Genomic DNA, 54,546 nt, shown 5'->3' with positions numbered 1-54,546 from the left:
GCCGTCTGCGGACAGCCGGACGAGGACGGCGTACTGGCTGTCCGTGATCTTCGGCGCCGGTGTCGCCTGGTTCTGTTCGGCGTGCTGCTTCAGGTCCCGGGTGATGCCGCTGGCGAGGTAGTAGCAGCCGGTGTGGGCGAGATCGAGCTGGTGGGCGGCGTTCGCGAGGTGTTCCGCCATGGCGGGGACCGCCTCCGCGTGCCGCGCCGTACGCACGGCTGCTTCATCGGCCGGCGTGTCGGGGAACGGGGCGCTCGGTGGGCCGGGGAAAGGGGCGCCCTCCAGCGGGTTGGCCTCCAGCGCGCAGGCAAGGTCGGAGGCGGCGAGACTGGCGGCCAGGACGACGGAGGCGAGTGCTTCCAGGGCTGGGCGGCTGACGGGTATGGCGGTGTACTGGCTGCCGTCGAGGGCGGCGAGGCGGAACATGGCCTGTTGGACCAGCTCGTTCGTGTCCACGATCTTCGCCGTGAGTTGCTGCCGGGCGTCGGTGCCGGGGGTCAGGGCGAGCGAGCGGATTTCGCTGTGCAGGTCCTCGAAGTCGCTGCCGAGTTGCCGCAGTCGGGCGATCTCGGCGTGCAGGTCGATCTGGTGCATGGTGCAGTGCTCCGGGGGAGGCGGATGGTGGTCAGCGGCTGCGCCGCTGGACCGATGTGGTGGGTGGCGGTGAGGGGGCGGCACCGGGGCGGGATGGTGCCGGTGGGATGTCCTGCGTGGTCGCGATGCCGAGGTCGACGTGCACGCGGACGCCGTGGGTGTAGAGATGGGCCTCGGCACGGACTACCGCGTTCACGGCGTCGGCTGCGCCGGGCCCGGCAGTCAGCGTGTACTCCCACGTCGTTTCTGTGGGAGTGAAGCCGTGTTGGGTGAGGACGTCGCCAGCCCGGTCCGTGAGAGTGGTGGCGGTGACCGTGCCGTCGTGGAATCGGATGGTCGCCTCGCGCTCGGCACTGTCGGTACTGGGGTGGTGTGTGGTCCAGGCGAGGTCGACGAGGTCCAGGGTGTGGGCCATGAGCCCGGAGGCCGCGACACCGGCGCGCTCGTGCGCGTCCTCGGCCGTCTCGGGCGGCAGGAGGTAGAGGGTGCGGCCCTGGTGTTCGCGGGCGGTGAATCCCGCCCCGGTCAGGATGCGGGCGGCATTGCGGAGAGGGCGGTTGAGGACGACGAAGGTCCATCCGTCGCCGGTCGAGCCGATGAAGACGTCGTGGTGGTCGGTGAGAGCCATCGTGCTCCGGAAGGTCGTGGTGCGGTGAGCGAGATCCGGGGGCGTGGCGCAGCCCGGTCAGGCGGCCGTGCCGTAGTCGCCCTGCTGGGGTGCGTGCTTGGCGATCGCGCGGGCGGTGATGGCCTTCGACGCTCGGGCGGAGGCGGCGGACAGTTCGTCGGCGCCGGGCTCCAGGTACCAGGGACGCAGGTCGAGCATGGCGGCGCGCATGCCGGTGGCGAAGCAGAGCGCGGTGCCCTTGGGCAGGGCGCGGATCGCGTCGGCGGGCAGGATCCGCTCCTGCCGCATCGACACGGAGGTCGACCTGCCGGACTCGGAGTGGGAAGTGGAGGTGGTCTCGACATCGTGGTCGCCGATCAGCCGGGAGAGCTTGTCGGCGAAGTCGGGGTCGTCGATGCCGCTACCGATGATCTTGACGGTCGAGGCGGACCACATGGCGTCCATGCCGGCGTCCGACCACACCTTCTGGCCCTGGCGGTAGGACTGGAGGATGGTGATCGGGATGATCCCGCGGCTGCCGAGGTGGGAGTACAGGTCCGGCAGGTCGCTGATCTTGCAGACGTTGGCGGCCTCGTCGAGGATCGCGAGCATGGGCGGGTCGAGGCGTCCGCCGGCGCGTTCGGCCTGGGCGGTCGCGGCCCGCATGACCGAGTCCGCGCACGCCGCGATCAGCGCACTAGCTCCGCCACCGCCGTCCTTCGACAGCAGGTACAGCGTGTCGGCGGACACGACGAACGCGGACGGCCGGAACTCGGCGGTGTCCTTCTGCGGGGTGACCCAGGCGGCGATCTCGCTGTTCAGCAGCGCGGCGGCGTACTGGCGGGCTGTCTCGTAGATGCCGTCCCGGGTTTCCGGCGGGCCTTCCACCGTTCCCTTGAGCTGGGCGGCGACGGCGGCGAGTTGGTGGTCGCGGAGGATGTCGAGCGGGGTGCGGTCGGCGGGGAAGGCCAGCCACTGCATGACGTCGGTGATCGGCCGCTCGTCGAGGGCCGCGGCGAGGAAGAGCTGGGCGAGGATGTTGGATCCGGCCTTGGACCAGAAGTCACCCTGCTGGCTCGCGTCCACTGAGGCAGCGAGGAAGTGGCCGGCCAACCGCCCGGCGCCGTCCAGGGTTTTGGCGTCCGCCAAGGGGTTCCACCACATCTCGCGTGCGGCGTGGGCGATCTGCTGCGGGTCCATCGACCACACCTGTCCGACGCGGGCGCGGGCGTCGTAGGTGGCGGTGAAGGCATCGCCGGCGGCTTTGTTCGAGGTCAGCAGGACAGGGCCGGGCGCGGAGAGGATGGAGGGGATCGCGAGCGAGGTGGTCTTGCCCGAGCGGGGCGCCATGATGGCGACGGCCACGTCCTCGTAGCCCATGCGCACCTCGTGCCTGGTGCCCTGCAGGTTGCCGAGCAGGATGCCGGTGTCGCGGGCCTCGATGTGCTTGGCGTCCTTCAGACTCGGGCGCAGAGAGCGGGCCTTGTCGGTGATCGCCTTGGCCATCAGCGGCTCGATGTCCCGGGCCTTGGCCATGCCGGTGATCTTCTTCTTCCGGCCGCCGCTGCGGTTCTTGTGCCGGGCCCACAGGATGCCCGCGGCCGTCCCGAGGGCAAGGAGGAGGAGAACGGGAACGATGCGGGCACCGATCAGCAGGGACGTTTCTCCCGCGTCGGGCCAGACCTGCTCGGGGTGGAGCAGGGCGGTGGTCGGCTGGTAGGGGGCCCAGCTGGCTCCGGTGAGGTAGGCGGTGATGTTGCCGGACAGCCAGGCGAGGTGGGCGAGGGGGACGACGACAGCGAGCACGCCGATCAGGAGGCGCAGGACGAGGTCGTACCCGTCCGTGTTGCTGTTGGAGGAGGAAGGGGGCAAGGGCTACGTGCTTCCGGGCGAGGGCGAGGGCGGAGGGATCAGCGGCTGCGGCTGTTCTTGGCCGGCGGCTGTCGCGAGGGGCTCGGACTCGCCTGCGAGATGGCGTGCCGGGCAGCGAGGGAGTGGACGCGCTCTTCCAACGCCCCGGCCACGTACACCGCGAGCACGTCTGTGGTCCTACGGGTGACGACGTTCGGGTCGCAGGTCGGGAGACTGCGCCCGCTGTCCATGCGCAGCACGGGCTTCGGATCGGCGAGCGCAGCGGTGAACGCGGCGACCAGGCGGGCGGGAGTGTGCGCGCCGAAACGGGCCTGCCACACCGGCCGGTCCCGGCCGAGTGCGGCGGTGAAGAACCAGGCGCCCGGTTCTTCCACGCTCCCCAGCCGCTGGACGTACGCGGTGCCGTCGGGCGACACGAGGCCGTTGTCCGCGGAGGCGGGCGACCAACCGGCCTCTTGGAGCGGCTCGTACGGATCGGACGGTGTGATCGCCGTGGCGGCCGGATCGGTGAGGGCGTCGGTAGCGGCGGTGATCAGTTCGACCGGGGTGAGGGCGCCGAAGCTCGCGTACCACGCGGGCCGGCCCGGCTCCGCGGTGTGGTGAAGGGTCCACCACTGTCCGTCGGGTTCGGGTTTCAGGCGCAGGAGGGCTTTCTGGTCGGGGCTGGAGAGCAGGACGCGCGGCATCAGGGGGTCGTCGCCGTGGCTCCAGCCGCAGGCGCGGTGGAGGGGGATGGTGATCCAGGCGGGGTCACCGCCGCCGGCCAGGTGGCGCGGTGCGATGAAGTCGACCTCGACAGTCTCGGGAGCCGGGGGCATGGTCACTTCCGTGCCGGGGCTCGCCGGTCGGCCGCGGGAGCCGGTGCAGGTGCCAGAGGTGAGGGGGCTTTGCGGGCGGCGGTGTTGATCTCGCGGAGTGTCTTGCCGTGGGCGGCCCAGTCGTCGAGGTAGCTCCACGATTCGGCGTGGTACTCGGCGAGGGCGTCGTCGAAGGCCGTGGTGCCGGGCTTGGCGGTGGCGGGAAGGGCGTCTCGGGTTTCCAGCCACTGCTCGTTCAGTTGTTCGAGTCGGTCGAGGGCGGCGTGCAGGACACCCAACTGGTAGATCCAGCGGCTCTGCACGGTGTCTTCCGGTAGGCGGCCCAGTTGCGTCTCCGCTGTGGCCAGCAGGTGACGGGCGCCGTACCGGAGCGATTCGAACGCCTCGGCGGTGTCGGCGTCGCGCTGGCTCGCGCGCATGCCGTAGGCGTGGTCGTCGTAGGGCCATCCGTCGAGGTCGGTGTGCTCGTCGGAGTAGGCGTCCCAGGCGTCGAGGATCTTCTTGCTGTCGCTCACGTAGCGGTCGAGGTGACGGAGGATCTCGCGGTGTGCGCGGTGTGCGCGGTGATCGGCGGAAATGGGGGGAGGAGTCCTGTCGGTTCAGCGGCGGGCGGCTGGCTGGGCGGTGTGAGCCTTCGCCGGGGCCGGTGCGGGTTTCGTCTGCTGTCGGCGGGCGGAGCGTGCCCGGGCGCGGAGCGACTCGATACGCGCGGTGTGCGCGGCGACCACCTGCTGTGGGCGCAGCGGGCTGGGCTCCTGGACGGCGCTGTAGTGGCCGGTGCGGTCGAACATGCCGCGTTGGAGCGGGCTACGGTCGACCAGTGCGGTGAGGAACGACCTGACGAGGTGGGCGGGGGTGCGCTCGTCAAAGTAGGCGTGCCAGATGCGCGGGCCGTGGAACTGTCCGTGGCCGGGCTCGCGGGTCTCGACGTGCCAGGACGGCTGGCGGCTGAATTCGCTCAACGGGCGCAGTTCGACGTGGCACATGGAGTCCGGCGAGTGCGCTGTGCCGTCAGAGTCGCGTTGCCAGCCTGCCGAGGTCACCGGCTGCCACGGGTCCTGCTGCTGTGACGGCGGGGCGATGAGGGCGTCGGTGAAGCCGGTGAGGACCTCGGCGGGCACGAGTTCGCCGAACTCGGCGTACCAGCCCGGCTCGGTGTCGGTGGGCTCGGCCCGCAGCCGCCACCACGCGCAGGTGGTGGACTGCGGGTCGAACTGGAGGCTGTGGCGCAGGTCGGGGCTGCGCAGGACGATCTCGGCACTCAACGGGTCGGAGACGGCGCTCCATCCGGCGGCGGCCAGGCCATGGGTGACGTGGCGGGCATCCCCGGGGCCAGCGAGGTGGCGGGGGCTGGTGTCGAAGGGGATCTGCCAGGCGTGCTTGTCGGCGAACGCGGCGAGCTGCCGTTCGCTCAGGGGCACCGGCCGTCCCCCTGTCCGTTCGCGGCGGTGCTGCCATACAGGTCGCGGAGGTCGTCCAGCACGTAGTGGAGGGTGTGCTGGTCGGTCTGCTCCCACGCGGCCGTGCGCAACTCGGTGATCAGGAGAGCGAGCTGCGCGGTGCGCGGCGTGTCCGGGTGTTCCTGTACGGCGCGGGCAAGGGCGCGCAGGGTGTCGGCGAGTTGGACGGGCAGGCCCGTGTATTCGTCGAGGAGGGGCTCGACGAGGGCGAGGGCTTCCACGGGGTCAGGGTTCTCGCGCAGGTAGTCGGTGAGGTCCGACAGGGTTTCGGTCGCGGTGCGGATGGTGTCCGGGGTGAGTGCGGGCATCGGGCTCCTTGGAACGGGGCGTCGGCTCAGCGGCGGGTCCGGGCGCCGCCGGCGGGGGCGTAGGGACGGGCGGTGGCGCGTGGCCGTGTGCTTGGGGCGCTGTTGCGGGCCCAGGTAGCGGCGCGGGCGGCCGTGATCCGGGCCTGCTGCCACGCACTGAGCTGGGAGGGCTTGACGGAGACCGACCAGGTGCGGATCTGTGCGCTGTGCGGCACGCGCCCGCGCGGGCGCATCACGGGATCGGGGCTGGCGAGTTCGGCCGAGAGGGCTTGCACCAGGTGCATCGGGGTGTTGGGCGTGAAGTTGGCCGTCCAGCCGTTTCCCTGCTTGTCCTGTGCCCCGGTCCACCACATCGCCGTGCCGTCGGGGCTGTGGTGGTACTGCATCCACGCGGTGCCGTCGGGGCTGGTCGCCGTGTAGTGCTCGCCCTCGGAACGCGCGTGCCAGTTCTGCTCCTGCAGGGGTGCCCAGACGTTGGGGGCGTGGGCGGAGCGGGGGCGGGTGATGGCGTCGGTCATACCGGCGACGATCTCCACTGGCGTCTGCCGGCCCAGGTGCGCCGTCCATTCGCCGTTGGGGCCGTCCGCGTGGCCGTGGATGGTCCACCCGCCGGGCAGGATGTAGGGGTCGTAGGAGACACGGGCGGTGCGGTCCGGGCTCTCCATGAGCAGAGGGCCGCCCTTCTTGGACTTGTCCCGCCAGCCCGAGGCGCGCAGGAACTCCGAGACGTGGCGGACGTCGCCGCCGCCGGCGAGGGCACGGGGCTGGACGAGGTAGTGCTGCTCGGCCTGCTCGCCTGGTCCCCAGCCTTGCCATTGCTTGTTCTTCACCGGTGCCGCCGGACGACGAGCGGTGCGGGTGCCGGGGGCTTGGCCGCGGTGGTGGTGGGCTGGGTGCCGACGTGCTGCAGGGTGTCCCTGTGTTCGCCCAGGTCGAGGCTGATGTCGTGCAGTTCGTTCGCGGCGCGGCCCAGGGCGAGCCACACTTCCGCCGGGAGGGCGCCTCGTTCGGCCTGGTCCTTGGCGAACACGCTGCCGGTGGCGACGAGGTGGGTGATGCCGTCGAGGACTCCGGCATCCGGGTCGAGGACGCGGGCGATGACCTGCGCGGCCTGGGGTGGGGGGAGCTGAGAGAGATGGTCGGCGAGCTGGCCGAGCTGACGGGTGATCTCGTTGGCCAGCCGCACCGGGTAGGGGGCGGGGTGGGACATGCTCCTCCGTGGCAGGGGGACGGTCAGTGATGGTGGCGGTGCCCGACGCGCTGGAGCTCGGCGAGCCCGGCCCCCGGGCGCGCGCCGGCCAGGGGCACGGTGTGATCGGGGCCGATGGGGATACAGGCGCGCAGGTAGCGGCGGAAGAGGAGGACGGCCAGACGAGGCCGACGCTCGGCGGCGATCGGTGGTGGCTCGGTACGAAGGGGAATGCGGGGTACGGAAGGCTCCTGAACGAAGGAATTAGGGGAAAGGGAAGAGGGCGGTGGCGCGCGGGGGCCGTGCGGGTCAGCGGTTACGGGTGGCCGCAGTGGCCCGGGCGGGCTTCGGTACAGGCGCAGCGCTCCCCGATCCGGTGTTCCGCCTGGTGCGGGCGTCGGTGATCCGGGCTTCGAGCAGTGCCTGCTCGTCGTCCCACCCGTGCGCTGTCCGGGCCAGGCCGGTGTGGGGCCCGCAGCCGTACAGCGGTGTTCCGATGGCCATCCGCGGTAGCGGATCGTCGCGGGCGAGACTGCGGGTGAACGCCGTGACGACAGCGAGCGGGGTGTGGGGGCTGAAGGCTGCCGTCCACCAGCAAAAACCGTTGACCGTGCACTGGGCATGCCACGGTCCTGGCGTGCGGGCGTGTTCGGGTTGTCCGGTGATGCGGACCAGGCCGTCCGGTGACAGTGCTGTGGAGGCGGGGCCAGTACCGTCCGGGCGCCAGCCCGCCTCCAGCAGAGGGTCAATGGCCCATCCGCTGGCGGCGGTTGGCGGTTGGCGCATGGCGTCGACCAGGGCGCTGACGTACTCGACGGGGAGGTACGCGCCGAGGAGTGCTTCCCACTGATGCCCGGCAGGGCCGGTGGCGCGCAGGTTCCAGGTCCAGCCCGCACGCCGGTCGTGTACGACATGCAGGCGTCCGTCGGGGCTGGCCAGCGCGGTGTGCTGGTCGATCGTGGACACGTAGTGCCAACCGTGCCCGCGCAGCAGCAGCTCGGTCAACTGCTCCCAGTCACCCCCGCCGGCAAGGTAGCCGGGGGCGGCCAGGACATAGGGGACGACAGACGGCTGACGCGGAGGCAAGCGGGTGTGGACTCCTGTCGGACGGAGAGCGGGCAGGGACGATTCAGCCACGCGAGCGGCGGGGCCGGTGGGGCGAAGCAGCTGCCGCACGTTCACCGGTGGCGGGACATGGGGGCGGATGGCTGCGCCGGGCTGGGCAGCGTTGTTGCGGGTGCCGGCCGGTGGGCCGTCCGCGCGGCGTGATTGCGGGACAGGAGGATGCTGTCTTCGGCGCGGGCGAGAGCGTGTGCCGTGTCCCCGAGCCGCACGGCCGCCTGCGGGGCAGCGCCGGCGGTCTCCAGCAGCCGGGACCAGCCGATGAAGGCGCCGACGACGGCCTCGCGGAGGAGAGGCAGCAGGCCGGCATCGGGTTCGGCGATCTCGGTCAGGACCGCGGCGACCTCGCCACCGCTGCGAGCGTCGAGGGCCCGTCGGGAGAGCTGGCCGAGATAGCGCCGGGCGGCCTCGCGTTCGTCGTCGGGCGGTCCGAAGGTGTTCAGCGCCGGGGCGAGGTGGACGCTGTATCCGGCGGAGAGCAGGGTATGCGAGGCGGCCGTGGCCCTGTGGCGCTCGTCTTCTGCCGGGAGGCCGAGCGGGAGTCGGTGGTACTCGCCCCGGGGACCTGGGGCATTGAGGAAACCGTTTCGCTGGAGTATGCCGGCCGCTTCCTGGGTGCCGCCGATGGCGATGACGAGCCCGGTGCGGGAGTCCTTGGTGATGGTGATGTACTCCCACACCGCGAAGTCGGGCTCGCCCTGCCTCATCGGGTCCTGGTCGCCGAGGCTCGGGGTGCGGCCGGGGTCGGCGGCATGGAAGCTGAGGCGGAGGTGGGCGCGGTGCGGCCTGCGGGGTGCTGGAGGGCGGTGCCGATGCCGAGCGCGTCCAGCTGCGGCCCGATCTCGCGCAGGGCTCGCGCCTGAGCTCGGGTGTCGTCGCCGCTGAGCCGGTAGATGCCGCTTGGCGGGTCCTTGATGAAGCCGCCTGCGACGAGAATCGCACCGGCACGGTCGTCGAAGGGGGCGGTGGCGACGCTGCCGTCTGGCTGCCAGGTCAGGACGACCCGGTCCGGCAGGGAGGGCTGGATGCCGCCCAGGGCGTTGTCCCGGGCCTGGGCGAGCGCACGGTCGTAGCGGGCGAGCAGGTCGCCGGCGACCTGCTCGGCGCCCAGGAACGGATCGTCCGCCAGAGCGATGCCGTTGGGCTCGGGGACGACGCGGTACGCCTCGTCGGGCAGGGCGCGCGGGGCGACGGCGGCGATGAGGAATCCGTCGCGTTCGCCTGGCCGGTCCAGAAGGACGAGCTGGGCGCCGTCGGGGCGGCTCAGGACGGCTGCCTGCTGGAGCGGGTGCTCGGCGAGCATGGCGGCGACCAGGTCCAGGTCCCAGACGCGGTCGGTGAGTTCGGCGAGGTCGTCCTTGGCGTCCGGCGGGAGGTGGAGGCTGGTCCAAGTGTCAGGGAGTTCGCCGGCGAGGACGTCGGCGTACGAGGCGAGGCGCTCGGAGGTGTCGTGGTCGTGCATGGTGTCCTTGGGTGAGGTGGGTCAGCGGCGCAGTCCGGCCGCGACTGGTGGTGGCGGGACCGGGAGCGAGCGCGGTGGGGGCGGGCAGGCGCATACGGCGGAGCGCTCGCGCTCGGTGGCGGGGACCTCCCCGGTGCAGGTGCTGCGACCGGGGTGAGGGGCGCGCCGGTCGGCGAGAGCGTTGCGGGTGGCCGAGAGATCGTTCAAAAGGGAGCGAACGCGCCATTCGTCCAGGTAGCGAAGGCGCCGGGCGACGTGTTGATCGGCTGCTCCTCCGAGCTCTTCGTGGAATTCGGCGGTGGCAGTGAGGACTTCGCGCAGGGCGACGAGGATGCCGTCGTGGGCGGCGGTCAGCTCGGTCAGCGCGTCGGCCGCCTCTTCGGCGGTGGTGGCCTCGCGAATGCGCTCGGCGAGGTGGGCGACCGCGGAGCCCAGCGACAGGTAACTGGCCGGACGGGCGTCGGTGTCGAAGTCCTTGTCGCAGTCGACGTGGTATCCGATGGCCCGGAGGCGGGCGAGAGCGTCGGCGGCGAGACGGGTCTCGTCGTCTTCGGCGAGGCCGGTGGGGGCGCGGTGGTAGGTCTCGTGGACGCGGACGACGGCGAGGAAACCCGCGCGCTGGAGAATGCTGTGTGCCTCGGAGTCGCCGCCGCGGGCGAGGAGTTCGTCGGAGTGCGGGTCGCGGCGGATGTCCAGGAAGCGGTCGGTGCGGGGCAAGGAGACGTTTCTCCTACGGCGATCGGTGGGCGGTGTGCCGGGCGGCGGGCGGTACGGCGGCGACCCGGGGCTGGATCATGTGGGCTGCGATGCTGTCCAGGTCCTGCTGGATGGCGTGGAGGCGGCCGGCGACCAGCTCCAGGCGGTGCGCGGTGTCGGTCCCGGCGGCGCCGGGCTGGCGGGCGATCCGGTGCGCGGCGTGCTCGACGAGTCCGCGGACCGTGGCCAGCGGGCCGGCCTGCTCCTCGGCGAGCTGCGTGAGGACGCTCGCGAGCTGGGCCGATGCCGTGGGCGTCGGCCGGATGGCGGGCCGCGGGGTGGGCCCGGTGCGGACGGGGATCAGGTGCAGGTCCTGCTCGATGCGGCGCGCCTCGTCCGAGAGGCGCCGCAGGATGTCTGCGGGCGGGGTGTGCCATGCGCCGTCGAGGTGGATCAGGTTGGCGATCAGGTCGAGGCGTCCGGGCTGGGCCTGAACGGCGATCCACCGGGAGCCGTGCTCCTTGCCGGGAATCTCGATGCCAGCGGCCCGCGCGAGCCGGTGGGCGGCTTCGGCCCACTCGGGGCCGGTCAGCTCCCGGTCGTCCGGGTGCAGTCGGACCGCCAGGTGGAGGATCGGCTGCCGGTCGGCGTCCGGGCTGGCGGCGAACGGGTGCTCCAGGTACGGGTCTTCGAGGTGCTCGGCCCACTGGACGGACGTCCAGGTCCTCTGCTCGTCGTCCAGGGTGAAGTAATCCAGGCCCGGCCAGTGGGCGACGACCGTGTATTCCGTCAGGCCCTCGTTCGGCGAGAGGGGCCGCCCCAGCGCCTCGGCGAGCGAGTCGTGCGGAGTGTGGGTCCGCTCATGGAGGCGGGGGATCACCGGCCGCCCCGGATGTCGGCGATGTGCACGAGCTGACCCAGGGCGGTGGTGGTGTACCAGCCGCAGTCGATCAGCTTGTCGCGGCCGGCGAACCGCGCAAGGAGCGTGTCCTCCATGGCTCGCAGGTAGATCAGGCAGTCCGGGCAGCGGCGTGAGAGGTGCACGAGGTAGCGGGGGTGGGCGGTGACGTAGGACTGGGCTCCGCCGGTCGCATCCCGCAGCCGCCAGCCGTCCTCGTCGGTCAGGGTGTGCCAGGACGGAGCGACGACGCGCATCGCGTCTCCCCACAGTTCACCGCCGGCCACCCCCTTGAGGACGACGACGGTGTCACCGGCCTGGAAGTGCTGGTGCGTGATGTCCCGGTCGGGGGTGAGCGGGTCGGGTGTCGGCGCGAAGGCTGACGTGGGCGGGGGCTGGGACATGCTGTTCCTTCCACGCGAGGTGGGCGGGGTGGGAGGAACAATGGTCCGGAGGAACGCCGGTTTGGCTAACCGGCGTTTCCCGGCTATGTTCCCCCGCTGTCAGCGGAACGGGTTGTCCGTCCCGCGGTCCGCCTCGGTGGCTGCGTCGAGGAGTTCGAGCACGTCGGTGCCCTCTGCGTCCCTCTGATCTATCCACCACCCGGCGCGCGTGATGGAGCGGGCCTTCTCCTCCAGCTCCGCCCAGTCGGCCTCGTCCCAACTCCCCTCTACGACCAGCGCGGTGTGCGCGGCCGTCATCAGCTGGTGGCGGGAGCGCTCACCCCAGTCCAGGGCCCTTTCGGGGCTTCCAACTGCGGCATGTCGAACTGCTTCGCCCACGCGAGGGTCGCCTCCTGCTCTGCGGCGCGCTTGGCTGCGAGCCACTCCTCCTTGGACTCGGTGTCGGCGTCGCGCGCCGCCTTCCAGCAGTCGCTGCTTATCTGCACTTCACTCGAACGGGTGCGTAATCGGTGTGGTCATGGGTCGGGGCTTCGGCGTTGTCGCATGACGCCCGGTTCGTGGTGGTCCGTCAGGTCAGTGGGAGGTCGGGGACGCGACAGGTACGGCTTCCAAGATCATGGAGTCCTCTACGTCCCGTGATCCGAGCGGAAGACCGTGCCTCGACGCGTCATCGCTGATCCCGCCTGCCCTTGACCACCTGCGAGAGCAGCCCGAGGTCGTATCCGAGGATGTCCCGGGTCGGACCCGCGTGATCTACGCGGAGTGCGCCACTGCTTGGCCGTCGTCCTCGCACTCACCGGGTGTGCGCTGGCTGGCCGGGGTCGCTTCGCGGCCGGCGGTCGGCGAGTGGATCGCCGACGCTCCGGAGCATGTGCTGGAGGGAGTCGGCGCCCGCCCCGGTCCGCTGCTGCCTGGGCGGGTCCTGCCGCCGAGACAATGGTCCGCCGACTGATGGTCCGCCTCGATGGCGACGTGGGGGACCGAGCGGTCGGCAGCTGGCTCGCGGACCGCGGGCTGAAAGCAACCGGGACCGCCGGGCTGCGTGGCCTGGCCGTGGACGGCAAGAAGCTGCCTAGTGCGACCAGGGCGAAGGGCCGGAAGATCCACCTGCTTGCCGTTGTGCACGCGCCACCACCGGCCCGGTCCTTGCCCAGCTAGACGTCGGCGGGAAGATGCACGAGATCGCCTGCTTCCAGCCGCTGCTGATCACAGTGGCCGACCTCGCCGGAGCTGTGGTCACCAGCGACGCGCTGCACACCCGGCGCGAGGACGCCGACTACCTCCTGGACCGCGATGCCCACTGCATCGTGATCGTCAAGGGCAACTTAGCTCAACGAAAATTGAGTCAATGAACGCTGAGTGGTCCGAATCGGTGGTGGCGCGTGCAACTTCTCGGTGCTCAGCGGTGTCGGGCGGGCGAGCTGACGCGGGGCGGCGGGGTGGGTGGCGTGGTGTCCACGGCGGGGCGCGGGCGGACGCGCAGCACGGGGGTGCGATGCGGCGGCAGGACGGCGACGGTCGCGCCGAGGTCCTCGGCCGCCTCTTCGACTTCACGGGTGAGGAACTCGATCTGCCGGCCCAGCGCCGAGAGGCGGGCGGCGATCTGGCGGCCCTGCGCGGTCTCCAGCGCGCTGGCGAACTGGCCACTCGTTTCGAGGAGTTCTTGGAGACGGACCATCGGGCCCGCGTCGTAGCCGCGCTGGACGGCGCCGAGGAGAGCGTCGGACGCGTCACCCGCAGTCCGGCCTTCGACGACATTGCGGATGAGTTCCTGCAGCGACACCTCCGGGGCCGGCACTGGGCGGTTGAACCGGGAGACGTCCGCGCGCAGCACGCCAGGCGGGACCGGGACGGGCAGTACCTTTCCTGCCTCGTATTCGTGGGCGTAGTGACCGATCACCTGCCAGCCGGGTGCATCCGGGTCCCCTCGCAGCGCGACCAGCGTCGAGTCGTCGTCTTCGACCAGGTAGGCGAGGGTGATCGGCTGCCCGTCGGCGGCGTACCAGGACTCGGTCAGCTCCAGTTCGCCTCGCTGCTGCGCGGCCTGGGCCATCTCGGTCCACATCCGCTGTTCTTCGTCGGTCAGCGGGGCCTTGTGGTGGTGGCCATCGCTCTGGTCGGCGAGGTTGCTGGCGATAAGGCTGTGATCCGCCCATGCGGTGAGGTGCGGCCACAGTGCCGAGTGCTGCCCGCGTTCCTCCGGGGAGCCGGGGGCAGCCGGCCGGTCGAGCGTCCGGCGAATCTCGGCGGCGGAGGCGGCCAAGCCGTCCAGCACAGCCCGCCACCCGGCCAGATGCCGGGCAGGTGGCAGCTCGTCGAGCGCGCGGCGGGCGACATCGAGCAGAGCATCGGTGTGCGGGGCGAGGTGGGTGGTGTACGCCTCCACCGCCGCCTTGTCGCGGTGGGCTCGTGCGGCTGCTGCGGCGCTTGGGTGGACGGTGCTGCCGTAGCGGTCGCGTGTCATGTCGAGCGCCGTTTCGGTCTCGCGGTCGATGACCGTCATCCGCAGCCGGAAGTCGCGTGCAGCGTTGGCGAGTTCGGGTGCCACCGGCCGGGGACCGTCGGGCAGCGGGTTGTTTGCGGGCGTCATCGGGACCGCCCGCCGCCCGCGGCCGTCAGGTGGACGGTCGGTGCGTAGGTGGGTTTCGGCGGGATCGGCCGGGCGGCCGGTGCGGAGGTGGTGGGCGGTGTGCTGCGCTGAGTCGTTCGGCCGGCGGCGGCCTGGGCGAGACGGCGGCGGCGTTCCTGGAGCCCGTTGGGCCGGACCGGGCGTGGTGGGCTGGCGGAGACGGCCGGGTCGAGGCGAATGTCGGCCTGCACCGTGTAGCCCAGGAGGCGAAGATCGTCGACGGCCTGGCGGGTGCGGCGTCGACCGTCGCGCTCGGGCTCGCTGAGCCGGTACAGCCCGGGTTCACCGGGGATGGGCTCGAAGTGCTCGCGTTCCAAGTACCAGTGGGCGAGGTGGGCGGGCAGGGAGGAGGTGTGGGAAGCGACGAAGCCGTGCGTGTCGTGGGTGCCGAAGGCAAAGTGGGTGCCGGGTTGCAAGGGGGCGGGGTTCTCCTCACGTTGTCGGGGTGGAGCTGTCAGTGGCTGCGGTGCGCCGGATGCGCCACAGCGAAGGGGCGGACCGGCGCGGCGACGGGGAGGGCCGGGCGGCAGTGGGGTGTGCTCACGCGGGCTTGGCGCAGGAAGATCTCGCCATCGGTCAGCCAGGTCGAGTGAGGCGATGAGACGATGCCCGACTCCCGGCTGTGCGACAGGACGATCTGCGCTTCACTCATCGACCTCGTCCTCACCGCGGCGCAGGACGGCGCGCAGGCTGCGGCCGTAGGCCCAGGCGTGCTCCCGGGCAGCCGCCTCCAGCTGGCCGTATCCGACCTGGGCCGTCATCTGCCCGTCCCATTTGCGGTATCGGTACACGGGGACCGGCAGCAGGATTCCGGGCGCGAGTGCGGTGACGCCGAGAGCCGCGCAGTAGTCCTCGCCCTGGACGAGTCCGCCCATCGGAGCGGCGCGCACGAGGTCGGTGCGGGCGAGGATCGTGGTCGGCCCGATGGGGATGGTGTCCGCCGGTGACCTCCAGTACGTCCAGACGTCGCCGGCCTCGTGGCGGCCGGGCGGTGTGGGACATCGCCACAGGGTGGTCGTCCCGTCGGAGTGCTGGTCCTCGCTCCATCCCGCACACCAGCCCACCCCAGTGGACTCCAGGGTGTTCAGCCGCACGGACATGGCGTCGTCAGTGAACTCGTCATCGTCGTCCGCCCAGTTCGTGTACCGGGTACGGACGTGGGCCAGGGCCAGATTCCGGGCGCAGGCGGCCCCGACCGGACGGGGCAGCACCAGCGTGCGGACGCGAGGGTCCTGCGCGAGCGGGGTCGGCAGGCGGTCGGGCGAGGCACCGTCGAGCGAGATCACGGCCTCCCACGGCACGGACTGCCGGGTGAGGCTTGCGTGCATGGCGGTCAGGTAGTCGAGCCGGTCTTCGCGCAGGCGGCTGGCGATGACCACGGTGATCAAGGGCGTGGTGTGCGGGGGCAGGGAAGGCTCCGGGCGACGAGGGCGACGAGGGCGACGAGGGCGACGAGGGCGACTAGCGGCGCGTGGCGGGGCGAGGGGCGTGGGCCTGCGCCAGAACTGCGGCGGGAGCGTTCGGCGGCGGTGCGCTGCGCGATGCCCGGAGAACCGGTACGGGGCCGAGGGAAGACCAGGCCACCGGGTGGTCGTTGAAGGCGGTGCGCGGGTCGACGGCCCAGTCCACGACCGGTCCGATGTCCTCATGGAGGAGGCTGATCACCTCGATGCCCTCCTTGTGCAGGATGTACCCCCACTGCATGTCCTGCGCGTCGGCGGTCTCGGCAGTGACCGACATGCGCACCGGCGGGGAGCCGTCCGGGGTGATCAGGTGGTCGAGGGTGCGGCTGGGCCACTGCTCGCCGCCGGTCAGCGCGGCCACGAGCGCGGGCGGAGCATCGTCGAGGAGATCGGTGCCCAGCTCCTCCCAGCCGACGGCGACGTCGTCGATGAGGTGCCGGGACATGGCCTCCCCGTTCCGCCCGAACTTGTACTGATAGGCGGCTAGGAGCAGAGGCAGGTGGTGGCTGGGCAGGCCGTCGAGCTGGACGTAGATGCCGCTGTACCCCGTTCCGTCGGTGGGGCGGGCGATGAAGGAACGTGTGGACAGGGAATTCTCCGGTTCGAGCAGTGGGGTTGGGGACGTTCGTCGGCCATCAAGGTGCTGGGCGGCCCGCGTGGGAGGGGACGTGTCTACGCGCGGTCCGACCACGAGGTGACCGGGGGGCCGGAGGCGTCGGTGCGAGCGCAGGTGTAGCTGATCAGGCGGGATGGTTCGGGCTTTGCGGGGACGGTGGCGGCGTCGTTACACACGAACGTGTACGTGATGGAGGTGCGGGGCACGTCGTGGAGCCAGGCCCGGTCGTCCTTGCCGGGGTTGATCTGCAGGCCGGAGTGCGCGACGGCATCGGTCTGGGTGTGCGTGTGAGAGAAGAAGATCAGCGCACCGCCGTCAGTGGTCTTGAGGGCGTAGGCGTCCTTGTAGCGGTTGGCGGCGCCGGCGAAGACGGTGGTGCCCTGGTTCCCGAAGCGGGTGCCGGTCTTGTCGTGGACCTCGATCTGCTGCTTGCTCGCCTTGGTCGGCGCGAAGACCTTCGTCCCGGTGTTCGAGCCTCCGGTGGCGAAGTTGTCGAGCACGGCGGCGCGCAGCAGGCCGGCGCCGGCCGCCAGTTGCTTGTTGCCGTCTGCGGCGACGGCACTCGCGTACCCGTCCTGATCGAGGGCGATGTCGGGCAGTTTCTTGCCGTCGAGGTCGACGACGAACACCAGCTCCCAGCGCTTGTGCTGGGGCCGTTCGGTGAACACCCCCAGACGGGAGGGGGCCTTGCCCTTCTGGTCCGAGAGCGCGGCGGCGAACCAGCGGTCCTGTCCGGCGGCCAGGCGCGGGATGTACAGCTTGGCGTTCGCGGAGTCGTAGGACCACGGTTTGTACGGCTTGCGGTCCGCCGTGGGGAGTCCTTCGGTCTCGATGTAGTCCGAGACGGACATCGCGTACAGCGGTCCGTCCTCGACCGTGTCGAGCAGGGCGCGGTTCCGGTCGGCGTTGGCCTCGTTGTTGATCTTCGAGTAGTGGGCGATGACGTCGCGGGCCAGGCCGGCGGTGAGAGCCGGTGCGGGCTTCGGGGTGGTGCTGGCACTGGAGGTCTGCCGGGCATGGGCGGTGCCGTCTTCGTCAGCGCAGCCGGTGAGGGCCAGGGCGAGGCAGGCGGCGCCGACGAACAGCGGCAGGGTACGGCGAGCGGTGCGGATGGGGGCTCCAAGGATCTGCGGGAGGGAGTGGATCAGCGCGTACGCCTGGTCGTTGGTGCGGTCTTCGGTGACGTCGACGGGAGGGCTCGCGGTGGAAGGGACGGGGTGGAGGGGAGCCGCGGCGCCGGCACGAGCGGGGTCAGTGCCCGCATCCGGTCCTCGGCCATGTGCAGCACCTCTGCGAGGTTGCGGATCTCGGCGGCGGCGTCGGCGAGGTCGTAGGACAGGTCGAAGCCGTCGTCCTCCTCGGCTTCCTTGGCCTTCTCCCCGGCTGCTTCGAAGAACTCGCCGAGCCGTTCGAGCAGGCCGTTGACCGGATCCAGAATCTGGTGCAGCAGGGCAGCGGCGTCCGCGTGTGACTCGGCTCCGTTGAGCCGGTCGGTCAGAGCGAGCATCGCGTCGCCGTAGATGTAGACAGGTGCGCGGTCTGTTGTGCCGGGGACGTCCGGGGCCTCCGGCCCGTGGAGCGCCGGCGTAGCCGGGAGCACGTGGGGGTCTGTGGTGGGCGAGGGGGGATGTGGCAGCAGCCCGAGCTGGGCGAGGCGATGGTCGATCGCCTCGATGAGGGGCTGGGCGTTGCCGCCGTGGCGGACTTCGGGCCGCTGGGGGCCACCGGGGTCGTCGGAGGGAGCCGAGTCGTAGACGACCTCGAACAGCTCCTGGTCGTCGGGGTGCTCGCGGGTTGCGATCCAGCCCTCAGGGTCGCCCGGCGGGCGCTCGGAGGGGGGTTCCTGCGGCGGGCTGATGATCAGGTAACTGTCGTCGGGGAGCGACACGCGCACGATGTAGGCGCTGAGGCCGAACTCGATGTCGCACTCCAGCCCGCGCTCTCGCAGCGGTGTGGTGATGTGCACGTGGCGGCGCCACAGCTCCTGCCACCACGGGGTGTCCACGTTGCGATGGTCGGGGAGCGGCGCGAGCGGAGCCGCGCGGCGGGCGTCTGGGGTACTCGTGCCGTCAGCGGCCACGGCTCCTCCTGCGGGAGGTCGGCGTGCGGTGCGGCGGAGGCGTCCGGCGAGCGGGGGTGGCTTCCGGCTTCGGCACCGGACTGAAATCGAGTTCGTACTCGTCGTACGTGGCGATCAGGCCGTGTTCCATCTGGGCTTCGCGGTCGGCGATCTGCGCCATGAGGTCGTCGTGCTCGGCCTGGCACTGCTGGTACTCGGCCCAGTCGGCGTCGCTGAAGTGGGCGGGGCGGTTCAGGGGACTCCTTGTGAAGAGACGGGAGCGGCCCGGGTTAGCGGTGGCGACCGCTCTGTTCGGGCGGCGGTGGCACGGGGCCCTCGCGGTGGGAGGGCGCGCGGAAGAAGCGGTGGAAGTCGAGGTGGTCGTCGAGTTCCTTGGCCGCGTCGCGGAGGGCCTGCGAGGTGCGCCGCAGGTAGGCGCGGGCCGTTGCGTGGTCGATGACCATGCGGTTCTTGACGTAGTACGGGTCGGTTGGACTGGAGGGGCGCGGCAGACCGAGGGCAGTCTCTGCAGTCTCCGCGAAGTGCGATGTCGCGTGGGCCGACAGGGTGCCCGCCGTCGCGAGGTGGGCCAGGGTGGCGCGGCCTGCGCGGTTCGTGCTGTGAGGGCTCGCGGCGAACTCGGCAGTGAGCTGGAGGACCTCGCGGGAGAGGTCCTGCGCACCGGTGGCGTGCTGGAGCAGCTCGGTGTAGGAGGGCTCGGCCGGCACGTGACCGCTCTCGTCCAGCAGGTCCCAATTCTGGGCGCTGTCGGAGAATTTGGCCTTCATCGCGTTGAGTGCGCCGATAAGGTGGAGGGTGTCGTCGCGCGGTATCAGTTCGCGCTGGATATCGGGTTTCATGAGCCTTTTGCGTTTCAGTGCATGCGAGCGTCGGTGTCGAAGAGCGCCAGCTCGTGGCTGTGCAGGAGGTGCTGCACGATGAAAGATCGTCCGGCGACTTTCCACAGGCCACGGCCTCGGTTGAGGTGGGCGATGGCGTCCATTTCGACGGAGGTCAGGCCGAGCAGCGAGGCCGCGGCGTGGAGTTGGTCGGTCTCCTGGCGGTAGATGATGCGGGTGGAGCAGTCCGCGAGGAGTCCCTCGGCCAGGGCGCGCCCCTGTGATCCGGCGTCGCCGGCGGTGAGCAGGTCGGACAGCCGGTGGATCACCATGAGGTTCGCGATGCCGAGGCCGCGGGAGAGCTTCCACTGGGCCTGCATGCGCTGGAGCAGACCGACGTGTCTCATCAACCGCCACGCCTCGTCGTACACGATCCAGCGCCGGCCGCCGGACGGATCGGAGAGGGCGGATTCCATCCAGGCGCTCGCGCAGGTCATCGCCAGGACGAGGGCGGTGTCGTCGCCGGATCCGCCCAGGCGGGACAGGTCGATGGTGAGCATCGGTGCGGTCGGGTCGAAGCTCACGGTGGAGGGGGCGTCGAACATGCCGGCCAGGTCACCGTGGACGAGGCGGCGCATGGCGTGGGCCAGGTCGCGGGCGGCGTCGCCGAGTTGGCCCGACATCATCCCGGCGGCTTCGTCGAGCGCAGTGGGGTTGTTGAGGGTGGCGGCGACGTCGCCGAGGAGCGGGGTGCGGCCGGTGGTGGCGGCGCGGGTGACGACGGCGTCCAGGGCGACGTCCAGGGCGGTGTGCTCCATGGGCATCAGGTCCCGGCCCAGGACCGTCCGGGCCAGCGAGCCGAGCAGGAGTAGGCGCCGTTTGCGGATCTCGCCGACCCAGTCGCCCTCCGCAACGCTCTTTGGGCGCGGTGCCGCGTCCAGAGGGTTCAGCCGCCCGGGCAGGCCGGGGCCGAGAGCGACGGACCGGCCGCCGAGGGCTTGCGCCACCGGCGTCCATTCGCCTTTCGGGTCGCACGGCACGTAGACGCGGTATCCGAAGGCGACCGAACGCAGCGCGAAGCTCTTGGCGAGCGCGCTCTTGCCCTGGCCGATCACCCCGGCGAGCAGGAGGTTCGGGTTGGTGAATCCCTCGACGCGGCCGTACAGCGCGAACGGATCGAAGACGAAGCTTGCTTCCGCGTGGACGTCGCGCCCGATGTAGATGCCCTCGGCGCCGAGTCCGCCCTCGGCCAGGAACGGATACGCGCCGGCGGCCACAGCCGTCGTCATGCGGTGCGCAGGCAGCTTCAGCCGGTTTCCGCGTGCGCAGGCGGGCCCGGGGCGTCCGCTCGGTGGGTAGAGCGCGATGGGTTTCTCGTGCTCGGCGGATGTGCTCTCCCTCTGGTGGGCGCTGGCTTCCGCGCGGGCCTTGGCGGTGGCCTCGGCGAGCTGGCGCCGGGCGGTCTTGCGGCTGGCGCGGTCGGTGCCGTGAGGGGTGAAGAGTGGGCTGGCGGAGGCGCGGCGGGCGCGGCGGGAGGGCCGGTGGCTCATCGGTGGCCCTCGTTTCGGCGGGTGGTGCTCATCGCACGCAGGCCGTGGTGTGCGGGCGGAGGTCGGTGGGGGTGGTCTTGCGGCGGATGCTGTGTCCGGCGGCGAGGTGGCGCTGGCAGATCGTCAGTACGGGCGGTCCCTCGGGCAGGCGTTCGGGATGGCACGTGCTCGCCTCGGCTGGTGCTGCTGTGTTGCTGGGCAGCAGGTGGAAGGCGGAGTGGACCTCGCTGGTGGCCTGCCAGAGGCGGGTGCGCGCGGTGGCGAGGTGGCGGCCGGCGGTGGGGTGCGGTGTCCGGGTGTTTTCGGCGAGGTGGTCCAGGAGTTGGTGCAGGGCGGTGAGGTGGGCGTGGAGCGCATCGAGGTGCAGGCGGTCCGCTGGCCGGAGCGGGTTCGCGTCCGACGGCGTCCATGCGCGGGTGTGGTGGCGGACTCCGGCGCTCGCGGCGCGGAGGTAGGGGTGCGCGTCGTCCGGTGGTGTGCGAGAGGTCAAAGGTGGTGGTCCTTCCTGCCGGGAGGCAGGGGCGGTGACGGGTGGTCCGTCGCGGGTGATCGAAGAGCAGCGGGCCAGGGTGCTGGCCGGCGGGGGTGGGGCCGGCTCACAGGGCGGTGCGGGCGAGCGGGAGTGCGGTGAGGGCGAAGGCGTCCGGCTGCTGGTAGTTGAGCCTGCGGAGGTCGACGCCCGAGGTGACGGCGTGGGTCTCGATCTGTGCGCAGGCGGCGTCCAGGAGGGCGTCGGTTTCGGCGGTGACGGTGACCAGGCCGGTGAGGGCGACGTCCGCGTGTCCGGCGATGAGCTGCCGTTCTCGCATTTTGACGTCGGCGTACTCGACGGAGTCTTCCTCACTGTCGACCTGCCCGCGGCGGGCGCGTTCGTTGGCGTCGGCGATGATCGCCGCCTTCTTCCGCTGGACGTCCCGCAGCGCGGACTCAAGCCCCTGCGGCACGTATATGAGGGAGAGGCTGCGGCGCACGCCGGCCGTGAACATGATCCCGTGCAGGAACCCGGCCCCCATCTCGGTGCGCGGCCAGTTCTCCACCCAGTACGTTGCGTGCCGTGCGGAGTCGGTGGCGAGGCGGTCGTATTCCTCGAACTGGACGACGGGCCCGGCGGCTGCGGGGTCGGCTTCGGCGCGGCCGGTCTCGGACCACTGCTGCAGTGCGGCGAGCGCCTTCGGGTCGTAGGCGGTGCGGATGACGGCGGCGATCTCTCGCGAGGTCAGCCATCCGGTGACCTGGAGTCCGGCGTTGCGGGCGGCCTGGGCGATGGACGCGGTGGTCTGCTGCATGACGGTGAAGGCACCCGGCAGCCCTCCGCCGGCCTGGTTGATCAGGCGCCGGGCGGCTTTGAGGTCGAGGGAGATGGCGAGGTAGGTCTCGTGCGGGGCGGCGGCGGGGCCGGCTGAGGCGACCAGTTCGGAGTAGATCTGTCCGGCGACGGGGGTGTGGGGCTGCCCGTTCTGGGTCCAGTGGCGGGTGAGGGTGTCGCCGCTGTCGGGGACGGTGCGTTCCAGCACCTGGACGGTGGCGATGTGTCCGGTGCGGGCGATGCCGGCGAGCGCGCGTCCCCAGCTGCCGACGTTGTGGTTCTGGGTCGTGGGGTCGAGGAGCGCGAAGGCACGGCTGCTGACGCGGGCGATGGCGGTCAGGGTCTGCTGGTGCGGGTCGTGCACGGCCGCAGCCTGGTTGGCGGAGTCGCCGGGGGTGACCACCTTGAGGGAGGCGGCGGTGCCGGGCAGGTGGAGGATGCCGTCCTGTCGGGGCCGGGTGACGGGCCGGGCGAGCCAGAGGGTCTGGCCACTGCGGCGGCGGTGTGCGTAGCGGGCGACGATCGGCGCCCAGTCGATCAGGGAGCGGCCGTGCCGCCGGATTGCGACGAGTGCACCGGACGTGGCCCACAGCGGGGCCAGGGCGACGGTGCCGAGCAGTCCGGTGGAGATCACCGTCATCAGCAGCAGCGCCAACGTGCACGAAACGAGGACGAGTTGGGGCAGAGAGAGGCCGAGGAGGATGCCGCGGCGGGACCGGTGCGGGAACTTCACCGTGACCGGGGCGACGGAGAGATCAGTCAAAGGGGCGGGTCCTGGTGGCGCGGGTGGAACCCGGGGGCGGGAGGTGGTGTGCACGTCCCGCCCCCGGGAGTCGGGCAGGGGATCAGAGGCCGGCCGGAGGCGGCGGCGGTCCGCTCGCCCCGCTGGACGTGGCGTTCTGTGAGCCGGGGGACGGGGGTGCGCCCTGCGGCGGCGGGGTCGTCGTCGGCGCCGTGGACTGCCATCCGCCGCCCTGGCCGGATGCGGCGTTCGCGCCGGATCCGCTCGGCCCCGGGCTGCCGCCCACCTGGCCGCTGGTGTCGTCGGACACGCTCGTCGGTGCGGGCTGGACGGCCTTCTCCAGACCGGACTTGATGGCATCGCCACCGGGCGAGCCGCCCGTGCCGCCGTACTGCGAACCTTCCTTGCCCTCTCCGCCGCCACCGGTCGGGTTGGCGGCGACGTCGCCGGGGAAACCGGCTCCGCCAGCGGCGTCGGGCCCCTGCGGTGCGGCGCCTGCTCCGGCGGCAGCGCCACCGGTTCCGGCGGTGGCCGCAGCGGCGGCGGCTTTGCGGGCGGCCTTCTCGGCGTGGGCCCTGGCGATCTGGGCTCCAGCGCCACCGGCCCGGTGGATGGACTCGCCGTCGGTGCCGTCGGCCGCCCAGTGCACGAACTTGAAGACGGCGTACGGGCACAGCAGCACCAGGATCATGATCACGATGCCGGACATGACGTCGGCCAGAGCGGCGATGCCGTCCTTGGCCTCGGTCTTGCCCATGGCGGCGATGCCGAGTACGAAGATCACGGTCATCAAGAGCTTGGAGACGACGAGGGTGGCTGTGGCTTCGATCCAGCCCTTGCGCCAGCGCCTGGCGACCTCCCAGCCGCCGCCGGCGGAGGCGAAGATCGCCAGGGTGACCATGACGAGGATGCCGACCTTGCGGACCATCATCACGCACCAGTAGAGGAAGGCGCCGATGGCGGCGCCGAGGCCGGCGACGACCGCGACGAGCCAGCCCAGTCCGGACAGGCCGGCGATCTGGTTCACCTTGACGATGCGGCGCACCGCCGACGCGATGTCCAGCTTCGCGGCTTTGAACAGGCCGTCGGAGACGGCGTCGACCACCTCGACGGCAACCGTGGTCAGGGCGATGGCGCAGAACGCGAACAGGACGCCCGACATGGTGCCGGTGAATGCCTGTGTGAGGGCTTGTCCGTCGCGTTTGACGGCGGCCCTGACCAGCTGCGCGCAGAACGTCGCGACCAGCAGGACCAGGCCCAGCGGAAGCAGCATCTCGTAGTTGTCGCGGAACCATGCGGCGTTCAGGTCGACCTTAGTGGTGGTGTTGACCGCCTCGGCGGCCAGGTCGGCTGCGGCGGCTGCCAGTTCACCGGCGGACTTTGCCATCCAGTCGCCGATGGCCTTGCCGGGGTCCGAGGCGAAGTCGACCGCGTCACCGACGGAGCACAGCTTGTCTGCCAGGGGGAAGTCACAGAAACCCACGGGGAGTTACTCCTCCTTTCGTGTGTCAGTCGCGGGTCACTGCGTGACGCTCGGGGCGATGGCGGCCAGGGTGCAGTCGTGGTTGGGGCGGCACTGCACGGCGAGGGTCACGGCGCGCTCCTCGGCTCCGCCGCCGCCCTTCTTCCAGGCGATCTGCTGCTTGCCGTTGACGGTGACGACGTAGATGTACGCCTCGGTGATCGCGGACGGGTCGTCGGCCAGCGCCTGCTTGAAGGCGGAGGGGTAGTGGCCCTCGGTGACGTGGGCGGTGGCGTGCTGGTCCTGGTCGGCCATCCGTGACCAGAGCACCGGATCGGGAACCTGGCCGGAGACCGAGGCCCAGTCGGCGTACTTGGGCTCCGTTGTCATCCAGGCCCGCATGCCCGCGAGTTGCTGGTCGCGGCTGGTGTCGCGGGTGTCGTAGGACCACAGCATCTGGGCCGCGGCCTTGGCGTAGGCGACCGGCTCGGCGATCTGCGCAGGCTTGGGCACCGATCCGGATCCGGAGGAAGGTTTCGGGGTGGCTTCGGTGGAGGACGGGCTGCCAGTCGGGGCGGGCGCGGCGGTGTCCGGGGCCTGGTGGCCGTTCCCGCTGCCGGTGAGCAGGGCGACGATCCCGGCGATGGCAAGCAGAACTGCGACGGCGGTGGCGGCAATCGCGATGCGCCGGTTGGCCGACCAGCCCATGCCATACGAAAACAGAGAGGGGGAGAGGAATCGCTTCTGCATCAGTGCACCTGCGACCCGAGAGTCGAGAAGAACGCGACAATTCCGTTCGCGGCGCCCAGGCCCAGGGCGGCGCCCGCGGCCACGACCGCGCCCTTCTTCCCGTTGGCCTCGGCCTGGTGCCCACCGGTGTGATGGCCCCAGGCCCACACACCGAGCGACACAGCAAGGGCGCCCACTACGGCGATGATGCCGAACAAGTTGATCGAGTTGACGACGTTCTTCAGCACGCTCAGGCCGGGCAATCCACCGCCCGACGGCGTGATGCCAGGATCGTAGGCCAGGTACTGCACGGTTTCGAACAGGTGCAAGAAAGCTCCTTGGGCACGCCGAAATCCGGCGCGCGGGAATCACGGAAGGAAGGAGAGGAACGAGGCAGCGCCTCGCAGAGAGGGAGGGCAAACGCCGTGCAGGAAACGGCTGGCCCGGTCGGCGCCCGCTAGGGCGGCGTGGCGTGCACGTGGACGCAGCCGCTCTGGCACCGGGGCGGGGGACGAGGAGCGGAGTGGGCCGGTGCTGCTGTCGACGGCGAGCCGGCTCAGGCTTCGAGCCGGCTGCCGTGGTGCACTACTTTGGGATTGACGGCTTCGGCGCGGGGTTGGTCTGGTAGGGATTCGCGCAGTCGTAGATCATGTAGCCGCGAATCCGCTTGCCGTCGGACCTCCGGGTGACGGTGCCGTGGGTGTACCAGGTCTTCTCGACCTTCCGGTACGCCCACTGGTCGTAGACGACCTTGTCGCGGCGGTAGCCGATGCCCACCACCGTGGACGTCTTCGACGGGGCCTTGCGGATCTTGACCGCATTGCAGCTGATGGTGGTCTTACCGGTGTCGTACGCCTGTGCCGTGGTGGCGGTGACCAGGCCGCCGACGGCGACGGCCAGGCTCAGAGAGGCTGCCGCGAGGGCGCGGTGGCGGGTTATCAAGGATGCTCCGTCTGTCGGGGGATCTCGGTCAGAGATGGGGTGTTGGGGCGGTCGCGCCACGGCCGGTGTCAGAGGACGCGGCGGGCGGCGAGAATCGTCCAGTCCTTGATCGGGGTGATCCGGACCGGCTTGGTGGTGCGCGGCGCCTCGATGACGAGGCCCTCGCCCATGTACATGCCGACGTGCTCGGGCCGTGCGGCGCTGCCGCGGCTGAAGATCAGGTCACCGGGCTTGAGGTGGACGGGCGAGACCGCCTTGCCCTCGCCCACCTGCGTGTACGTGGTGCGAGTGAGCGTGACGCCGGCGTGCGCGTACGCCTGCTGCATCAGAGAGCTGCAGTCGCAGCGGCCCATGGGGTCGGGACCGTGCGAGTTTGTGCAGGATCCGCCCCACTGGTAGAGCGTCCCGAGCTGCTGCATCGCCCAGGCGATGGCCTTGCGCGCCTTCGGATCCGCGTCCTTGGGGATCGAGTAACTCTTCGGGACGCTCCCCTCGGGAATGCGGCCGAACCCGGAACCGTCCTGGCCCGGCGCGCAGCCGGTCGTGGCCGACTGCTTGTCCTGGTCCGTGTCAGTGCCGTCCGCGTCACCGCTGCCGGGGAAGGTCTTGGCGATGGCGCCCTGCAGCGCGGTGGCCAGGTTCTCCCACTGCGCGTAGGCGTTTGGCAGGCCGGACTTCTGCACGGCTTGGGCGGCCTGGGTGACGGTCATCTGCTGCCACCCGCTCACCTTGAGCAAGTGCTTGTAGAACTGCTCGCTCGCGTAGGTGGGGTCGCGGATCCGCTCGGCGTTGCCCCAGCCCTGGGAGGGGCGCTGCTGGAAGAGGCCGAGGGAGTCGCGGTCGCCGTAGTTCAGGTTGCGCAGTCGGCTCTCCTGCATCGCCGTGGCGAGCGCGATGATCTGTCCCTTCTTGGGGACGTCGAGGGAGAGGCCGGCGGCCACGATCGTCGCCGCGTTGGGGACCTGCTCGGCGGGCAGGTCCAGGCCCTCGACGTGAACGTCCTTGCCGGAGGCGCCGTCGAGGATCTTGGTGACCTGCTCGGCGACCTTGTCGCTGTCGATGCCGCTCAGGCAGCTGCTGAAGGAGCCGCTGCTCTGCACGGCGTCGGCCGAGGAGGCCAGCATCATGCCGGTACCGGCGATCAGGATCGGGGAGAGGAAGACGACGCCGATGCCGGCGGCGAGCCCCTTCAATCCGAGCGAACAGCTCGCCGGTCAGCGTTTTCGGGCATGGGTGGGTAGCGAGACGTCATCAACGTGTCCTTGGGGGTGCGGTGTCCGGCGTGCCGCGTGCGCGGGACGTGGTGGAAGGGCGCGGCGGCCGGGGTGGGCGATCGGAGGCGGGCCGGTGCGGATCGAGTTGCCGCTCGCTCCGTGTGGCCGGGCCGTGAGCTACGTGTGCCGGGGCAGGGGGTATCTCCGTCAGGTGTGGCAGGGGAGTAAGCCAGCGGCAGTGTGCGCCGGGCAGTTCAAAAACAGTAGGCGCGGATCGGCGGTTGACCAAAAAGTCGGCGTGAGGTGCCGGAAACCGGCACCTCGGCAACGCACTTCTTGGTCGTCGGCGTTTTCGCCTCTACAGTTTTTTGGCTCCCCCCTCGCCTTCCTCGGTCTGCGGCCCTTGGCTTCTGCATGCCCACTTCCGGCCCGCGAGGACTTCTGTGCGAGGCGGTGAGTTTTCCTCCGCGCTTCCGCACCCGAATAGGGGTTCTTCTTTGCCTTTTTCCCTGCACCAGGGCGACGCCCTCAGCGTCCTCGCCGGCCTTCCGGACGACTGCGTCGACTCCGTCATCACCGATCCTCCGTACAACAGCGGGGGTAGGACCGCGAAGGAGCGCACCACCCGCTCCGCGAAGCAGAAATACACCTCCGCCGACGCCCAGCACACCCTGCCGGACTTCACCGGCGAGAACATGGACCAGAGGTCGTACGGGTTCTGGCTGACGCAGATCATGACCGAAGCCCACCGCCTCACCCGCACCGGCGGCACGGCGCTGCTGTTCACCGACTGGCGCCAGCTTCCCGTCACGACGGACGCGATCCAGGCGGCCGGCTGGCTGTGGCGTGGAGTGCTGGCCTGGCACAAGCCGCAGTCCAGGCCCCAGAAGGGCCGGTTCACGCAAAACTGTGAATTCATCGTCTGGGCCAGCAAGGGAGCGATCGACGGCTCCCGGAACCCGGTCTATCTGCCGGGCATGTACTCGGCGTCGCAGCCCTCGGGGGCGAAGCGCCAGCACATCACGCAGAAGCCCGTCGAGGTCATGCGCGAGCTGGTCAAGATCAGCCCTGAGGGCGGCACGGTGCTCGACTTCTGCGCCGGCTCCGGCTCCACGGGCGTCGCCGCCCTGCTGGAAGGCCGGGACTTCATCGGCGTGGAGAAGACCGAGCACTACGCGTCGATTGCGGCCGACCGGCTCACCGAAACAATCCGCGAGACCCTCACGCAAGACGACGTGATTCTCACCGCTTGACGCGAGCGCGCTCCACGTTAAGGCCATCGACGCCCTAGGCGGCAATCCGGCGGAGCGGACTTTTATCTCGCTACCCGGCCCGCGCGTCGCCGCTTCCGTCTTTCTCTCATTCCGCGTCTCGTAGGAGGCCGAACTTTTTCATGCCCGAATCCACAAAACCTTCTGACGATGGGGAGTTGGACCCGGTTCGCGTACCAGATCCGCAGCTGGAGGGAATCGAGGCGAGCGTCCGACGGCTCATGGAGCAGTCGGCGCAACAGGCGCAGCAACTCGACCACCTCACGTCCGCACCGGCACCGAGCGGATCGCCGTTCGCCGCATTCGGCATGCCGGGGCTCGGCGGACCGCCTGCCGCCGCTCCGCCGGAACCCCGCCCGATCCTGGAACTCGACGGGGAGGAGAGGGAGGACGAACTCGACGCTCTGTCGGACTGGGTCGACGACTTCTTCCTCCCGGTGTACGGGTCGGAGGTCACCACCGCGGCGCCCTGGTGCCTGCAGTGGCAGGAGCACGACGATGTCGTGGCCTGGCTGCACACCCTGTGGCTCGCGTACCAGCAGCACAAGGACCCCGAAGCCGGATTGAGCGGCCTGTTCGTGTGGCACCGGGACTTCCTCACCCACGCCGTTGCGGCAATCCGCGCACCGGGCGGGCCGCTGTCGGCCTGTATGACCTCTCCCGACCGGCCCGCGCACCGTCTTCTGCCCGGCCCACCGCCGTCCGTACGCACGGAGACGGCGTCCGTGGCGGAGGCCGCCGGGAGCGCCGAGCCGGACGAGCCGACGTCATGACCACGGGAGCGGGACAGCCCGCCTTCGGACTGAGCTTCGACCCCCGCGCGCTGACCGACCTCCTCCAGGCACCCAGCGATATCCGCGACCTCACCCTCGCCTACCTGCAGGAAGTCGTGAACGCGCAGCGCTTCGGGCTGCGCCTCGACGGTGACCTGGAGGGCTATCGCAAGCTGTTCGTGGACTCCCGCAAGGACTGGCGCCTCGTCTACGGTGTCCGCCCGGCGCCCGCGGAGTCCGCGCATCCCAAGGAGATTCACGTCGTCGCGGTCCGGCCGCGTGCGGGCAACGACGTCTACGACGAGGTCGGCCGCCGCCTAGGGATGCCCCGCCGGCCGCTGAGCGCCCGCACCCACGCAGCCCGCTCCCGTTCCCCGCAGCTGACCACCCGCACTCCCGCGCCCCGGCCCGGTCCGCCGCCCACCGCACCGCCGGGCCTGCCCCGTCCCGCCCAGAACCCCGCGCACCATCACACCCGCTGAACGCACGGAGCGTCGCCTATGCCCCCTGAACCCGCGCCGACACCACCCCGGCGTGCGGTCTCCCCGCTCGACCCCCGCATCGAAGCCGTCACCGGCCACACCATCGACACCCTGTGGGCCTACCGCGACCGCGGCGTCCTCGACGAGCCACACGCCCACCTGGTCGACCAGCACCGCGAGTTGGCCAAGACCCACACAGGCGTCACCTTCTACCTCCGCCTCCTCAACCGCCTGTCCAACGGCAAGTTCGACGTCGATGACGCCCTGTTCACGCGCATCGACCGCACCGTGGACCAGCTGAAGGAGGCCGCCGACGCACGGGACGCCGCTGCCCGGAAAGTGCTCGCCGCCCTGGAGCCCATCGAGGCCGCCGCGGCGGCCTCGAGGCCCGGCGCGAAGCCGCTCACGACGGATGATCAGGCGGCGCTGCTCGCCATCGCCGGCGGCGCCAAGCTCTACGAACACCTGCTGACCGGCCGGATGTCCGTCACCGCCGCCGCCGGGACCCGCATCCCGCACGCCAAGCTGCAGCGGCTGGAGAACGCCGGCCTGGTCGTCCGGGACACCGGCCACCCCGTCCACGCCGGCCAGCCCGTTGCACTCACCGACGCCGGACGCGCCGCGCTGTTCGCCGCCCGACGGACCCCCACGACCCAGGCGCCGAAGCTCCCGGCCCGACCCGGCACGCGGGCGTCCACCCCGGCACAGCGGCGCTGAACTCCACCGAAAGGCCCTTGTTGTCTCCCACCGAACCGGCGTCGGCTCGGACGTCCATTCCCCAAGTCGACTTCGAGCTGGACGACTTCGACGCCGACGAGGAGATGTCCCTCGACTTCTACCGTCAGGTCGCCGTCCGCGAGGACATGCTCGTCCCCCTCGCCGAACACCACACCCCAGGCGGCGCGCACAGCTACTACGTCCTGTTCGACCGCACCGCTACCTATGGGCACCCAGGCATGCCGCAGTACGTCGCCGTGCACCTGAAGCGGGAACGGGAGAAGGAGACGTTCGACTTCGAGCAGGCCCAGCTGCCGCTGCCCGCGATGGCGCAGTCCTGGCTCATCTACCGCGGCTGCCCGCCCGACGCCATCGGCCTCAACCCCGAGCTGGGGCCACCGCCGGCCGACGAGGCGACGCGTGCGCTGGAGCGACGGCTGGCGGGCGACGGCGACCACTACGCCATGGGCTACTCCTACACCAGCGACGACCCGGACGACATGGTCACCGTCGTGGCCCTGCGCGCCCTGGACGAGCGAGCCCTCTCCCCGTTCCGCGTCGTGGTCGAGGAGGTCGACACCGACGCCTGGACCCACACCCTGCGCGAGGGTGGCTTCGCCACGGTTGGCGAGGCCCTGCAGTGGTGCGAGGACCGGCTCACCGGCGAGGCCGGCCCCCTGCCGCCGGTCCGCCCGGCAGCGGCAGCCACCCGCCCGGCCGCCATGCCGAAGGCTCCTGCTCCGCGCCCGTCCGGCCGCTCGCGCTAAACGCCCGAGCCGACCGGGCGCGGCGCAACATAGCCGACGATCGCCGGTTAGCCAAACCGGCGATTCTCCGGACTCTTATACAGCCGCCGGGACAACCACGCGGCGCCCATTCGCGCAATCCCTATGCCTTCACGGAGGTTTCTTCCGCATGCGCTCCACCCGAATTGCCGTATCCGCGGCGATGCTCGGCGCACTCGCGCTCGCACTCGCGCTCGCACTCCCGATCCTGTCCACTACGGCTGCGAGCGCGGCACCCGCCGCTGCCGCCTCGGTGGTTACCCCCTGCCCGGACCTCCCGCCGCTGCCGTACAAGGTCCACGCATCCGCTGTGACCATCCGCTCCAAGGCCACCACCAAGTCCACCGCGGTCGGAGTGCTCTACAAGAGCCACAAGTTCACCGTGCACAAGAAGAGCGGCAACTGGCTCTACATCACCGACAGGACCACGGGCGTCAAGGGCTGGGTCTCCGGCACCTACGTCTACCGCGACACCCGTATGTGCCTGGACTGACAGGAATTCAGCAGGTGCCCATAGGCGGCTGAGCCGCCGGATACGGCCGCCCTTCACATCACCCCCCAGGAATCGGCCTTTCCAGAACAGGAGTTTTCCCTTTGTCCGACGGCATATCCGATGACGCCGAGGATGTCGTGGGCGTGCTCACCGAACGGATCGAAGCTCGCTTCGCCATGGACATTGACCAGTTGAAGGCCGCGGTCGCCGCCGCGCCGACCGCGAATCCTGACGCCACCGATATCGTCAAGTGGCACGGCCTTTTCGTCGAGGCCCAGTTGGTGCTCGACCGCGCGGAGGACGACCTCCTCGCCGCGCTGGAAACCCAGCCCAGCGAGGTCGACGACCCGACGATGCGGCTTGCCCACCGCGTGAACGCGGCAGTCACCGCACGCGACGGCAGGGCCCTGGTCGTGCGGTGGCTCCTCGACCCGGACGCTCCGGGCAAGAAGGACCTCGCTGCCGAACGGCTCGCCCGCCTTCGCCCCCGATCCAGTCCGGCGGTGCAGACCAGCGCGCCCCACCGACCCGCGGGTACACCCGTGCCGGCGTCGGCATGGCAGGCGGGAAGGCACGTCCGATGAGCCGGGTCAAGACCAGCACCATGGACACCGATCTGCAGAAGGTCTTCGGGAACCCGGTCCCCGAGCTGCACGAGGTGGCTGCCGGACCCGACGCCTCGCCCGCCCTCGCCCGTGCCCTGGAGCTGCGCTCCTTCCTGGCTCTGACCGAGGAGCAGGTCGCCCGCGTCCGCGACCGCGTGCACGCGGACATGGATCCGGACCGCGACATGGGCGAGCTGTCGGCGGACAAGCTCCGCTTCGACGCGCAGTGGCTGGAGGCGGCGATCGACGCCCGCGACGGCTACCGCGCCGCCCTCGGCGAGCTGCTGCGCACCATGCCCCGGCCCGAACAGCGGGCCCGTCCCGTCCGCACGACACAGCTCAGGACCACCGCAACCCTGCCCCCGTCCGCCGCCCCGGCACCTCAGCGTGCCGGGGCGGCCCGGGCCCGCCAACCGTGAAAGCCCCCGCTTGCCTTACCTCACGTCCACCGAGATAGCCGGACGGATCGAGGACCTGTACGGCACGCCGCTCGCCGACCTCGAAGCCCACGCCCAGGACCAGCCGCCCGGCATGCTCTCCGCCCTGCTCGGCATGCACGACGACCTCGCCCTCGCCGAGCGCAGCATCGACTTCCACCGCGACCATCTCGCCCGGCTCATCCACCCTGAGCGGCAGATCGGCCGGCACGAGGTCTCCCACCTTCTCGACGGTTCACGCCGGCTCGCCGAAGCCGTCGCAGTCCGCGACGTGCAGGCCAAGTCGGTCTTGGCCGTTCTGCAGAGCCTGGCTCGCGTCCCGGCCCCGGCGCCGTCCCCGCCGGCTCCCTCGCCGCCGCTGCCGGCTCCGCCCCTTCCGGCTCAGAGCACGGCGCACAGCCGCTGACCGCAGGCGATCCCCCTTCATTCACCCAGGAGTTCCTCCCTTGGCCATCACCGCTCTGCCCCCTGACACCGACGCCGACATCGCCCGGGTCACCGAGGCCCTCGCCATGATCACCCCGCGCTGGAACGTGAGGATCCTGCTGGCACTCTCCGGCCCGCCGCTGCGTTACAGCGAGCTGGCGGCCAAGGTGTCCTGGCTGCAGAACGGCCAGCTCCACCCCAAGCTCAAGTCACTGTGCGACGCCGGTCTTGTCGAGCGCACCGAACACACCGCACGGCATGTGACCTACGGCCACACCGAGCGTGGCGTGGCCCTGCTGCCGGTCCTGCCGGTGATTGTCACCTGGGCCGAGGAGCATCTGGAGAAGGCGGACCGCCCGCTGCCCGCGATCGAGCAGATCGAGGACAGCCTCACCCTGCTCACCCGGCGGCACGCCGCCGCCATCCTGTGGGTGCTGAAGTCCCGCGAGGAGGTCAGCGGGCGGGCCCTGGCCCGGATCGTGATGCCCAGCAGCGACTGGACCAACGTGTACCCGCCGCTGCGGCAACTCGTCGCCGACGGCCTGGTCGACACCGACGGCATCGGCATGCCCTACCGGCTGTCCGCGGCGGGCGACGGCCTGGGCCCCGTTCTGGGCGCCCTGTCCGCGTGGTCCGCCGGGCAGCCCCTCAACCAGGCGGCTCAGCACCCGGTCTGGGGGCACCCGCAGGCGAAGCCCGCGCCGAGGGCGTGGGTCAGCAGCCAGTCCCGGCCGGCCCCCGCAGCGCTCCCGCAGGCCCGGCCGGGTGAGTCCTCTCCGGCATGGCACAACCGCGATCTCTTCTCCCATGCCACGACCGCCCGTCCGAAGGCGGCCATCCAGGCGGGAGGTCCGCGCCGATGACTACCTTCTTCACCCCTGCCGAAGTACGTAACGCTGTCGAGCTGCTGGCGTCGCGTTTTTTGATCCGCCTGGTCACCGAGATCGACGACAACGGGGCGATACCGACGCGGCGGCTGGCCGGTACCCTGCCCGACCTCTCCTCACACCAACTGCGCCGCGCGACCGAGACGGCCCGCGCCCACGGTCTCGTCCGGGTCGTGCCCGGCGCCGGACTGGAACTCACCGAGTCCGGCTCGGAGTTGGCCGACCTGTACGACGCGGTTGCGCGCTGGGCCCGACGCCACGCCTACCCGGCCCCGGTCTGCGAGTTCAGCGGTCGCATCCGACACGTCCTCGACCTCCTGGCGCCCTCGCTCGCGACTGAGCGCGCCGGCGGCTTCGCGCGGCCGTCCGCCGGGCGCCTGCCCAGCGCCGAGGCCGAGGGGGACCTTGCTCGTCCCCGCGCTCTGCTGATCCAGTGGCTGGCCGACAACCCCCAGGTCACCCGGGTGCCCGAGCCCGAGCCGGTCGCGTGAGCGCAGCGGTTACACCCCGGCATGCAGGCAACACCGCCGGGCTGATGCGCAGCATCTACCTGCCGCGCACGGCGGACGCTCTCGCGTTCGCGATGTCCACCTACGGCATCCCGCTGCTGGTCCTGGCCACCACGCGCTCCGCCGCACTGACGGGCGCCGCATTCGCTCTGGAGTGGATTCCGCGTCTGGCGGCGTTCGGGTGGGCCGGATCGATCGTCGACCGGCGCGGGGCGGCCGTCGTCTTCCACCTCGCCTCCCTGGGCCGCGCGCTTGCCCTCGCCGCCGGCGCGGTCCTGCTCCACCTCCACCCGTCCGGCACCGTGGCGAGCGCCACCGTGATGCTGCTTGCGGCGACGACCGGCGTGCTCACCGAGTTCAGTTACATCGCGGCCGAGACCGCGGGCGCCGTCGCAGGACGCCGGGCGGGGGCGCGGGCCCACCGCGTCCAGGCCGTCCTGCTCGGCATCGACCAGACCGCGACCCTGGCCGGCCCGGCCCTCGCAGGGGTACTCCTGCTCGCCGGGCCGCCGCCGATGCTTGCGGTGATCACCGTGCTCTCGCTTCTCGCCGCGCTGCTCGCCCTGCGCACACCCCCCTCGCCCGTCGCCCCGGCCCGTTCGCCGAAGGGGCAGACCGGCGCCGGACTCCTCACCGGGTGGCGCACCATCCGCTCCCTGCCTGCGCTCGGCTGGCTCGTGACCGGGCTGACCCTGTCCAACCTTGCCACCGGGCTCTTCCAAGCGGCCGGTCCGGTGATCGTCGTCAAGCACTTCGGGCAGTCCACCACTGCCGTCGGCCTGGTCTGGTCCGCCGCTGCAGCGGTCACCCTCTTGGCCGTCACCATCTGCCGGTTCGTGCTCGACCGCCTGGGCCTGTGGCCGGTCGGGGCCGCCTGCGCGACTCTCGCCTCGCTCGCCTGTCTCGCCGCGGCTCAGGCCCCCGACTACCTGTCCTACCTGGTCCTGGTCGCGGTCCTCATGGCGGCAGACGGCGGCATGACGGTCGTCCTGCGCACCCTGCGCTCCCGCTTGATCCCACCGGAGCAGTTCGGCAGCACCCTGTCGGCGACCATCCTCATCCTCCTGCTGCCCTTCCCCGTCGCTGGCGTACTCACCGCGCTCACCCCGCCTGACGCGCTGGGCCACGTCATCACCGCCTGCGCCGCCCTGCAGGCCCTCGGCCTGTTCTGCGCCTTCGCCCGCCTGCGCACCGATCCCGCCCTGCGCACCTGACCCTGCCGCGCTTTTCCCCAGCCTGTGGAGAACCTCATGCCCACCGCCGTCCTCGGGACGAACCGCGCGAGCGGTCGCACCATCACCGAACAGTTCCACGCCTTCGACGCGCACAACCCGCACGTCTACCGCGCGCTGGAACGCATGGCCGCCCGCCGCCTGGCCGCCGGTGCCACACGGGTCAGCTTGAAGGACCTCTTCGAAGACCTGCGCCGCCAACTCCCGTACGGCGTCGCCGGACTGAACAACAACTTCACCGCCCTCTACGCCCGCCGCCTGATCGACGATCACCCCCACTGGGCGAGCGTGTTCGAGCTGCGCCGCCGCCGTGCCGCCTGAGACACCCCTCTCTCCTCGCGTCCTGTCGTCCACCGATACGGAGAACCTCTTCTTGTCCGCTCGTCCCCTCGTGCTCCTCGTTTCCCCCGGCGACGAGACCTATCGCGGCTACTGCCTTGAGCAGGTGGCTGCCGCGTACGACGTCGTCCTGCTCACCGGCGCCGAGCCGTCGTGGGAGAAGCCGTTCATCGTCGACCACGCCGTCGTCGACCTGACCGACCCCGCGGCACTGCTTGCCGCTGGCTGGGCCTTGGCCGAGCGCCACGACCTCGCCGGCGTGGTCACCTGGGACGAGTGGAACCTCGTCCCCACCGCCCGCCTCGCCCGCGCGCTCGGTCTGCCCTCGCCCTCCGTCGAGGTGATGCGCGGCTGCCGCAACAAGGCCACCGCCCGTGCGCTGTTCGCCCGCCACGGGGTGCCGTCGGCCGCGTCGATGACGGCGCGGACCCTGCTGGAGGCGCACGCTGCGGCGATGACCCTGGGCTACCCGGCCGTCATCAAGCCCGCCGCGCTGGCCGGCAGCATCGGCGTGATCCGCGTGGACCGTCCCGAAGAACTGCCCGCTGCGTTCGGTTTCGCCTCGGCCGGCGCGATCCGCAGCCGCGAAGACACCGGCGTCCTGGTCGAGGAGTACCTCGACGGGCCGGAAGTCTCCGTCGAGTGCGTCACCCACCACGGCGAGACCACTGCGGTCGCAGTGACCCGCAAGCACCTGGGCCCCGCCCCGTACTTCGACGAGACGGGCCACACTGTCGATGCCACCGACCCGCTCCTGGCCCAGGTCGCCCCCGTCGCTGCTGCTGCGGTCAGGGCCCTGGGGATCACCGACGGCGTGCAGCACGTCGAGATGCGCCTCGTGGACGGCCGGCCCCGGCTGATCGAGGTCAACGCCCGGATCGGCGGCGACATGATCGGCCACCTCGTGAGCCTCGCCACCGGCATCGACCTCGCCCGTGCCGCCGCCGACATCGCCTGCGGCCGTGCCCCGGACCTGATGCCCACCCGCAGCCAGGCCGCGGCGATCCGCATCATCTACCCCGCCTACTCCGGCACCCTCATCGCCTGCCGCGTCACTGACCCCACCGGGGGAGTGGAGCGCGTGCGTTTCCAGCGACAGCCCGGAGACCAGCTCGTGCTGCCCCAGGACGGCGGCGACCTGTACACCTCACGCATCGGCTTCCTGATCGCCACCGGCCCGACCGGTGCCGTCGCCGAAGCCCGCGCCCAGCAGGCGTACCGCAACCTCGACGTCCAGGTTGCTCCCATCCCGCAGGCGGCCCTGACCACCAGGGAGCACGCGGCGTGAACCTGATCGCGGCGCCCGAGCTGGCGCGCAGCCGCCGACTGCTGACCGGGTACTTCGCCGGACTGGGTGTGGTGATGGCCGTCTTCGGTGCCCGCATGCCCGCCGTCCAGCACACAGCCGAGGTGAGCACCGGCGGGCTCGCCCTCGTCCTGCTGGCCGCCGCCCTCGGCATGGTCGCCGGGCTCCAGGCGAGCGGACGCCTCGCCCACCCGGCCCGCCTGCCTGCATTGCTGACCGGCGGCGCCATCGCGCTCGCCGCCTGCCTCGCCGTTCTCGGGGGCTGCCGCAGTCTGGAGAGCCTCCTGGCGGCGGCGTTCGTCTTCGGCGTCGCGCACGGCGTCCTCGACGTCGCAGCCAATGCCGCAGCGGTCCGCTGCCAGGACGCACACGGACGCCCCATCATGGGTCGGCTGCACGCGAGTTACAGCTTCGGCGCCCTCACCGGCGCCGCGCTGGCCGCGGCCACCGCCCACACCGCGCACACCGTTCTGTTCACTGGCGTCGCCGTCAGCGCCGCCGTGGCGGCAGGTGCCACGACGGCGCTGACCCGGACTCTCGCTAGCTCTGGACTCGAGCCCGTCCACAACCCTGCTGCACAGGGTTCGGCCGAACGCGTGGGGTTGTCCCGGCCCCGGTTGTGGCTGCTGGGCGTGCTGGCGGCGGCAACCCTGCTGGGCGAGGGAGCTGCTGCCGACTGGACCGCCGTCCACCTGCACGACCTCGGCGCGACCGCCGCGACCAGCGCCGCGGCGTACGGCCTCTACAGCGCCGCCATGGCCGCAGGCCGCCTCGCCGGAGACCGGCTCACCGCCCGCTTCGGCGCTCCCGCCGTCGTGCGCACCGGCGCGGTCCTGGCCGCGCTCGGCCTCGCCACCGGACTGGCAGGCTCCACCATCGCTTTCGCCCTGCTCGGCTGGACGGCCTTCGGCCTGGGGCTGTCCGTCACCATCCCCAGCCTGATCACCGCCGCCGGCGCAGGCGGCCCCCGCGCGGTCGCCAACGTCGCGGTCACCGGCTACGTCGGCCTGCTCGCCGGCCCAGCCCTCATCGGCGCCCTCGCCACCGTCACCGCGCTGCCACACGCGCTGCTGTTGCCCGCCCTCCTCGCAGCCGCCGTCGCCACCCTCGCCCCCAAAGCCCTGGAGAAAACGACCCCTTGACCCGCACCTCCGCCTCCCCGACCGGCGTGGACGCCCTGATCCTCGACTACAACGGCGTTCTGGGACTGCAACCCACCAACGCCATGTGGACCCGTCTCGCCGACCTTGCTGAGTGGCCCCACCGACACCTCGCCTCCTTCCAAGAAGCCTTCTGGGCACCCCGAAACGCCTACGACGCAGGCGAACTGAGCGATCTCGCCTACTGGGCCAAGGTGCTCGGCCACCACCCCGGCCCGCGGTGGCTGCGCACCCTCCGCGCCTCCGACACCGCCATGTGGACCCGCACCGACCCGCGCGTCCTCGACATCCTGTACCGCGCCCGCGCCGCAGGGCTGCCCATGGTGCTGCTCTCCAACGCCCCGGCCCACCTCAGCAACGTCCTGGACGCCACCGAATGGCGGCGCGAGCTGATGACCGACGCCCTGTACTCCGCCCGCCTGGGCCTGTGCAAACCCGACCCGGCCGCGTACGAACACGCCCTGGCCGCCACCGGCGTCACCGACCCCGGGCGCGTGCTCTTCGTCGACGACCGCGAAGACAACTGCCTGGCCGCCGCCGAGCTGGGCCTGCGCACCCTGCACTACTCCGGCCAACCCGCCGACCTGGAACAGCAGTTGCTGCCCGCCCCGGCCAACAACCGCTGTTCCTGACCCGCATGCCGCGCCACCCACCACCCCGACCCCAGGACTTTCGTGCCCGACACCGAAGAGCTCGACGGCGACGTCTACGTCTCCCCCCGCCATCTCGCCTCCACCACCGGGACCGGCGATCCCGCCCTCGCGCCTCTCCTCGACCTCGGCTGGGACCTCCGGTACGACGAGGACTCCAACGTGTACCTGAGCGCTCCCGATCGGCGTATTCGCCTGGGATACCTGCCCGAGGGTGAGGATGACGGGCTCTGGCGCATCAACGCCTACAAGGACTCGTTCGGACCGCCGGCGTGGGGGGTTTGTTTCAACGACCGCGTCCCCACCGAGTTCGTGCAGGCGTTCACCACCGTCCTCGCCACGGCGTACGAGCAGGGGCCGGACACCTACCTCGCCCGGCCGGTCTCCGGGAACGACGAGCACGACCCCTTCCTCGCCGTCGTCCCCCTCCTGAAACGGGGCTGGGAGATCGACCGCCCGCGCTGGGGCGTCTTCGCGGTCCAGGCCCCGGACGGACTCGCCGGCATGGAGTTCACCACCGGCGACCTCGATCCCGAAGCCGAGCTGACGACGCGGGACGCCCGCTGGCAGCTGTGGGCGGGCAAGTCCATCGACCGACCCGTCTGGTACGCCACGGCCAGCACCGACACCCCCGTCGCCCTCCTCACCGCCGTCACCCAGTGCGTCGCCGATCCGGCACCGCTGCCCCGGTGGCGCGACGCGACCTTCAGCTACATCAAGGGCATGGCCCAGCTCACCCCGATCCTTCCACCCGGACCGCCGACCCCCACCCCACTCGACGTGCAGCGGGCCGTCGCGTCCCGCCGCCCGGCCGCCCTGCCCGCGGCCAGCGTCCCGCGCTGGAGCACCACCAGCCGACCCGCCCTGCCCGGTCCACGCCGGTAGGACCATCCCGCCCCCTCCCGGAGACCCCTCTTGTCCCTGCAGGCTCCCGAGTTCTTCGCCGAGCTGTGCCTCCCCTTCCACGACCACGCCATCGTGGGCAACACCTACTACGCCGCCCCAACCCCGGGTGCGCCCCTGCGGATGCGGATCGACTTCAGCCGCACCATCTACGCGGACACCTACGGCGGCCTGCGCCTGGCGGTCGTCCATCCGGACCGCGGCGAGATCGACGCAGTCGCCCTCAGCTTCCTGGACCACGGCACATTCCACCGCCGCGACGAAGCCACCAACACCCGGCCGAACACCAAGCAGTACGGCACCTTCGACACGTACCACCGCCCCGGCCGGCCACCGTGGGAGGGCGCCGTCACCACCGGGTTGCGCGACGCCATCGAGCAGTACACCGCCGTCTGGTTCCCCGGCGCCTGGACCGCGTCCGCGCCGAACTGCACCGCGGGCCGGACCGCGCCCACGGTTCCCGCCGTGCCCGTCGCCCGCAGCGGCGCCCGCGCCCGCTGATCCGCGCTTGTTACCGCCAGCCCCGGCGTTCCGCACTCTTCCAGCAGGAGCCCTGCCCGTGATGACCCACCCCTTTGAGAACCTTGAACCGGCCCAGGCCGTGCAGGTCCTTCCCCGCCACCTCGCCGGGCCCGGCGCCGCCGACCCTCGCGCTGTATGGGCCTTCCCTTTCGACGAGGGCTGGCCGTTCGCTCAGACCGACGCAGGCACGGCCGCGGCTTCAGCCCGTGCCTGAGACTGCAGACCACCTACGACCCTCAGCCCGACAAGACAGACAAGGGCACGTGGACGATCAATGCGCACCGGGCCCCGTTCTCCGCGCTGGCCTGGCAGATCACGTTCGACGCCACCACCCCCGTGGAGCTGCTGCACGACGTTCATGCCGAGTTGCTCGACCTCTACCTCGAAGACCGGCACAGCGACCAAGACCGGCTGTTCGAGGACGAGACGGCGCCGCACGAGGCGTACGCGCCGCTCCTTGCCCGCGGCTGGAGCCACGACGTCAAGACCGACGGCACACAGACCTTCCTCACCCCGGAAGAACTCGGCGGCGTACGCCACCGATACGCCATCAGCGGCTCCAGCGGACCGGCCTGGCGGTCCTGGGGCGGATACCCCAGCGAGCCGCACTGGACGGCACGCTTCTCCATCGGCACGCCCACCACACTCGTCGCGGCCTTCACCGCCTCGCTCATCTCCACCGAGCCACTGCACCGCACCGTCCAGGACGTCCCCGTCCACACCCGCCGCGCCCTCTACCTCGCGACCACGACAGTCAAGCAGCTGCACGGCAACACACCTGTTGCCCCGCCGCCTCCCGCTTTGGTCTCTGGTCGAACCCGATGACCTTCCCCCCTTGATCAAGGAGTCCTCCTCCTCGTGCACGCACCTTTCGTCAGATCCGCCGCCGTCGCCGTCCTGGTGACCGGCACCCTCGCCTGGGCACCGGCCGCGAGCGCCCAGCCCTCCGAACCGGCCCCCTCGGCCTCCGCCGCCCCCGCCGCGACACCGGCCCCGGACGCAGGCAGCGTCGAGATCACCACCAAGGACACGGCCGGGGACGCGTTCCCTGGCGCCGTGTTCCTGCTGCTCGACTCCGCCGGCCAGGAAGCTGGACGCGGGAAGACCGACGCACAGGGGAAGCTGACCTTCCCCGACCTCGCCCCGGGCGTCTACCGGCTCAAGGAGACGGCTTCCGGCAGCGCACTGCACGACACGGTTGACGACCAGGACGTGATCGTCACCCCCGGCACGGACACGCCGCTGACGATCGTCGTTCCGTTCAAGGCCGCCTCGGTCCTGCTGAAGGCCAAGGACGACAAGACCGGCAAGATGCTGGCCGGATCCACGGTCAACATCGGCAGCGGCGACAAGATCATCCTGACGCTGACTACCGGCTCCGACGGCACCGCCAGCGGCAAGCTGACCATCAACTCCCGTACGGGCAGCGACTTCTGGGTCAAGCAGGTGAAGGCACCCGCCGGCTACGACATCTACAAGCCCTCGAAGGCGTTCAAGGCCAAGCCTGGCGATCCTGTGACCGTGACCGTCACCAACGCCAAGAGTGCCACCACCCCGCCGCCCACAGAGAAGCCAACCGGCAAGCCCACCGAGAAGCCGAGCGACAAGCCCTCCCCGGCCAAGCCCGGCAAGGACGAGGACGTGCCGGTGCCGTCCGCCTCGGGTACTCCGACCTCCGACGAGACCGCGTCGGGCTCCGCGGCGCCCGCTCCCGCTGGCTCGCTCGCGCACACCGGCGCCGACGCCACCCCGTGGCTGATCGGCGGCGCCGGAGTCCTGATCGCTGCAGGCGGAGGCACCCTCGTCGTGGCCCGTCGCCGGCGCCCGGACAACTCCACCGACGACGGCTCCACCGCGAGCTGACCTCGCCCGCGGTACTCCGCAAAGCCCCCGAATCATTCCTCCTTCGATTCCGGGGGCTTTGTCGTGGGCGTGTCCGATGCGAGCGGAGGCGGGGCTGCACCTGCTGCCCGCGCGTGGTTTTCGCGTAGTGCGACGCCCGAACCGTGAAGGTTCGTACGGATATTCGCCTTCAAGAGTGGACTCGGCATCGTGTTGGGGTCGGCTGGTGCCGAACACCAGTGTGATGGCGCGGGTGCGGCACACTGCCTCCGGTATCAGCTTTCCCGCACCAGAGGAGCCGTCCCTATGGCCGAGCGAATCGTCGTCCCCGACCTGTGGAGTGGGCGCTGCCAGTGTGGTGATCACGTGTACGAGGCGTCCGGCATCCCGGATGATCCCCACTTGTGCTCGTGCGAGCACTGCACGCGGCTGTCCGGTTCGCCGGCGATGGCATGGGTCGGGTTCCACAGGGACGCCCTGAAGTGGACGGGCCCGGCAGGAGAGCCGACTTACTTCTCCACTTGGCCGACGCTTTACCGAGGATCCTGCCAGCGCTGCCGCACTCAGCTCACCTCCGTCGCCGACGGCTCGGACATGATCATGGTGACGATCTTCAGCCTCACCCGCAGCGCCGAACTAGCTCCGGTCGGGCACAGCTACCGCGAAGCGGCGGCACCCTGGATGACCATCTCGCTCGCGCCCGACCCGCAACGCCGCACGTGACGGTCTGCGGCTGGCCTCCACGGATGACTCACGCGCGGATGGGACTGGCGGATCTGATAACCGACCCCCACGACGGTGACCACCACTCATGCCGACATGCCGCCGTGATGTGGTTCGAGCCCTGTGCTGGCCCCGATGACGGCCGCCGCTTCTACGCGTGCGATGGGCACGCGGGGCTGTTCGCCCGGAGCGTGGCTCTGGCGTCGGCCGCAGGCGGAGAGGTCGTCTGAGAGAGGCTTTCCGTGCTCCCCGCCCTACTGTGGAAGGGCAACGATCTCTCCTGGGAGCACAACGAGTGACAGCGTCAATGGAGCGGCTCTGCGACTGGGTCGTCAATAAGGACAAGGTCTGGGTCCACGGCGACCGGATCACCGACGGTCACGTCGCTCTCGACATGCGCCTCACCCCGGGGCTCGACCCTGGCGAGATAGGTCGGGATGGGCAGTGGGTCCTCCGTAAAGCGCAGCCCTCACGCTGGGTGGCTGAGCAGCACCCCGACCTCTCAGACGTCATTCCGGACCCGGCCGACGGCTCGGACTGGAGCGAGGTCGTCTGGTCGACCTGGGTGACCCGGGGCCTGCGTATCGGCGCGCTACGGGGCGCAGCGGTGGCCGTGGACCACGGGTGGCTCTCGCGCCTCCAACCCGGCTTCCGGATCGAGGGGGCTCCCGGACAGGGGATCCTGCGGATCGTGACCAAGAAGCCAGAGCCGTCGCTGCTGTGGGGCGGTGCCGTTCACCGAACGGTGGTCGGTGTCGTGATGCCCACGTCGATCGAGGGTTCGGGTGCGGTCCTTGAGGCCATCGTGCAGGACCTGAACGTCTAGGTTTACCGGGTGAACGAGCGGCCTCAGTTTCCAGGTGATCCCTCCGACCTGTACCTGCGCATCTACTACGACGACGAACTCTGGGACACCCCCGCAGGCCGACGCGCTGGAGCGATGGAGCGTGTCCGTCCTGCACCGTCGGCGTGTGCACGACGGAGGCCAGGGGCCGGCGGCCACGAGCAGCTGCGTCACCGTGGAGTGCCCCGCGTGCACGGTCGAGGACGGCACCGGGGGGTCGATGACGTTCTACCGGGTGCACCTCGACCGCGGCCGAAATGCTTACTGGGCTATGGAGCAAGAGTCGGAGGAGCTGTACGAGACCGCCCAGGTCCTCCTCGATCCCGAGACGGGCTCCTTCACCAGCGAAGTCAGCGAGCTGCTTGAGTACGTCGGTTCCGGGCTGCTCGTCGTGGACCGGGTGACCTTGGATCCACCACGGCGTGGGCACGGCCTGGCGGCCGTATTCGGCTGTGAGGCAAACTCGGCGGATTTGCAAATACCTCCAGCGCCCGCCCACCGCGAACAGTGTCGCCTTCGGCGCACTGGAGGACGCGAGCGGCATGGTTAGCCTCGTCTTCTCCCCCACCCGTGTGGGAACGCTGCCGCCCCATCCTGCTTGAAGCCTCCGTCGTCCTCCTGGACGGGCACGTGGAGCGGTCGTACGGCGCGGTCAACGTCATCGTCCACCAGGCCGAGGCCATGGCGGTAGCGACGGCATCCCGCCCCCCTCCCCGACGGCGATAGACCCGGGCGGGACTTCTCACGTCAGGGCGAGGCGGCGACCGACCGGGGAGCCATCAGGTCGGCGAATGGGGTGCGCACGTCGGGCGTCGTCAGCGGACTGATGTCGGCGCCGGCGTCCCGCGCGGCTCGGAGGACCGTGACGAGGTCTCCGCTGGCGATGGTTTCCACGGGGCACTGCTCGCACTCTCCGGTCCGGGCATGCCCGTTTGCGGCAGTCGACGCGGCGCGCGCGTGTGCGAACACCTCGGCCGGGCCGTCGGCGCGGACCGCGTACCAGGATCCCTGCTGCTCCGCGGGCAGGAGCGCCGCGGCGACGCCTGGGTACATCGGAAGGTGGATGCGGTCGTCGTGGACGCGGATCACGAAGACCTGGTCCAGGCTGTCGCAGCTGTCCGGCTCGGGCCCTTCCTGCTCAAGCCAGGCGATGGCCTGCGTGCGGCTGCCGGGGCCCCACAGGTACTCCGCCGGAAAGTGCGTGGTGGCGTTCCGGGCGTCGTACTCCATCAGATTGGGATCCTCTCGCTCCCCGGGCCAGAAGACCGCGCGCACGAGTACGAAGGTGAATCCGTCCTCCTCCTCTTGCTCCTGCTCGTCGGCGAGCTGGGCTGCGTGCCCGGCCCTCACGGAGCCGGTGGTGGTGTTCCACCGGATGGCGACCACGTCGCGCGGGATCGGTGCCGGGTAGAGCCGGCCTCCCGGCGTCGCGTGGCCCCACAAATGGTTGATGATCTCCGCGAGGTCGGACAGATCCCTGTACACGTCGACGGGAGTGAGGAGGTGGAACATGCCGTGGGCGGTGACGTTCCGCAGGTTCTTCTTCGCCCTCTCGATACCGCGGTTTCGCTGGCCACGCAGCAGGCCCTCGCGCCGCGCCCACTTCAGCAGTCCGTCGAGCATTCCGTTGAACGGGGCCCAGGTGTTCGAACTGCCCATCCGGATCTCGGGCTTGCGGAGCCTCTTGTACTGATCGTGGAAGTCTGCATAGCTGGTGTAGGCGATCTGGCGCTCGCTTCCTTCCTGGTTCCGGGCGGTGATGGTGCCGTGGTGGTGGGCGGCGAACCGGTCCCGCAGCGCCTGCTCCAGCGTCAGCTTGGCGGCGTCCGAGACCAGCGTGAACAGGTCGTAGCACAACAGCCCGTGGGCGTAGCCGGCGCACAGCTGCTCGAACTTCTGGCAGGTCGTCTGTGCCACGTCGTCGGCGAGGACCAGGTTGCTGATCAGACGCTGCTGATAGTCCGCGGCGTCCTGGGGCCGCATGGGTCCGCCGAGCCCGAACGGCGTGAAATGCAGGACGCGCGGGTCCACGGCCTGGAGCGCGGCGAGGGGGTCGTTGGTCGTCGAGGTCACCGGTGCGGCCCTTCAGATGTGAATGTGGCGAACCTAGAAGGATCGGGCAGGGAAGGGGACCGCGCAACCCGATTGGTTCGGCTCGCCGACCACGGACGGGAGGGACCGGCCTTGCCGTGGCCGGACGTAGGGTCCTTCGACGTGACCGCTATTTCGTTCGATGACCTGATCGACCTGGAGCGCGCTGCCGTCGAGGCGAACGACGCGGTCAAGGACCTGCCCTACAGCGCGGAGTCGTGGAAGCCCTGGTTCGACGCCTCCGCGGAGTTCCAGATGAAGGTGACGGCGTACGCAAAGGCGGAGGGCAAGGACCGGGTCTCGGTCGAGATGGACGTGAAGAAGGCTGTCCGGCACCCGGTGACGATCGGGGATGCCGCGTAGGCCAGCGCGTTGCAGGGTCCTACGGAGCCAGAGTCCGCACCGGCGGACGGCGGCCATAGGCTTCCCCCATGAGTACGGTGCGTGCCCGGGTGTGGCGTTTCACGGTTGAGAAGGGCATGGCCGGCGCCGAGGCTGTCCAGGCCGTCGAGATCGGACAGGGCTCTCTGCCGGTGTCGTTGGCTGCTGTGGTCAACATCAACGCCCTTGCCTGCGACCTGCGCAAGACGGTCGATCAGCGTGTGCGCGATCACGAGATCAGCCTCCTGCTCAGCTATATCGCCGGCAGCCCGGGTACAGGCCCGCTCGGGGTCGACTGCCCCGCCCTCGACTCCAGCTCCCTCCACATCCGGCGTTTCGTCAGCGAGTGCACCGGCCTTGGGGTGATGACCGCGGTCAGCGAGGCCCTCTTCGACTGGGAGCCAGGGGCCAACGGTCTCAGCAGCTTCGACATCCTGCCCGGGAAACTAGTCGGCACCTACGCGAAGAAGGGTGTGCGGCCGGACCTGCTGTACGACCTTGCCGCCGGTCCGCTCGCCGGAGAGGCGCGGGGCCGCCGCCGCGACCACCAGCAGATGTTCCCTGCCGGCAGAGGCACCCAGCCACAGAAGGCACGCCTGGAGAAGCTCGCGCAGTGGTCCGTCGACCACGACGATCACGCCTACTTCATGAGCTGGGTCTGGCTCGGCACGGGCGGCGTCTACGTCGATATCTTCCTCCCCGACGACTCCCCGGCCACGGCCGGGCTCAGCACTGGGTGGATCGACACGCCGGGCGGCGCAACTCCCTGGCGATTCCGTGTTCCCCGGCCCGATCCCCGCCGACGCCCGAACCTGGAACCGGAGGAGCCCCTCCTGAACTGGCCTGATGACATACCCGAGTCCAGCGGTGAGGGTCCGGCCGATGGAGCTGGCGCCTACCACGAGGCGGCGATCAGGCGGGCCGAACCGCTGGTCGAGGCAGCCATGAACCGGTCCTTCGGCCGTGAGGACACACTCGGCACGTTCTCCGGCGTTGAGGTCCGCGGCCGGTGGATCCGCGGCGATGCTGTCGGCCCGGCACGCCAAGAGGCGCTGCTCGGCGTCCTGGGAGAGCGCCTGCCCCTGGACCACAGGGCCCAGCGCCGTCGGCTGGACTCTCCAACGGCTGACCGGCTCGACGTGTTCCTCGAAGGCCGCCTCCTCACCATCGTGCATCCGGTCGACAGCCCGCGGCCGAGCTGGGACCGGATCCAATCAGAGTTGCTGGAGTAGACAGGCCGCAGGTCCGGCCCGACGTCGCGAGGCTCGCGGAGGCGGTCAAACGCCCATAAAACGGTCAGGGCCGCCTGCGGCCAGGAGACCTGGATTCAGTGGGCCCGCCGCACGCGCGTCGCCCTCCGTCACTCCAGCGAGGGCAGCGTAGACGCTGCTGCGGCCGGGCAGGAGTTTCTCCGCGCACGCGACGAAGCGCTGGTCGGGGCAGGACGAGTGAGGTGTCAACGCAGGCGGTAGCCGAGGAGGGCGAGGCCGGCGGCTGCCGCGCGGCGTTGGTAGGCGCGCAGTCCGGGGGCGCCGGGGGGCGAGGGCTTGCGGGCGTTGCGGTGCCAGTGGCCGGTGAGCGCAGCGAGGAACGCCGTGGTGGTGTCGGGACTGCTGGCGGTGGCGGGGTGGTCACGGAGCAGACGGGATATGTCTGCGGGCGCGTGTCCGGCGAGGACGAGCTGCGGCGCGAGGGAAGCGGCATCGATACAGGCCGGGCCGGTGGTGGCGTGCGCCCAGTCCACGAAGGTCACACCCCGGTCGTGGTCGCGGACCATGTTGTCGGCCCGCAGGTCGCCGTGGACGATGCGGGTGCCGCAGGCCAGGGCGGGCCAGGTCGCTTCCAGTTCGGCGAGCTGCGGCAGGTGGACGCGGGCGGCGGGGGCGAGGTCGTCCGGCGGATCAGCGGCGAGCTCGCCCCAGCCGTGCAGGGCCGCCGTGGAGGGTACGGCGCTCACCGCCGCGGTGTACGGCGCGGGGGCGGGGCTGGAGGTGAGCTTGGCCAGCAGGTCCCAGGTCTGTTCGGCGTCGCCGGAGGCCGCAGAGAGGTCCGGGTGGGGTCCGTCGAGGTGGGCGATGACGATGGCGGTCCAGTCGGCGGCGCGGTGGATGCCCAGCAGGTCCGGGGCCGGAGCGCCAGGCGGCAGAGCGTCGAGGACGGCTGCCTCGTAAAGGTTGGCGGCAGTGAGCGGGTCGTCGTCGGGGGCGGCCTTGACGAAGACCCGTCGGCCGCTGTCCAGGCGGAGGGCGGCGGCGAGCTGGTGGCCGAAGCCGCCGCCCGGGGTGACCGCGTCGGTGACGGGTGCGCCGAGGGCGGTTTCGAGGCGAGCGCGCAGCGGCGGGGGGACGTCAATCCATTGCAGACGGCCGCTGGTGGGCGGTACAGGCATTAGGCGATGGGGATGGCGTAGGCGCGTGCGAAGTGGGTGCCGACGACGGCTTCGTGGAGGTGTCCGGCGATGGCGCGGTCGCCTTCGACGCCCATGACGACGTGGAGGTGGACAAAGCCGTTGCGGATCTCGCCGGTGTCGGTCATCTCGCCGGGCAGGTCGTACTTGGTGATGTTGTCCTTGAGGGCGTCGCCTTCGGGCATGGTCGAGACGGTGAAGGAGTCGGCGGCCCCGATCAGGGAGACGATCGCCGCATCGGTGATGCCAGCCTCGGCGGCCTGGCGGCTCAACCCGTCGACTAGCTCACCGGAGAAGACTTCAAAGACGATCATGCGGGACTCCGTCCGACCATGGGGCTCAGCCAATGTAGTCGGGAGCAGCTCTCGGTCGGGCAGCCCTGCACACGGCCGTCATGTACCCAGGGCTTCGGCGTAGGCGGTAGGGGGACGGAGTCAGCAACATCGCCGCTGGCCTCCGCCACGACGATCGAAACCCGAGCCGACCCCTTCAGCTCCCCGGGCTCACATGATCACGAAACAGACGTCAGCAGACTTCGCCGAAGCCCTGCGCGCTGACCTGCGGTGACTAACTTGATTGGCAAGGGTATTGGTGAGGCCGTCCCGGGGCGAGGAACTGGTGCGCGCCGCGCAGCGTGGTGCGCAACTTGCGCTGTGTTGAGCGGCTGTCGAGGCGGATGTCGAGGGGCCCGGGAAGGGTGCTGTCGGCCCGTAGGCCGGTGGGCAGTCGCGATGCGTCGAGTCCGTCGCGTCGGGCGATGAGCACGCCCAGCTCGTGCCGGCTGAGAGCCTGGTTCCCGCCGAGGTGGTGGACGCCGGTCGTGTCGCCCGACGCTAGTTCGAGGAGCGCTGCGGCCAGATCGCTCGCGTGGACCGGGCATCGGAAGTCGTCTGTGAAGAGGACGCCTTCGCGGGTGCCGGTGGCCAGTGCGTGGACGGTGCGTTCGTGCTCGGACTGTCCGTCGCCGATGATCAGCGAGGTGCGGGCCACGGCGGCGTCCGGATGGAGCAGAAGCACCGTTTCCGCGGCGGCCTTCGCCGCTCCGTACGGGGTGATGGGGTCGGGCCTGCAGTGTTCGTCGTAGGGAAGGTGGCTTTTGCCGGAGAAGACGGCGTCGGTGGAGACCTGGATCATTCTGCTTCCGGCCTTCGCCGCGGCGATCGCGAGGCGGACGGGTCCCTCGGCTGTGACTGCCCAGTCGGCCCCGCCGCTCGATGCATTGACGATGACGCGAGGGTTCACCTCGGCCACGACCGCTTCCACGCTCCCTGGATCCCGCAGGTCGAGGCTGCGCCAAGTAACCCCCGGAGCACTGCCGGCCCTGGTCGTATAGGTCGCGGCCGTCGGACGCCCCGCCGACACAGCTTGCCGGACCAGCTCGGTGCCCAAGAACCCGGACCCACCCACGATCAGCAGCGTCATGAGGCGACACCCTAGACCGGTCAGGGCCCGGTGACGGCGAGAATGTGGGCAGAGGCGTCGGTGAGGGCCGCGTGCGGTTCCGCGATGCGGGCCGCAGCGAGGGCCGCCTCGTACATGTCAGTACCCATGAGGTTGGCGCTGGTGTACTTCTCGATGGCCTTGACCGCCACCCAGCCGGGTCCTTCGATTCCGTAGAGGCGGGGATCGGTAAGACCGGCCTCCGTGACCTCCGCACGCAGCTCGGTGGAGGTCTGGAAGTAGGCGACGGTGAAGCCGCGCTGTCCGGCGTAGCGGCCCTCGGCCAGGGTGTCACGGACCCCGTCCTGGATCGCGGACTCGGTGATTCCGGTGGTCGCGATGTAGTCGAGGAGGGGTGAATAGCGGGAGATCGCCGCTGCGGCGATGAGTCCGCCAGGCCGGGCCACGCGGGCCGCCTCCGTCAGCGCGGAGATCCGGTCGGTCTTGTCGTGGAGGTGGTAGAGCGGGCCGAGAAGCAGAACGACGTCGTACATCCTGTCCGAAGCGGTGAGGTGGCGGGCGTCGCCCAGCTCGGCCGTCACGCCGTCGATGGCGGCTGCCTGGGTGACGTGCTTGGGGACGGGGTCCACGACGTGCACCGTGTAGCCGTCGTCGGCCAACCACCGGGCGTGCGTTCCGGGACCACCGCCGACATCGAGCACGCGGGCCGGTGCCGGTGGGAGGTGGCGGCGCAGTAACTCGCGAGTGCGCGCGAACTCCAGGGTGCCTGTGGCAGTGGTCTGCAGCCGTGCGGCTTCGTCGGACCGGGTGTAGAAGTCGATGATCTCCGGGCGCACGGCGGGGCTGCTCGTCATCGGGATGTCCTCGTCAGGAGGGGCTGTCGGTGTCCGGCAGGGTAGGGGAGACAAGGAAGTGATCACTTTGATTTTCGGAGCCCTGCGATGGTCCGGCCCCCACCGCCGCTGCCACAGAGCCCGGCTCATTGTCCAGCGTCAGGTTCATGCCGTAGATCAATTTAGATGTGCAGTCCGCTATGAGAATATATGGCGCGGTTTTTGAGAACCTACAGCTGACAACAGACAGCAGTTGTCCTTGGACAGTGAATCCAGTCGTCCGCCCCGCGCTGACCTGCGGCGACTAACTTGATTGGTAAGGGCGTTGGTGAGGCCGTCCCCGCTCACCAACGCCTTGACCTGCGACGACTGCGTGGGATGGCAAGGAACTCCACGGACTGGGTTCGATGTCGGCAGACAGCAGTTCGCCGGGGGCAGACAGGAAACATCGCGGAAAGACTGGCCAACGGCTGCGAGGGCATGTCAACGTAGACGACCTTGCAAGAAAGCCCAGGTCAGAGAGGTGATTGCCTGTGACCGTAGCCCCTGCGGGCCCCGGTTTCTCCACCACCGTCGAAGCCCTGCGACTACGCGAGTGGCAGCTCGGCCCCGGCCAGCCCACGCTGGTCATGGACCAGTTCTCCGCGGAGGACTTCCACCTGATCGTCGATGATCGTGCGGACGTGCACATCAGCTCGAAGGACGGCCGGTTCTACCTCGGCTGGTTCCCGCTCGGACGCCCCGGCACGGACGGCGAGGGATGGAAGATCGCCGTCACCGGCACCGCCAAGGTCCGTGGCTACCACCTGTCGTTCGATACCGAGACGCCGGCGGACACCGTCGCTGCGGTCGTAGCGCGCGTGCTGGAGACCTCACGCCGCCTCTGACACGCGGGCACCGACAGGAAGTGTCCGCCCTGCGATCGGCTGGCTGTACCGACCGCCGAACCGTTCCATCGCTCCCCCTTTCCTCGTACCCCAGGAGGCTGTTCGTGACGTCCTCGGAGATGACCGTCGGCGATCTCATCGACCTGCTGTCCGGCTGCGACCGGAGTGCTCCGGTCCGCCAGGCCATGAACCCGTTCTTCCCGATGGCTCACCGCTTGGCGCAGGTCCTGCAGTCGGTGGACGAGACCGGCCGGACCGTCGTCTACCTCGCCGAAGGACCGGACCCGGACGCACAGCTCGGCCACCTGCCGCCCGAGGTCGCCATCGCCCTGACGTGGCAGGGCCCCGTTCAGGCGCCCCCGCGCCGCCCCCGCCGCCGCGCCGACGGCAACTAGACCCGCACCGACCCCTTGGAGGCGCCCCTGTACCCCGACTTTCCGCCCGACCCGTCCGCCTCGCGTGGCGGCCAGCCCGCGTTCTGGGTCGGCCCCCGGTACCTGGCCGGTGATGATGGGCGCCTCTACGACGTGGTCGCCGACACGCTTGCCGGCCTGGGCTGGACAAGCCTGACGATTGTCCGCGGACGGCACGAGCTGGACGAGGCACCGGAGGACCGCCAGGTCTTGCGCAGCACCGTCCTGCACATCAGCCCCGACTCCCTGCGCTGGGCCCAGTGGAGTCTGGCGGATGAGCCGTTCCACCTGGGAGAGCTGCCGATCGCCTGGCAGATCTCCGCACGCGCCGAGGCGAGCAGCCCGCTCGCCCAGTGGTCGGCCTACTTCACCCGCGACATTCCCGGCGAGGCGGTGGCCGACTTCCTCGTCGCGCTCGACGCCCGCGAGCAGCCTGCCTTGCCGCTAGCCGGATCCGAGTTGGTCCTCGATGCTGTCGCCGTCCACGGATGGTTTCGCGACATTGACCAGCCCCAGGCGGCAGCGACAGATCCGACGTTCACCTCGCACATCAGCCTCGGCGAGGTGCCGCGCCTCATCCAGGACGCCGACCCGCACGTCCTGGAGGCCGAGGCCGACGAGACGGGACCGGCCGGCTGGCAGGCGTGGGCCGAGCCTGCGCTCGGCTCACCGTGTCTGTGGGCGGCTTCCTTCGCCGCCAGCGTCCCGCACGATCTCGTCGCCACTTTCGCCGGCTCCCTCAGCTCGACCGCACCGGTTCTGCGGCGGGTGTTGCCCGAGGCCACCCAGGAGCGTCTTCTGCGCGCGCCGGCCACCTAACGTCCCGTGCGCAACTCTTGGTGATCGCAGTCCGGCACCCTCCCAGTTGAGGGGTGCCGGACTTTCTTGCTTCTCGGGTGAAGTGGTCGCTCGGTCTTCGATGCCTAGGATGGTTTGCCGCCCTGCGATGGAACGATGCAGGATGCGGCAATGCCCCCCAGCCCCGGCGCTCTTATGGCCATCGCTTTCATCGTCGCCGTGACGATCGCGTTGACGGTCCATTCACGCCGCAAGCGCACGGTTGCCCTCGCGGCGCAGTGGCAGGCATTCCAGCAGCACCGAAGTTCCGGGCAAGGGCAACTCCTTCAGGTCACGCGGGTCTACCAGCACGGACGCCGTGGCTCAAAAGCCGTCGTGACTTGGTGCGACACCGGTCGGCAACAGGACGCCTGGTTCTGGAACTGGCACGTTCCCGTAGGCGCTTACCTCCTCGTCAACGCCTCCAGCGGCTACGGGCCGCACAGCCACAACCCGAACGTGCTCTACGTACAGCCCGGCCAGGTGCGAGCCTGGGTACCAGGCCAGGCTGCTCGCGCTGCACAACGCGCTGGCCAGTAACGCACTGCTGCCTCCGACCCACGGGGGTCGGAGGCAGCAGCGTGACGGGCAGGCAGGTCAGCTCGTTGCCGTGACCTTGGCGAGGGCCTTGTTGAGGTGGCGGTCGACGAGAGCTGGGGAGCCAGAGACGATCAGCAGCAGACTGCCGTCGCGGACCGCGGTCTGCTTGACCACGGTGCTCCGCCCTCCGGTGGAGAACGTCAGGAGCTGGCTCCACTGCTCGTCACCGAGGTCGTGGGGCGCGGGCAGTTTCTGCGAGGCCACGTCGACTGGGGTGCCGCCCGCGACGACCTGATAGGTCGGGCAGCCGGTCATCGCGTCGAAGATCTGGGCGACACCGTCGGAGAGTTTCTTCGCGCTGTCGCTGTACAGCTCCTCGGAGATCTCCGAGGAGCTGCCGCCGTAGGTGAAGTCTGCCTTCGCCTTGTGCGGGAAGGAGAGCGTGCCGCCGGTCGCTGCGTTGCCGCCCAGCTCACGCAGGGCCGGGCAGCCGATGACGGTGACGTCGTCGTGCTGGGCCGGACGCTCCGGCTCGGGCAGGTAGCCGCTGCCGAGGTCGCTCTGGTCGAGCAGGCGCGACTCGAGCGCGGCTGAGGAGAGCGAGGCCGGCTTCTGGACGGCGTCGGCCGGCTTGTTCGTCCGGGCGGAGGAGGGGGTCTGGTGCTTGGCCCCGGTGGTGTCGGTGGAGCAGGCGGGCAGGGCGAGGAGGGCGGCGGTGATGCCGAGGGCGGTGGTGGCGACGCGAACGCGCATGACGGAACTGACCCCTTGGTGCTAGTGTCCTGCGCCAGTAGTTGATCGTTAGTAGTGGTATGACTTCTGCTGCTGGTGCGTCAGTTCCTCGTCGGGGCCCGAGGCTGGAGCCGTTG

The 54,546-nt window shown here is 70.7% G+C and carries 67 protein-coding genes and 1 pseudogene (1 of these 68 only partly in view); 29 read left to right on the top strand and 39 right to left on the bottom strand.

Annotated elements, in window-relative coordinates; genetic code table 11:
• The 16 genes and pseudogenes from ABZT12_RS28775 to ABZT12_RS28700 all read right to left on the bottom strand — a co-directional run.
• A protein-coding gene (locus ABZT12_RS28775; RefSeq protein WP_356389886.1) for a hypothetical protein crosses the window boundary here: on the bottom strand, positions 1-594 show its 5' portion. It extends 270 nt beyond the left edge of the window; only the first 594 of its 864 coding nucleotides appear in the window; the start codon lies at positions 592-594; the stop codon falls past the left edge of the window.
• Positions 595-625: 31 nt separating this feature from the next.
• Positions 626-1,222 (bottom strand): hypothetical protein, encoded by a 597-nt coding sequence (locus ABZT12_RS28770; protein WP_356389884.1) that lies wholly within the window; start codon positions 1,220-1,222, stop codon positions 626-628.
• A 57-nt stretch (positions 1,223-1,279) separates the two neighbouring features.
• Positions 1,280-3,073: a TraM recognition domain-containing protein gene (locus ABZT12_RS28765; RefSeq protein ID WP_356389882.1), complete on the bottom strand. Its 1,794-nt coding sequence runs from the start codon at positions 3,071-3,073 to the stop codon at positions 1,280-1,282.
• Between the two features lie 38 nt (positions 3,074-3,111).
• Positions 3,112-3,891: a DUF317 domain-containing protein gene (locus ABZT12_RS28760; protein WP_356389880.1), complete on the bottom strand. Its 780-nt coding sequence runs from the start codon at positions 3,889-3,891 to the stop codon at positions 3,112-3,114.
• 2 nt (positions 3,892-3,893) lie between these two features.
• Positions 3,894-4,406, bottom strand: a complete 513-nt coding sequence (locus ABZT12_RS28755; protein ID WP_356389878.1) for a hypothetical protein — start codon at positions 4,404-4,406, stop codon at positions 3,894-3,896.
• 84 nt (positions 4,407-4,490) lie between these two features.
• Entirely contained in the window at positions 4,491-5,312 is an 822-nt protein-coding gene (locus ABZT12_RS28750; protein WP_356389876.1) for a DUF317 domain-containing protein, read from the bottom strand.
• Positions 5,303-5,659: a hypothetical protein gene (locus tag ABZT12_RS28745; RefSeq protein ID WP_356389874.1), complete on the bottom strand. Its 357-nt coding sequence runs from the start codon at positions 5,657-5,659 to the stop codon at positions 5,303-5,305. Before ABZT12_RS28745 ends, ABZT12_RS28750 begins: the two co-directional genes overlap by 10 nt.
• A gap of 26 nt (positions 5,660-5,685) precedes the next feature.
• Positions 5,686-6,489: a DUF317 domain-containing protein gene (locus tag ABZT12_RS28740; RefSeq protein ID WP_356389872.1), complete on the bottom strand. Its 804-nt coding sequence runs from the start codon at positions 6,487-6,489 to the stop codon at positions 5,686-5,688.
• The gene (locus ABZT12_RS28735; RefSeq protein ID WP_356389870.1) at positions 6,486-6,869 is read right to left on the bottom strand and encodes a hypothetical protein; all 384 of its coding nucleotides are present in this window, start codon (positions 6,867-6,869) and stop codon (positions 6,486-6,488) included. The genes ABZT12_RS28740 and ABZT12_RS28735 overlap by 4 nt, the downstream gene beginning before the upstream one ends.
• 288 nt (positions 6,870-7,157) lie before the next feature.
• Positions 7,158-7,934, bottom strand: a complete 777-nt coding sequence (locus ABZT12_RS28730; protein ID WP_356389868.1) for a DUF317 domain-containing protein — start codon at positions 7,932-7,934, stop codon at positions 7,158-7,160.
• Positions 7,935-8,026: 92 nt separating this feature from the next.
• Positions 8,027-8,677 carry a hypothetical protein gene (locus ABZT12_RS28725; protein WP_356389866.1) on the bottom strand — a complete coding sequence of 217 codons (651 nt, stop codon included), beginning with the start codon at positions 8,675-8,677 and terminating at the stop codon, positions 8,027-8,029.
• The gene (locus ABZT12_RS28720; RefSeq protein ID WP_356389864.1) at positions 8,674-9,432 is read right to left on the bottom strand and encodes a hypothetical protein; all 759 of its coding nucleotides are present in this window, start codon (positions 9,430-9,432) and stop codon (positions 8,674-8,676) included. The genes ABZT12_RS28725 and ABZT12_RS28720 overlap by 4 nt, the downstream gene beginning before the upstream one ends.
• Before the next feature lie 21 nt (positions 9,433-9,453).
• On the bottom strand, positions 9,454-10,149 hold the full coding sequence (locus ABZT12_RS28715; protein WP_356389862.1) for a hypothetical protein: 696 nt from the start codon (positions 10,147-10,149) through the stop codon (positions 9,454-9,456).
• 13 nt (positions 10,150-10,162) lie between these two features.
• Positions 10,163-11,008, bottom strand: coding sequence for a relaxase/mobilization nuclease (locus tag ABZT12_RS28710; RefSeq protein ID WP_356389861.1), 846 nt, complete (start codon positions 11,006-11,008; stop codon positions 10,163-10,165).
• Complete coding sequence (locus tag ABZT12_RS28705) at positions 11,005-11,430, bottom strand: hypothetical protein (RefSeq protein WP_356389859.1); 426 nt, start codon at positions 11,428-11,430, stop codon at positions 11,005-11,007. The genes ABZT12_RS28710 and ABZT12_RS28705 overlap by 4 nt, the downstream gene beginning before the upstream one ends.
• A gap of 99 nt (positions 11,431-11,529) precedes the next feature.
• Positions 11,530-11,903: pseudogene (locus tag ABZT12_RS28700) on the bottom strand (hypothetical protein); the annotation flags it as partial.
• Positions 11,904-12,602: 699 nt separating this feature from the next.
• Between ABZT12_RS28700 and ABZT12_RS28695 the strand changes: the two are divergent.
• Complete coding sequence (locus tag ABZT12_RS28695; protein ID WP_356389857.1) at positions 12,603-12,782, top strand: hypothetical protein; 180 nt, start codon at positions 12,603-12,605, stop codon at positions 12,780-12,782.
• Positions 12,783-12,829: 47 nt separating this feature from the next.
• Here ABZT12_RS28695 and ABZT12_RS28690 read toward each other — a convergent pair whose 3' ends face one another.
• From ABZT12_RS28690 to ABZT12_RS28610, 17 genes are all read right to left on the bottom strand, one after another.
• Positions 12,830-14,020, bottom strand: coding sequence for a hypothetical protein (locus ABZT12_RS28690; RefSeq protein ID WP_356389855.1), 1,191 nt, complete (start codon positions 14,018-14,020; stop codon positions 12,830-12,832).
• Positions 14,017-14,475, bottom strand: coding sequence for a hypothetical protein (locus tag ABZT12_RS28685; RefSeq protein WP_356389853.1), 459 nt, complete (start codon positions 14,473-14,475; stop codon positions 14,017-14,019). Before ABZT12_RS28685 ends, ABZT12_RS28690 begins: the two co-directional genes overlap by 4 nt.
• Before the next feature lie 38 nt (positions 14,476-14,513).
• Positions 14,514-14,711 (bottom strand): hypothetical protein, encoded by a 198-nt coding sequence (locus ABZT12_RS28680; RefSeq protein WP_356389851.1) that lies wholly within the window; start codon positions 14,709-14,711, stop codon positions 14,514-14,516.
• Positions 14,704-15,447, bottom strand: coding sequence for a glycosyltransferase (locus tag ABZT12_RS28675; protein ID WP_356389849.1), 744 nt, complete (start codon positions 15,445-15,447; stop codon positions 14,704-14,706). Before ABZT12_RS28675 ends, ABZT12_RS28680 begins: the two co-directional genes overlap by 8 nt.
• Before the next feature lie 73 nt (positions 15,448-15,520).
• The gene (locus ABZT12_RS28670; RefSeq protein WP_356389930.1) at positions 15,521-16,036 is read right to left on the bottom strand and encodes a hypothetical protein; all 516 of its coding nucleotides are present in this window, start codon (positions 16,034-16,036) and stop codon (positions 15,521-15,523) included.
• Between the two features lie 158 nt (positions 16,037-16,194).
• On the bottom strand, positions 16,195-16,989 hold the full coding sequence (locus ABZT12_RS28665; RefSeq protein WP_356389847.1) for a hypothetical protein: 795 nt from the start codon (positions 16,987-16,989) through the stop codon (positions 16,195-16,197).
• A 293-nt stretch (positions 16,990-17,282) separates the two neighbouring features.
• Positions 17,283-18,218, bottom strand: coding sequence for a hypothetical protein (locus ABZT12_RS28660; protein ID WP_356389845.1), 936 nt, complete (start codon positions 18,216-18,218; stop codon positions 17,283-17,285).
• Complete coding sequence (locus ABZT12_RS28655) at positions 18,208-18,378, bottom strand: hypothetical protein (protein ID WP_356389844.1); 171 nt, start codon at positions 18,376-18,378, stop codon at positions 18,208-18,210. The genes ABZT12_RS28660 and ABZT12_RS28655 overlap by 11 nt, the downstream gene beginning before the upstream one ends.
• Positions 18,379-18,487: 109 nt before the next feature.
• A complete protein-coding gene (locus ABZT12_RS28650) occupies positions 18,488-19,057 on the bottom strand; it encodes a hypothetical protein (RefSeq protein ID WP_356389842.1) in 570 nt (189 codons plus the stop codon).
• 14 nt (positions 19,058-19,071) lie between these two features.
• A complete protein-coding gene (locus ABZT12_RS28645) occupies positions 19,072-20,586 on the bottom strand; it encodes an ATP-binding protein (protein WP_356389840.1) in 1,515 nt (504 codons plus the stop codon).
• Positions 20,587-20,614: 28 nt separating this feature from the next.
• A complete protein-coding gene (locus ABZT12_RS28640; RefSeq protein WP_356389838.1) occupies positions 20,615-21,076 on the bottom strand; it encodes a DUF6238 family protein in 462 nt (153 codons plus the stop codon).
• A gap of 106 nt (positions 21,077-21,182) precedes the next feature.
• Positions 21,183-22,655, bottom strand: a complete 1,473-nt coding sequence (locus ABZT12_RS28635; protein ID WP_356389836.1) for an SCO6880 family protein — start codon at positions 22,653-22,655, stop codon at positions 21,183-21,185.
• A gap of 82 nt (positions 22,656-22,737) precedes the next feature.
• Complete coding sequence (locus tag ABZT12_RS28630) at positions 22,738-24,117, bottom strand: ATP-binding protein (RefSeq protein ID WP_356389834.1); 1,380 nt, start codon at positions 24,115-24,117, stop codon at positions 22,738-22,740.
• A gap of 36 nt (positions 24,118-24,153) precedes the next feature.
• Positions 24,154-24,846: a hypothetical protein gene (locus ABZT12_RS28625; protein ID WP_356389832.1), complete on the bottom strand. Its 693-nt coding sequence runs from the start codon at positions 24,844-24,846 to the stop codon at positions 24,154-24,156.
• A complete protein-coding gene (locus tag ABZT12_RS28620; protein WP_356389830.1) occupies positions 24,846-25,154 on the bottom strand; it encodes a DUF6112 family protein in 309 nt (102 codons plus the stop codon). Before ABZT12_RS28620 ends, ABZT12_RS28625 begins: the two co-directional genes overlap by 1 nt.
• A gap of 256 nt (positions 25,155-25,410) precedes the next feature.
• On the bottom strand, positions 25,411-25,767 hold the full coding sequence (locus tag ABZT12_RS28615) for a hypothetical protein (protein WP_356389828.1): 357 nt from the start codon (positions 25,765-25,767) through the stop codon (positions 25,411-25,413).
• 68 nt (positions 25,768-25,835) lie between these two features.
• Positions 25,836-26,960, bottom strand: a complete 1,125-nt coding sequence (locus ABZT12_RS28610; protein WP_356389826.1) for a C40 family peptidase — start codon at positions 26,958-26,960, stop codon at positions 25,836-25,838.
• A gap of 518 nt (positions 26,961-27,478) precedes the next feature.
• Here ABZT12_RS28610 and ABZT12_RS28605 point away from each other — a divergent pair.
• The 22 genes from ABZT12_RS28605 (at position 27,479) to ABZT12_RS28500 (ending at position 43,869) form a co-directional block, all read left to right on the top strand.
• Positions 27,479-28,234 carry a site-specific DNA-methyltransferase gene (locus tag ABZT12_RS28605; RefSeq protein WP_356389824.1) on the top strand — a complete coding sequence of 252 codons (756 nt, stop codon included), beginning with the start codon at positions 27,479-27,481 and terminating at the stop codon, positions 28,232-28,234.
• 239 nt (positions 28,235-28,473) lie between these two features.
• Positions 28,474-29,025 carry a DUF4913 domain-containing protein gene (locus ABZT12_RS28600; RefSeq protein WP_356389928.1) on the top strand — a complete coding sequence of 184 codons (552 nt, stop codon included), beginning with the start codon at positions 28,474-28,476 and terminating at the stop codon, positions 29,023-29,025.
• Positions 29,022-29,507, top strand: a complete 486-nt coding sequence (locus tag ABZT12_RS28595) for a hypothetical protein (protein WP_356389822.1) — start codon at positions 29,022-29,024, stop codon at positions 29,505-29,507. Before ABZT12_RS28600 ends, ABZT12_RS28595 begins: the two co-directional genes overlap by 4 nt.
• A gap of 18 nt (positions 29,508-29,525) precedes the next feature.
• Positions 29,526-30,224, top strand: a complete 699-nt coding sequence (locus tag ABZT12_RS28590; protein ID WP_356389820.1) for a hypothetical protein — start codon at positions 29,526-29,528, stop codon at positions 30,222-30,224.
• A gap of 17 nt (positions 30,225-30,241) precedes the next feature.
• Complete coding sequence (locus tag ABZT12_RS28585) at positions 30,242-30,991, top strand: hypothetical protein (RefSeq protein ID WP_356389818.1); 750 nt, start codon at positions 30,242-30,244, stop codon at positions 30,989-30,991.
• 148 nt (positions 30,992-31,139) lie between these two features.
• The gene (locus tag ABZT12_RS28580) at positions 31,140-31,502 is read left to right on the top strand and encodes an SH3 domain-containing protein (protein ID WP_356389816.1); all 363 of its coding nucleotides are present in this window, start codon (positions 31,140-31,142) and stop codon (positions 31,500-31,502) included.
• 101 nt (positions 31,503-31,603) lie between these two features.
• On the top strand, positions 31,604-32,086 hold the full coding sequence (locus ABZT12_RS28575; protein WP_356389814.1) for a hypothetical protein: 483 nt from the start codon (positions 31,604-31,606) through the stop codon (positions 32,084-32,086).
• Positions 32,083-32,526 (top strand): hypothetical protein, encoded by a 444-nt coding sequence (locus ABZT12_RS28570; RefSeq protein ID WP_356389812.1) that lies wholly within the window; start codon positions 32,083-32,085, stop codon positions 32,524-32,526. Before ABZT12_RS28575 ends, ABZT12_RS28570 begins: the two co-directional genes overlap by 4 nt.
• A 10-nt stretch (positions 32,527-32,536) precedes the next feature.
• Entirely contained in the window at positions 32,537-32,950 is a 414-nt protein-coding gene (locus tag ABZT12_RS28565) for a hypothetical protein (RefSeq protein WP_356389810.1), read from the top strand.
• 40 nt (positions 32,951-32,990) lie between these two features.
• Complete coding sequence (locus ABZT12_RS28560) at positions 32,991-33,833, top strand: winged helix-turn-helix transcriptional regulator (protein WP_356389808.1); 843 nt, start codon at positions 32,991-32,993, stop codon at positions 33,831-33,833.
• Positions 33,830-34,348 carry a regulator gene (locus ABZT12_RS28555; protein ID WP_356389806.1) on the top strand — a complete coding sequence of 173 codons (519 nt, stop codon included), beginning with the start codon at positions 33,830-33,832 and terminating at the stop codon, positions 34,346-34,348. The genes ABZT12_RS28560 and ABZT12_RS28555 overlap by 4 nt, the downstream gene beginning before the upstream one ends.
• Positions 34,345-35,580, top strand: coding sequence for an MFS transporter (locus ABZT12_RS28550; RefSeq protein ID WP_356389804.1), 1,236 nt, complete (start codon positions 34,345-34,347; stop codon positions 35,578-35,580). Before ABZT12_RS28555 ends, ABZT12_RS28550 begins: the two co-directional genes overlap by 4 nt.
• A 36-nt stretch (positions 35,581-35,616) precedes the next feature.
• Positions 35,617-35,919 carry a hypothetical protein gene (locus ABZT12_RS28545; protein WP_037723534.1) on the top strand — a complete coding sequence of 101 codons (303 nt, stop codon included), beginning with the start codon at positions 35,617-35,619 and terminating at the stop codon, positions 35,917-35,919.
• Positions 35,920-35,971: 52 nt separating this feature from the next.
• On the top strand, positions 35,972-37,225 hold the full coding sequence (locus ABZT12_RS28540; protein ID WP_356389802.1) for an ATP-grasp domain-containing protein: 1,254 nt from the start codon (positions 35,972-35,974) through the stop codon (positions 37,223-37,225).
• On the top strand, positions 37,222-38,385 hold the full coding sequence (locus ABZT12_RS28535; RefSeq protein ID WP_356389800.1) for an MFS transporter: 1,164 nt from the start codon (positions 37,222-37,224) through the stop codon (positions 38,383-38,385). The genes ABZT12_RS28540 and ABZT12_RS28535 overlap by 4 nt, the downstream gene beginning before the upstream one ends.
• A complete protein-coding gene (locus ABZT12_RS28530) occupies positions 38,382-39,035 on the top strand; it encodes an HAD family phosphatase (RefSeq protein ID WP_356389798.1) in 654 nt (217 codons plus the stop codon). Before ABZT12_RS28535 ends, ABZT12_RS28530 begins: the two co-directional genes overlap by 4 nt.
• 42 nt (positions 39,036-39,077) lie before the next feature.
• The gene (locus ABZT12_RS28525; protein ID WP_356389796.1) at positions 39,078-39,938 is read left to right on the top strand and encodes a DUF317 domain-containing protein; all 861 of its coding nucleotides are present in this window, start codon (positions 39,078-39,080) and stop codon (positions 39,936-39,938) included.
• A 30-nt stretch (positions 39,939-39,968) separates the two neighbouring features.
• Complete coding sequence (locus tag ABZT12_RS28520; protein ID WP_356389794.1) at positions 39,969-40,457, top strand: hypothetical protein; 489 nt, start codon at positions 39,969-39,971, stop codon at positions 40,455-40,457.
• Positions 40,458-40,613: 156 nt separating this feature from the next.
• Positions 40,614-41,303: a DUF317 domain-containing protein gene (locus ABZT12_RS28515; RefSeq protein WP_356389792.1), complete on the top strand. Its 690-nt coding sequence runs from the start codon at positions 40,614-40,616 to the stop codon at positions 41,301-41,303.
• Positions 41,304-41,336: 33 nt separating this feature from the next.
• Complete coding sequence (locus ABZT12_RS28510; RefSeq protein ID WP_356389790.1) at positions 41,337-42,341, top strand: SpaA isopeptide-forming pilin-related protein; 1,005 nt, start codon at positions 41,337-41,339, stop codon at positions 42,339-42,341.
• Positions 42,342-42,626: 285 nt separating this feature from the next.
• Positions 42,627-43,043, top strand: a complete 417-nt coding sequence (locus tag ABZT12_RS28505) for a GFA family protein (protein ID WP_356389788.1) — start codon at positions 42,627-42,629, stop codon at positions 43,041-43,043.
• A gap of 295 nt (positions 43,044-43,338) precedes the next feature.
• Complete coding sequence (locus tag ABZT12_RS28500; RefSeq protein ID WP_356389786.1) at positions 43,339-43,869, top strand: hypothetical protein; 531 nt, start codon at positions 43,339-43,341, stop codon at positions 43,867-43,869.
• A 765-nt stretch (positions 43,870-44,634) separates the two neighbouring features.
• On the opposite strand, the gene ABZT12_RS28495 is transcribed toward ABZT12_RS28500, so the two are convergent.
• Positions 44,635-45,960: a hypothetical protein gene (locus ABZT12_RS28495; protein WP_356389784.1), complete on the bottom strand. Its 1,326-nt coding sequence runs from the start codon at positions 45,958-45,960 to the stop codon at positions 44,635-44,637.
• Between the two features lie 141 nt (positions 45,961-46,101).
• Between ABZT12_RS28495 and ABZT12_RS28490 the strand changes: the two genes are divergently transcribed.
• Together ABZT12_RS28490 and ABZT12_RS28485 are read left to right on the top strand one after the other, a co-directional pair.
• A complete protein-coding gene (locus ABZT12_RS28490; RefSeq protein ID WP_356389782.1) occupies positions 46,102-46,341 on the top strand; it encodes a hypothetical protein in 240 nt (79 codons plus the stop codon).
• A gap of 68 nt (positions 46,342-46,409) precedes the next feature.
• The gene (locus ABZT12_RS28485; RefSeq protein WP_356389781.1) at positions 46,410-47,591 is read left to right on the top strand and encodes a hypothetical protein; all 1,182 of its coding nucleotides are present in this window, start codon (positions 46,410-46,412) and stop codon (positions 47,589-47,591) included.
• 224 nt (positions 47,592-47,815) lie between these two features.
• On the opposite strand, the gene ABZT12_RS28480 is transcribed toward ABZT12_RS28485, so the two are convergent.
• The 4 genes from ABZT12_RS28480 to ABZT12_RS28465 all read right to left on the bottom strand — a co-directional run bounded on the left by ABZT12_RS28480 (position 47,816) and on the right by ABZT12_RS28465 (position 51,021).
• On the bottom strand, positions 47,816-48,748 hold the full coding sequence (locus ABZT12_RS28480; RefSeq protein ID WP_356389780.1) for a phosphotransferase: 933 nt from the start codon (positions 48,746-48,748) through the stop codon (positions 47,816-47,818).
• The gene (locus tag ABZT12_RS28475; protein WP_356389779.1) at positions 48,748-49,080 is read right to left on the bottom strand and encodes a DUF296 domain-containing protein; all 333 of its coding nucleotides are present in this window, start codon (positions 49,078-49,080) and stop codon (positions 48,748-48,750) included. Before ABZT12_RS28475 ends, ABZT12_RS28480 begins: the two co-directional genes overlap by 1 nt.
• Before the next feature lie 253 nt (positions 49,081-49,333).
• Positions 49,334-50,188: a sugar nucleotide-binding protein gene (locus ABZT12_RS28470; protein ID WP_356389778.1), complete on the bottom strand. Its 855-nt coding sequence runs from the start codon at positions 50,186-50,188 to the stop codon at positions 49,334-49,336.
• Positions 50,189-50,208: 20 nt separating this feature from the next.
• Positions 50,209-51,021, bottom strand: a complete 813-nt coding sequence (locus ABZT12_RS28465) for a class I SAM-dependent methyltransferase (protein ID WP_356389777.1) — start codon at positions 51,019-51,021, stop codon at positions 50,209-50,211.
• 512 nt (positions 51,022-51,533) lie between these two features.
• Between ABZT12_RS28465 and ABZT12_RS28460 the strand changes: the two genes are divergently transcribed.
• The 4 genes from ABZT12_RS28460 to ABZT12_RS28445 all read left to right on the top strand — a co-directional run bounded on the left by ABZT12_RS28460 (position 51,534) and on the right by ABZT12_RS28445 (position 53,677).
• Complete coding sequence (locus tag ABZT12_RS28460) at positions 51,534-51,887, top strand: DUF317 domain-containing protein (protein WP_356389775.1); 354 nt, start codon at positions 51,534-51,536, stop codon at positions 51,885-51,887.
• A 104-nt stretch (positions 51,888-51,991) separates the two neighbouring features.
• The gene (locus tag ABZT12_RS28455; RefSeq protein WP_356389773.1) at positions 51,992-52,282 is read left to right on the top strand and encodes a hypothetical protein; all 291 of its coding nucleotides are present in this window, start codon (positions 51,992-51,994) and stop codon (positions 52,280-52,282) included.
• Between the two features lie 15 nt (positions 52,283-52,297).
• Entirely contained in the window at positions 52,298-53,119 is an 822-nt protein-coding gene (locus ABZT12_RS28450) for a DUF317 domain-containing protein (protein ID WP_356389771.1), read from the top strand.
• A 135-nt stretch (positions 53,120-53,254) separates the two neighbouring features.
• A complete protein-coding gene (locus tag ABZT12_RS28445) occupies positions 53,255-53,677 on the top strand; it encodes a hypothetical protein (protein WP_356389769.1) in 423 nt (140 codons plus the stop codon).
• Positions 53,678-53,734: 57 nt separating this feature from the next.
• On the opposite strand, the gene ABZT12_RS28440 is transcribed toward ABZT12_RS28445, so the two are convergent.
• Positions 53,735-54,430, bottom strand: coding sequence for a hypothetical protein (locus ABZT12_RS28440; RefSeq protein WP_356389767.1), 696 nt, complete (start codon positions 54,428-54,430; stop codon positions 53,735-53,737).
• Positions 54,431-54,546: the final 116 nt, after the last annotated feature.

The sequence above is a fragment of the Streptomyces sp. NPDC005423 genome, assembly GCF_040606415.1.
Taxonomy (GTDB): Bacteria; Actinomycetota; Actinomycetes; order Streptomycetales; family Streptomycetaceae; genus Streptomyces.
This window is presented reverse-complemented; position numbering and strand designations above follow the sequence as displayed.

Bases quoted from the DNA above. Each gene is read 5' to 3' on its own strand.
- ABZT12_RS28705 (WP_356389859.1), bottom strand. From the start codon at position 11,430: ATGTCCCAGCCCCCGCCCACGTCAGCCTTCGCGCCGACACCCGACCCG.
- ABZT12_RS28475 (WP_356389779.1), bottom strand. From the start codon at position 49,080: ATGATCGTCTTTGAAGTCTTCTCCGGTGAGCTAGTCGACGGGTTGAGC.
- ABZT12_RS28505 (WP_356389788.1), top strand. From the start codon at position 42,627: ATGGCCGAGCGAATCGTCGTCCCCGACCTGTGGAGTGGGCGCTGCCAG.
- ABZT12_RS28720 (WP_356389864.1), bottom strand. From the start codon at position 9,432: ATGCACGACCACGACACCTCCGAGCGCCTCGCCTCGTACGCCGACGTC.
- ABZT12_RS28650 (WP_356389842.1), bottom strand. From the start codon at position 19,057: ATGAAACCCGATATCCAGCGCGAACTGATACCGCGCGACGACACCCTC.
- ABZT12_RS28725 (WP_356389866.1), bottom strand. From the start codon at position 8,677: ATGAGGCAGGGCGAGCCCGACTTCGCGGTGTGGGAGTACATCACCATC.
- ABZT12_RS28470 (WP_356389778.1), bottom strand. From the start codon at position 50,188: ATGACGCTGCTGATCGTGGGTGGGTCCGGGTTCTTGGGCACCGAGCTG.
- ABZT12_RS28655 (WP_356389844.1), bottom strand. From the start codon at position 18,378: ATGGCGCAGATCGCCGACCGCGAAGCCCAGATGGAACACGGCCTGATC.
- ABZT12_RS28680 (WP_356389851.1), bottom strand. From the start codon at position 14,711: ATGAGTGAAGCGCAGATCGTCCTGTCGCACAGCCGGGAGTCGGGCATC.
- ABZT12_RS28600 (WP_356389928.1), top strand. From the start codon at position 28,474: ATGGAGCAGTCGGCGCAACAGGCGCAGCAACTCGACCACCTCACGTCC.
- ABZT12_RS28695 (WP_356389857.1), top strand. From the start codon at position 12,603: ATGCACGAGATCGCCTGCTTCCAGCCGCTGCTGATCACAGTGGCCGAC.
- ABZT12_RS28665 (WP_356389847.1), bottom strand. From the start codon at position 16,989: ATGTCCGTCTCGGACTACATCGAGACCGAAGGACTCCCCACGGCGGAC.
- ABZT12_RS28645 (WP_356389840.1), bottom strand. From the start codon at position 20,586: ATGAGCCACCGGCCCTCCCGCCGCGCCCGCCGCGCCTCCGCCAGCCCA.
- ABZT12_RS28760 (WP_356389880.1), bottom strand. From the start codon at position 3,891: ATGCCCCCGGCTCCCGAGACTGTCGAGGTCGACTTCATCGCACCGCGC.
- ABZT12_RS28625 (WP_356389832.1), bottom strand. From the start codon at position 24,846: ATGCAGAAGCGATTCCTCTCCCCCTCTCTGTTTTCGTATGGCATGGGC.
- ABZT12_RS28735 (WP_356389870.1), bottom strand. From the start codon at position 6,869: ATGTCCCACCCCGCCCCCTACCCGGTGCGGCTGGCCAACGAGATCACC.
- ABZT12_RS28595 (WP_356389822.1), top strand. From the start codon at position 29,022: ATGACCACGGGAGCGGGACAGCCCGCCTTCGGACTGAGCTTCGACCCC.
- ABZT12_RS28465 (WP_356389777.1), bottom strand. From the start codon at position 51,021: ATGACGAGCAGCCCCGCCGTGCGCCCGGAGATCATCGACTTCTACACC.
- ABZT12_RS28440 (WP_356389767.1), bottom strand. From the start codon at position 54,430: ATGCGCGTTCGCGTCGCCACCACCGCCCTCGGCATCACCGCCGCCCTC.
- ABZT12_RS28590 (WP_356389820.1), top strand. From the start codon at position 29,526: ATGCCCCCTGAACCCGCGCCGACACCACCCCGGCGTGCGGTCTCCCCG.
- ABZT12_RS28485 (WP_356389781.1), top strand. From the start codon at position 46,410: ATGAGTACGGTGCGTGCCCGGGTGTGGCGTTTCACGGTTGAGAAGGGC.
- ABZT12_RS28445 (WP_356389769.1), top strand. From the start codon at position 53,255: ATGCAGGATGCGGCAATGCCCCCCAGCCCCGGCGCTCTTATGGCCATC.
- ABZT12_RS28570 (WP_356389812.1), top strand. From the start codon at position 32,083: ATGAGCCGGGTCAAGACCAGCACCATGGACACCGATCTGCAGAAGGTC.
- ABZT12_RS28580 (WP_356389816.1), top strand. From the start codon at position 31,140: ATGCGCTCCACCCGAATTGCCGTATCCGCGGCGATGCTCGGCGCACTC.
- ABZT12_RS28515 (WP_356389792.1), top strand. From the start codon at position 40,614: ATGGGCCTTCCCTTTCGACGAGGGCTGGCCGTTCGCTCAGACCGACGC.
- ABZT12_RS28770 (WP_356389884.1), bottom strand. From the start codon at position 1,222: ATGGCTCTCACCGACCACCACGACGTCTTCATCGGCTCGACCGGCGAC.
- ABZT12_RS28555 (WP_356389806.1), top strand. From the start codon at position 33,830: ATGACTACCTTCTTCACCCCTGCCGAAGTACGTAACGCTGTCGAGCTG.
- ABZT12_RS28745 (WP_356389874.1), bottom strand. From the start codon at position 5,659: ATGCCCGCACTCACCCCGGACACCATCCGCACCGCGACCGAAACCCTG.
- ABZT12_RS28545 (WP_037723534.1), top strand. From the start codon at position 35,617: ATGCCCACCGCCGTCCTCGGGACGAACCGCGCGAGCGGTCGCACCATC.
- ABZT12_RS28480 (WP_356389780.1), bottom strand. From the start codon at position 48,748: ATGCCTGTACCGCCCACCAGCGGCCGTCTGCAATGGATTGACGTCCCC.
- ABZT12_RS28690 (WP_356389855.1), bottom strand. From the start codon at position 14,020: ATGACGCCCGCAAACAACCCGCTGCCCGACGGTCCCCGGCCGGTGGCA.